Origin of the sequence: Aeromonas sp. INTO2 (assembly GCF_049860605.1) — a bacterium.
In the GTDB taxonomy this organism is placed as follows: domain Bacteria; phylum Pseudomonadota; class Gammaproteobacteria; order Enterobacterales; family Aeromonadaceae; genus Aeromonas; species Aeromonas caviae.
The window spans coordinates 3,651,588-3,706,969 of the sequence record NZ_CP187588.1 but is presented as its reverse complement, the minus strand read 5'-3'; the positions used below and the strand labels follow the sequence as shown (position 1 = coordinate 3,706,969).

Annotated in this window: 57 protein-coding genes (2 of these 57 cut by a window edge); 46 read left to right on the top strand and 11 right to left on the bottom strand. The window is 61.6% G+C overall.

Annotated features, from left to right (window positions below; translation table 11 throughout):
• From lfgB to ACPW74_RS17465, 12 genes are all read left to right on the top strand, one after another.
• A protein-coding gene (lfgB, locus tag ACPW74_RS17520) for a lateral flagellar basal body rod protein LfgB (protein WP_266139729.1) crosses the window boundary here: on the top strand, positions 1-374 show its 3' portion. Its footprint begins 16 nt before the window's first position; 374 of the gene's 390 nt are visible here — the last part of the coding sequence; its start codon lies beyond the left edge, outside the window; the stop codon is at positions 372-374.
• A 2-nt stretch (positions 375-376) separates the two neighbouring features.
• Complete coding sequence (flgCL, locus tag ACPW74_RS17515) at positions 377-802, top strand: lateral flagellar basal body rod protein FlgCL (RefSeq protein WP_041211819.1); 426 nt, start codon at positions 377-379, stop codon at positions 800-802.
• Complete coding sequence (locus tag ACPW74_RS17510; protein WP_104452189.1) at positions 803-1,486, top strand: flagellar hook assembly protein FlgD; 684 nt, start codon at positions 803-805, stop codon at positions 1,484-1,486.
• Positions 1,487-1,503: 17 nt separating this feature from the next.
• A complete protein-coding gene (flgEL, locus tag ACPW74_RS17505; protein WP_041211817.1) occupies positions 1,504-2,697 on the top strand; it encodes a lateral flagellar hook protein FlgEL in 1,194 nt (397 codons plus the stop codon).
• A 10-nt stretch (positions 2,698-2,707) separates the two neighbouring features.
• Positions 2,708-3,442 (top strand): lateral flagellar basal-body rod protein LfgF, encoded by a 735-nt coding sequence (gene lfgF, locus ACPW74_RS17500; protein WP_041214015.1) that lies wholly within the window; start codon positions 2,708-2,710, stop codon positions 3,440-3,442.
• 74 nt (positions 3,443-3,516) lie between these two features.
• The gene (gene lfgG / locus ACPW74_RS17495; RefSeq protein ID WP_041211815.1) at positions 3,517-4,302 is read left to right on the top strand and encodes a lateral flagellar basal-body rod protein LfgG; all 786 of its coding nucleotides are present in this window, start codon (positions 3,517-3,519) and stop codon (positions 4,300-4,302) included.
• On the top strand, positions 4,302-4,973 hold the full coding sequence (gene flgH, locus ACPW74_RS17490) for a flagellar basal body L-ring protein FlgH (RefSeq protein WP_041211814.1): 672 nt from the start codon (positions 4,302-4,304) through the stop codon (positions 4,971-4,973). The genes lfgG and flgH overlap by 1 nt, the downstream gene beginning before the upstream one ends.
• Positions 4,974-4,981: 8 nt before the next feature.
• The gene (fgIL, locus tag ACPW74_RS17485; protein ID WP_041211813.1) at positions 4,982-6,088 is read left to right on the top strand and encodes a lateral flagellar basal body P-ring FlgIL; all 1,107 of its coding nucleotides are present in this window, start codon (positions 4,982-4,984) and stop codon (positions 6,086-6,088) included.
• An 8-nt stretch (positions 6,089-6,096) separates the two neighbouring features.
• On the top strand, positions 6,097-6,495 hold the full coding sequence (locus ACPW74_RS17480; protein WP_041211812.1) for a rod-binding protein: 399 nt from the start codon (positions 6,097-6,099) through the stop codon (positions 6,493-6,495).
• The gene (gene lfgK, locus ACPW74_RS17475) at positions 6,495-7,814 is read left to right on the top strand and encodes a lateral flagellar hook-associated protein LfgK (RefSeq protein ID WP_041211811.1); all 1,320 of its coding nucleotides are present in this window, start codon (positions 6,495-6,497) and stop codon (positions 7,812-7,814) included. The genes ACPW74_RS17480 and lfgK overlap by 1 nt, the downstream gene beginning before the upstream one ends.
• Positions 7,815-7,824: 10 nt before the next feature.
• Positions 7,825-8,724: a lateral flagellar hook-associated protein LfgL gene (gene lfgL, locus ACPW74_RS17470; protein ID WP_041214013.1), complete on the top strand. Its 900-nt coding sequence runs from the start codon at positions 7,825-7,827 to the stop codon at positions 8,722-8,724.
• A 19-nt stretch (positions 8,725-8,743) separates the two neighbouring features.
• The gene (locus ACPW74_RS17465) at positions 8,744-9,745 is read left to right on the top strand and encodes a hypothetical protein (protein ID WP_425858413.1); all 1,002 of its coding nucleotides are present in this window, start codon (positions 8,744-8,746) and stop codon (positions 9,743-9,745) included.
• Between the two features lie 60 nt (positions 9,746-9,805).
• On the opposite strand, the gene fliB is transcribed toward ACPW74_RS17465, so the two are convergent.
• Positions 9,806-10,969 (bottom strand): flagellin lysine-N-methylase, encoded by a 1,164-nt coding sequence (fliB, locus tag ACPW74_RS17460; protein ID WP_266139731.1) that lies wholly within the window; start codon positions 10,967-10,969, stop codon positions 9,806-9,808.
• A gap of 210 nt (positions 10,970-11,179) precedes the next feature.
• On the opposite strand from fliB, the gene lafA (ACPW74_RS17455) reads away from it, so the two are divergent.
• The 11 genes from lafA (ACPW74_RS17455) (at position 11,180) to ACPW74_RS17405 (ending at position 19,927) form a co-directional block, all read left to right on the top strand.
• Positions 11,180-12,040 (top strand): lateral flagellin LafA, encoded by an 861-nt coding sequence (lafA, locus tag ACPW74_RS17455; protein ID WP_042015082.1) that lies wholly within the window; start codon positions 11,180-11,182, stop codon positions 12,038-12,040.
• A 178-nt stretch (positions 12,041-12,218) separates the two neighbouring features.
• Entirely contained in the window at positions 12,219-13,085 is an 867-nt protein-coding gene (gene lafA, locus ACPW74_RS17450; protein WP_201888096.1) for a lateral flagellin LafA, read from the top strand.
• Positions 13,086-13,198: 113 nt separating this feature from the next.
• Positions 13,199-14,482 carry a lateral flagellar capping protein LafB gene (gene lafB / locus ACPW74_RS17445; protein ID WP_279981997.1) on the top strand — a complete coding sequence of 428 codons (1,284 nt, stop codon included), beginning with the start codon at positions 13,199-13,201 and terminating at the stop codon, positions 14,480-14,482.
• Positions 14,483-14,521: 39 nt separating this feature from the next.
• A complete protein-coding gene (gene lafC, locus ACPW74_RS17440) occupies positions 14,522-14,914 on the top strand; it encodes a lateral flagellar export chaperone LafC (protein ID WP_041211804.1) in 393 nt (130 codons plus the stop codon).
• 120 nt (positions 14,915-15,034) lie between these two features.
• On the top strand, positions 15,035-15,373 hold the full coding sequence (locus ACPW74_RS17435) for a hypothetical protein (RefSeq protein WP_041214009.1): 339 nt from the start codon (positions 15,035-15,037) through the stop codon (positions 15,371-15,373).
• Positions 15,364-16,413, top strand: a complete 1,050-nt coding sequence (locus ACPW74_RS17430; protein ID WP_425858412.1) for a flagellar hook-length control protein FliK — start codon at positions 15,364-15,366, stop codon at positions 16,411-16,413. Before ACPW74_RS17435 ends, ACPW74_RS17430 begins: the two co-directional genes overlap by 10 nt.
• A gap of 39 nt (positions 16,414-16,452) precedes the next feature.
• Entirely contained in the window at positions 16,453-16,911 is a 459-nt protein-coding gene (gene lafF, locus ACPW74_RS17425; RefSeq protein WP_041211801.1) for a lateral flagellar basal body-associated protein LafF, read from the top strand.
• 5 nt (positions 16,912-16,916) lie between these two features.
• The gene (gene lafS, locus ACPW74_RS17420) at positions 16,917-17,627 is read left to right on the top strand and encodes a lateral flagellar system RNA polymerase sigma factor LafS (protein WP_045522170.1); all 711 of its coding nucleotides are present in this window, start codon (positions 16,917-16,919) and stop codon (positions 17,625-17,627) included.
• A 50-nt stretch (positions 17,628-17,677) separates the two neighbouring features.
• A complete protein-coding gene (gene lafT, locus ACPW74_RS17415; RefSeq protein ID WP_041211799.1) occupies positions 17,678-18,535 on the top strand; it encodes a lateral flagellar motor stator protein LafT in 858 nt (285 codons plus the stop codon).
• Positions 18,535-19,482 carry a lateral flagellar motor protein LafU gene (lafU, locus tag ACPW74_RS17410; protein ID WP_041211798.1) on the top strand — a complete coding sequence of 316 codons (948 nt, stop codon included), beginning with the start codon at positions 18,535-18,537 and terminating at the stop codon, positions 19,480-19,482. Before lafT ends, lafU begins: the two co-directional genes overlap by 1 nt.
• On the top strand, positions 19,469-19,927 hold the full coding sequence (locus tag ACPW74_RS17405; RefSeq protein WP_042015087.1) for a PilZ domain-containing protein: 459 nt from the start codon (positions 19,469-19,471) through the stop codon (positions 19,925-19,927). The genes lafU and ACPW74_RS17405 overlap by 14 nt, the downstream gene beginning before the upstream one ends.
• Before the next feature lie 152 nt (positions 19,928-20,079).
• On the opposite strand, the gene ACPW74_RS17400 is transcribed toward ACPW74_RS17405, so the two are convergent.
• A complete protein-coding gene (locus ACPW74_RS17400) occupies positions 20,080-20,910 on the bottom strand; it encodes a lytic transglycosylase domain-containing protein (RefSeq protein WP_425858411.1) in 831 nt (276 codons plus the stop codon).
• A gap of 66 nt (positions 20,911-20,976) precedes the next feature.
• Between ACPW74_RS17400 and ACPW74_RS17395 the strand changes: the two genes are divergently transcribed.
• From ACPW74_RS17395 to mutT, 20 genes are all read left to right on the top strand, one after another.
• Positions 20,977-21,273 (top strand): hypothetical protein, encoded by a 297-nt coding sequence (locus ACPW74_RS17395; protein WP_214005215.1) that lies wholly within the window; start codon positions 20,977-20,979, stop codon positions 21,271-21,273.
• 238 nt (positions 21,274-21,511) lie between these two features.
• A complete protein-coding gene (gene mraZ, locus ACPW74_RS17390; RefSeq protein WP_039040489.1) occupies positions 21,512-21,970 on the top strand; it encodes a division/cell wall cluster transcriptional repressor MraZ in 459 nt (152 codons plus the stop codon).
• Entirely contained in the window at positions 21,971-22,909 is a 939-nt protein-coding gene (gene rsmH, locus ACPW74_RS17385; protein WP_042015088.1) for a 16S rRNA (cytosine(1402)-N(4))-methyltransferase RsmH, read from the top strand. It abuts the gene before it with no gap.
• 3 nt (positions 22,910-22,912) lie between these two features.
• Positions 22,913-23,227, top strand: a complete 315-nt coding sequence (gene ftsL, locus ACPW74_RS17380; protein WP_010675842.1) for a cell division protein FtsL — start codon at positions 22,913-22,915, stop codon at positions 23,225-23,227.
• Complete coding sequence (locus ACPW74_RS17375; protein ID WP_425858410.1) at positions 23,224-24,990, top strand: penicillin-binding transpeptidase domain-containing protein; 1,767 nt, start codon at positions 23,224-23,226, stop codon at positions 24,988-24,990. Before ftsL ends, ACPW74_RS17375 begins: the two co-directional genes overlap by 4 nt.
• Positions 24,991-25,085: 95 nt before the next feature.
• On the top strand, positions 25,086-26,570 hold the full coding sequence (murE, locus tag ACPW74_RS17370; RefSeq protein WP_257707077.1) for a UDP-N-acetylmuramoyl-L-alanyl-D-glutamate--2,6-diaminopimelate ligase: 1,485 nt from the start codon (positions 25,086-25,088) through the stop codon (positions 26,568-26,570).
• On the top strand, positions 26,567-27,922 hold the full coding sequence (murF, locus tag ACPW74_RS17365; protein ID WP_279981991.1) for a UDP-N-acetylmuramoyl-tripeptide--D-alanyl-D-alanine ligase: 1,356 nt from the start codon (positions 26,567-26,569) through the stop codon (positions 27,920-27,922). Before murE ends, murF begins: the two co-directional genes overlap by 4 nt.
• Positions 27,916-28,998 carry a phospho-N-acetylmuramoyl-pentapeptide-transferase gene (gene mraY, locus ACPW74_RS17360; RefSeq protein ID WP_010675838.1) on the top strand — a complete coding sequence of 361 codons (1,083 nt, stop codon included), beginning with the start codon at positions 27,916-27,918 and terminating at the stop codon, positions 28,996-28,998. The genes murF and mraY overlap by 7 nt, the downstream gene beginning before the upstream one ends.
• Positions 28,999-29,001: 3 nt before the next feature.
• On the top strand, positions 29,002-30,285 hold the full coding sequence (murD, locus tag ACPW74_RS17355; protein WP_042015091.1) for a UDP-N-acetylmuramoyl-L-alanine--D-glutamate ligase: 1,284 nt from the start codon (positions 29,002-29,004) through the stop codon (positions 30,283-30,285).
• Positions 30,282-31,466, top strand: coding sequence for a cell division protein FtsW (gene ftsW, locus ACPW74_RS17350; protein WP_010675836.1), 1,185 nt, complete (start codon positions 30,282-30,284; stop codon positions 31,464-31,466). Before murD ends, ftsW begins: the two co-directional genes overlap by 4 nt.
• Complete coding sequence (gene murG / locus ACPW74_RS17345) at positions 31,463-32,530, top strand: undecaprenyldiphospho-muramoylpentapeptide beta-N-acetylglucosaminyltransferase (RefSeq protein WP_113978314.1); 1,068 nt, start codon at positions 31,463-31,465, stop codon at positions 32,528-32,530. Before ftsW ends, murG begins: the two co-directional genes overlap by 4 nt.
• A gap of 110 nt (positions 32,531-32,640) precedes the next feature.
• The gene (gene murC / locus ACPW74_RS17340; RefSeq protein WP_113978312.1) at positions 32,641-34,095 is read left to right on the top strand and encodes a UDP-N-acetylmuramate--L-alanine ligase; all 1,455 of its coding nucleotides are present in this window, start codon (positions 32,641-32,643) and stop codon (positions 34,093-34,095) included.
• 97 nt (positions 34,096-34,192) lie between these two features.
• Positions 34,193-34,945 (top strand): cell division protein FtsQ/DivIB, encoded by a 753-nt coding sequence (locus tag ACPW74_RS17335; RefSeq protein WP_029314839.1) that lies wholly within the window; start codon positions 34,193-34,195, stop codon positions 34,943-34,945.
• Positions 34,926-36,185 carry a cell division protein FtsA gene (gene ftsA / locus ACPW74_RS17330; RefSeq protein WP_010675832.1) on the top strand — a complete coding sequence of 420 codons (1,260 nt, stop codon included), beginning with the start codon at positions 34,926-34,928 and terminating at the stop codon, positions 36,183-36,185. Before ACPW74_RS17335 ends, ftsA begins: the two co-directional genes overlap by 20 nt.
• Positions 36,186-36,224: 39 nt before the next feature.
• The gene (gene ftsZ, locus ACPW74_RS17325; RefSeq protein WP_005305686.1) at positions 36,225-37,376 is read left to right on the top strand and encodes a cell division protein FtsZ; all 1,152 of its coding nucleotides are present in this window, start codon (positions 36,225-36,227) and stop codon (positions 37,374-37,376) included.
• A 102-nt stretch (positions 37,377-37,478) separates the two neighbouring features.
• Positions 37,479-38,402, top strand: a complete 924-nt coding sequence (gene lpxC, locus ACPW74_RS17320; RefSeq protein ID WP_010675831.1) for a UDP-3-O-acyl-N-acetylglucosamine deacetylase — start codon at positions 37,479-37,481, stop codon at positions 38,400-38,402.
• Positions 38,403-38,542: 140 nt separating this feature from the next.
• On the top strand, positions 38,543-39,448 hold the full coding sequence (locus ACPW74_RS17315; protein ID WP_039040495.1) for a M23 family metallopeptidase: 906 nt from the start codon (positions 38,543-38,545) through the stop codon (positions 39,446-39,448).
• A gap of 57 nt (positions 39,449-39,505) precedes the next feature.
• Entirely contained in the window at positions 39,506-42,226 is a 2,721-nt protein-coding gene (gene secA, locus ACPW74_RS17310) for a preprotein translocase subunit SecA (RefSeq protein WP_041211791.1), read from the top strand.
• A 65-nt stretch (positions 42,227-42,291) separates the two neighbouring features.
• A complete protein-coding gene (locus tag ACPW74_RS17305) occupies positions 42,292-43,476 on the top strand; it encodes a tetratricopeptide repeat protein (protein ID WP_279981989.1) in 1,185 nt (394 codons plus the stop codon).
• Positions 43,477-43,484: 8 nt separating this feature from the next.
• Positions 43,485-43,889 carry an 8-oxo-dGTP diphosphatase MutT gene (gene mutT, locus ACPW74_RS17300; RefSeq protein WP_174213873.1) on the top strand — a complete coding sequence of 135 codons (405 nt, stop codon included), beginning with the start codon at positions 43,485-43,487 and terminating at the stop codon, positions 43,887-43,889.
• 57 nt (positions 43,890-43,946) lie between these two features.
• Here mutT and yacG read toward each other — a convergent pair whose 3' ends face one another.
• The 9 genes from yacG to ACPW74_RS17255 form a co-directional block, all read right to left on the bottom strand.
• Positions 43,947-44,141 carry a DNA gyrase inhibitor YacG gene (yacG, locus tag ACPW74_RS17295; RefSeq protein ID WP_039040499.1) on the bottom strand — a complete coding sequence of 65 codons (195 nt, stop codon included), beginning with the start codon at positions 44,139-44,141 and terminating at the stop codon, positions 43,947-43,949.
• Positions 44,142-44,151: 10 nt separating this feature from the next.
• A complete protein-coding gene (gene zapD / locus ACPW74_RS17290) occupies positions 44,152-44,874 on the bottom strand; it encodes a cell division protein ZapD (protein ID WP_010675825.1) in 723 nt (240 codons plus the stop codon).
• A gap of 37 nt (positions 44,875-44,911) precedes the next feature.
• The gene (gene coaE, locus ACPW74_RS17285) at positions 44,912-45,526 is read right to left on the bottom strand and encodes a dephospho-CoA kinase (protein ID WP_279981987.1); all 615 of its coding nucleotides are present in this window, start codon (positions 45,524-45,526) and stop codon (positions 44,912-44,914) included.
• Positions 45,527-45,544: 18 nt separating this feature from the next.
• Entirely contained in the window at positions 45,545-46,420 is an 876-nt protein-coding gene (locus ACPW74_RS17280) for a prepilin peptidase (protein ID WP_104452201.1), read from the bottom strand.
• A 77-nt stretch (positions 46,421-46,497) separates the two neighbouring features.
• Complete coding sequence (locus tag ACPW74_RS17275; protein WP_279981986.1) at positions 46,498-47,739, bottom strand: type II secretion system F family protein; 1,242 nt, start codon at positions 47,737-47,739, stop codon at positions 46,498-46,500.
• A gap of 127 nt (positions 47,740-47,866) precedes the next feature.
• The gene (gene tapB / locus ACPW74_RS17270) at positions 47,867-49,573 is read right to left on the bottom strand and encodes a PilB family type IVa pilus assembly ATPase TapB (protein ID WP_279981984.1); all 1,707 of its coding nucleotides are present in this window, start codon (positions 49,571-49,573) and stop codon (positions 47,867-47,869) included.
• Positions 49,574-49,576: 3 nt separating this feature from the next.
• A complete protein-coding gene (locus ACPW74_RS17265) occupies positions 49,577-50,011 on the bottom strand; it encodes a pilin (RefSeq protein WP_139737860.1) in 435 nt (144 codons plus the stop codon).
• 310 nt (positions 50,012-50,321) lie between these two features.
• A complete protein-coding gene (gene nadC / locus ACPW74_RS17260) occupies positions 50,322-51,185 on the bottom strand; it encodes a carboxylating nicotinate-nucleotide diphosphorylase (RefSeq protein WP_041211785.1) in 864 nt (287 codons plus the stop codon).
• Positions 51,186-51,188: 3 nt separating this feature from the next.
• Positions 51,189-51,659 (bottom strand): retropepsin-like aspartic protease family protein, encoded by a 471-nt coding sequence (locus ACPW74_RS17255; protein ID WP_104452204.1) that lies wholly within the window; start codon positions 51,657-51,659, stop codon positions 51,189-51,191.
• 128 nt (positions 51,660-51,787) lie between these two features.
• Between ACPW74_RS17255 and ampD the strand changes: the two genes are divergently transcribed.
• From ampD to aceE, 3 genes are all read left to right on the top strand, one after another.
• Positions 51,788-52,360, top strand: coding sequence for a 1,6-anhydro-N-acetylmuramyl-L-alanine amidase AmpD (ampD, locus tag ACPW74_RS17250; protein WP_102949050.1), 573 nt, complete (start codon positions 51,788-51,790; stop codon positions 52,358-52,360).
• A 276-nt stretch (positions 52,361-52,636) separates the two neighbouring features.
• Positions 52,637-53,401 (top strand): pyruvate dehydrogenase complex transcriptional repressor PdhR, encoded by a 765-nt coding sequence (pdhR, locus tag ACPW74_RS17245; protein WP_010675815.1) that lies wholly within the window; start codon positions 52,637-52,639, stop codon positions 53,399-53,401.
• 83 nt (positions 53,402-53,484) lie between these two features.
• Positions 53,485-55,382: the 5' portion of a pyruvate dehydrogenase (acetyl-transferring), homodimeric type gene (gene aceE / locus ACPW74_RS17240; RefSeq protein WP_039040509.1), read on the top strand. Its footprint extends 763 nt past the window's final position; only the first 1,898 of its 2,661 coding nucleotides appear in the window; the start codon lies at positions 53,485-53,487; its stop codon lies beyond the right edge, outside the window.

Below are 55,382 nucleotides of genomic sequence, written 5' to 3'. Positions count from 1 at the left end.
ACAGTGCGCTTGGCGTACACCCCTATGCCCTCGATGTGCGGGCAGACAGGGCTCGTATTCTGGCAGGGAACTTGGCCAATGTGGATACCCCGGGCTATCTGGCACGGGATGTGGATTACAAGGCCATCCTCGGCCGGGTCGCCCGGCAGGTGGAGGCAGGAGAGCCGGGCAGCACCATCAGCGAGGGCATCATGGGCAATGACATGCAACATCCCCTCTACCGCATACCCTATCAGGTCTCCATGGATGGCAACACCGCAGAGCTCAGCGTGGAGCAGAGCAAGTTTGCCAGCAATGCCACCGACTTCCAGACCAGTCTCACCTTCCTGAATATGAAAATCACCGGGATCGCCAAGGCGATCGAGGGCCGTTAATCATGTCGTTCAATCGCATCTATGACATCGCCGGCAGCGCCATGCGGGCGCAGACCGTCCGCCTTGACACCGTGGCTTCCAACCTCGCCAACGTCGACAGCGCCGCCGGCAGCGAAGAGGCCGCCTTCCGCGCCATCAAGCCCGTCTTCTCCACCCTCTATCAGCGGGTGCAGGAGGCCGAGGGGCTGGGGGCAGCCCAGGTGCAGATCGCCGGTATCGTCCAGTCTGACCGCCAGGTGGAGAAACGTCTGGAGCCGACCAATCCCCTGGCCGACGGGGATGGCTTCGTTTACTACTCCAACGTCAATGCGGTGGAAGAGATGGCGGACATGATGAGCGCCTCCCGGGGATTCGAGACCTCGGTCGAGGTGATCAACCGCATCAACAGCATGCAGCAAGGGCTGCTGCGTCTTGGTCAGGGGGTGTAAATGAGCCTGCCTCAAGTCAGCAGCCTGGATACCGCCCGCAGCGCCAGCCAGCGCGCCGCCACCCCTGAGATAGCCGCCAACGGTACTTCCGAGGGGCAGGGGGTCCAGCTTCGCAACGAATTCCTCCAGATGATGGTGGCCCAGATCCAGAACCAGGATCCCACCAACCCCCTGGATGGTGCCCAGTACGTTACCCAGCTGGCCCAGTTCAGCATGGTGGAAGGGGTCGAGAGCCTGAAAGTGCTGCAGCAGAAGTCCATCAACATGATGGACACCCAGCAGGTGCTCCAGAGCACGGATCTCATCGACAAGGAAGTGATGGTGCCGAGCCAGACCCTTGGCCATGAGCAGGAGAAGGCGATCCGCGGTCAGGTGGAGCTGGGCGGCGCGGCCGACACGGTCGAGCTCAAGGTCTATGACAAGCACGGCACCCTGGTCGCCACCAAGAACTGGGGCGAGAGCAAGGCGGGGGCGCTGGATTACGAATTGCCGGTGCTGCCCGCTGGCGAATACAGCTTCGAGGTGAAGGCTTCCCTGGGGGGAGTCGCCACCACCACCCGCAATTATGTAGCCAGCCAGGTGGAGCGCGTCAGCTTGCCGGGCACGGGCGAGATCATGCTGCAAGTGGCAGGCGTGGGGGAGGTTCCCCTGTTCAGCGCCGTCCAGTTTGGCAAGTCGGCGTAACCAGATAGGAGCGAAACATGTCTTTTAATATCGGACTGAGTGGCCTGCGCGCCGTCAACCAGGAATTGAGCGTCATCAGCAACAACGTGGCCAACGCCAGCACCGCCGGTTTCAAGTCCAGCCGTGCCGAGTTTGCCGCCATCTACGGTGGCGGCCAGGCCGGCGGCGTGGAGATGAGCAACGTCTCCCAGAACTTCGATCGCAACGGGGATGTGACCCGTACCGGGCGGGGCCTGGATCTGGCCATCTCCGGCAACGGCTTCTTCGTGCTCAAGGATGACAACGGTCAGACCTCCTATACCCGGGCCGGCCTGTTCCAGCGTGATGCCAGCAACTACCTGATCACCGCCAGCGGCAACCGTCTGCAGGGTTATGTGACCAATGATGCGGGTGAGCTGCAATCCGGCGTGGTGGGTGACATTCAGGTCAAGGCGGGCAGCCTGGCGGCCAAGCCGTCTGACACCCTGGAGTTCGTGGCGAACCTCAAGGCGGACGCCAGCGTCATCGACCAGGGGCTGCACCCCTTCGATCCCGCCAAGGCGGACAGCTTCAGCTACTCCCAGTCCAGCAAGGTGTATGACTCTCTTGGGGTCGAGCACACCGTCACCCAGTATTTCGTGAAGACCGGCGAGAACACCTGGCAGGTCAACTATGCCTTCAACGGGACCCAGACCGGTGCGCCGGTGACCATGGAGTTCAACACCAACGGCACCCTGAAGTCGCCGACCACGGCCCCCGTACTGAACCTGGCCCCCGCCGGTGCCGAGCCCATCACCCTCACCGCCGATCTGGCCCGGGTCAGCCAGTACGCCTCCGATTTCAACGCCACGCGCAACCAGTCCAACGGCTATACCGCCGGGGATCTGACCGGGGTCAGGGTGGATGCGGACGGCGGCGTCTACGCCACCTTCACCAACGGCCAGAGCCTGCTCCAGGGTCAGGTGGTGATGGCGAACTTCGCCAATCCCCAGGGCCTGCTGCAAGCGAACAACACCACCTGGCAGCAGTCGTTCAGCTCGGGCCAGCCCGTGCTGGGGGCACCGGGCAGCGGGACCCTGGGCGGCCTGACGGCGGGAGCCTACGAGGCATCCAACGTCGACTTGACCGGGGAACTGGTCAGCCTGATGACCTCCCAGCGCAACTACCAGGCCAACGCCAAGACCATCAGCTCGGCGGACAAGATGACCCAGGTCCTGTTCAACTCCTTCTAAGGCGTGATTCGTGGAAAAGCTTATCTATACCGCCATGTCGGGGGCGCAACACACCCTCATGGCCCAGCAGATCCGGGCCAACAACCTGGCCAACGTGAATACCGCCGGTTTTCGTGCCGACTTCGAGCGGGCGTCCGCCTATGCCCTGACCGGCGATGGCTACCAGAGCCGGGTCATGGCCAGGGAAGAGCAGGCGGGAACCGACTTTCGGGCGGGTGCCCTGATGCAGACCGGCCGCAAGCTGGACGTGGCGATCCGCGGCGACGGTTTTCTCACCGTGCAGACAGCAGACGGCAAGGAGGCCTACACCCGTGCCGGCAACCTGGAGGTGGACGGGGAGGGGTTGCTGACCCTCAACGGCCGTCCCGTGCTCGGGGATGGCGGCGAGATGGTGCTGCCCGCCTATCGGGATCTGAGCTTTGGCAAGGATGGCTCCCTCAGCATCACCCCGCCGGGGGGCGGCGCCCGTCTGGACGTGGGCCGGCTCAAGCTGGTGAACCCGGATCCGGCCGAGCTGGTCAAGGGGGCTGACGGCCTGTTCCGCCAGCGCCAGGGCGGGGATGCCGAGATCAGCGAGCAGGTGGTGCTGGCGTCCGGTTTCCTCGAGGGGGCCAACGTGAACGCGGTGGACGAGCTGATCGGCAGCATGTCCCTGACCCGCAATTTCGAGTTGCAGGTCAAGTTGATGAAGACGGCGGACGAGCAGGCCAGGCAGGGTGCCAGGCTGATCTCTGGCCAGGGCTGACGGCGGCCATGGCGGCCGGGAATGAATACTGACGGGGTGCACCCCGTTCGAACGAATCAGGTGGAGAAACGAAGATGCATGCAGCGCTTTGGGTGAGCAAGACGGGTCTGTCGGCACAGGATGCCAAGATGGCCAGCATTTCCAACAACCTGGCCAACGTCAACACGGTCGGTTTCAAGCGCGATCGGGTGGCGTTCGAGGATCTGTTCTATCAGGTTCAGCGCCAGCCCGGTGCCCAGCAGGATCAGCAGAACCTGTCCCCCATCGGCATCCAGATGGGTAACGGTGTGCGGGTGGTCGGCACCCAGAAGGTATTCACGCCAGGGCAGTTCCAGAACACCAATCAGGAGCTGGACATGGCGGTGGTGGGGGCCGGCTTCTTCAGCGTCGAGCGCCCGGATGGCGAGACGGCCTATACCCGCAACGGTCAATGGCACCGCAATGCGGAAGGGCTGCTGGTCAATGCCGACGGCCTGCCCATGCTGCCGCAGATCCAGATCCCGGACAACGCTACCAAGATCGCCATCGGCACAGACGGCACCGTGAGCGCCACCCTGCCGGGACAGCAGGAGAACGTGGAGCTGGGGCGCATCACCCTGACCAACTTCTCCAACCCGGCCGGTCTGGAAGCCCTGGGGGGCAACCTCTACCGGGCGACCGGTGCCTCCGGTGAAGCCATCGAAGGGGTTCCGGGTGAAGAGGCCATGGGGGCCATCAAGCAGTTCACCCTGGAGAGTTCCAACGTGAACGTGGTGGAAGAGATGGTGGACATGATCACCACCCAGCGCGCCTACGAGATGAATGCCAAGGTGGTCTCCTCCGCCGATCAGATGCTCAAATTCGTGACCCAGGCGCTGTGATGATGAGGCCGGTGTGGTATTGCGTCGTGCTCGCCCTGCTGCTGGGGGGCTGCTCCACCTATGAGTTGCAGGCCCCCGAGCCCGGTGACGAGAAGTGGGCTCCTTCCCGCTCCGAGCTGACGAAAGCCGGGGTGGGGGAGGATGGCAGCCTCTACCGTAACGACTATATGATGACCCTGTTCCAGGATCGCCGTGCCTACCGGGTCGGCGACATCCTGACCGTCATGCTGGAGGAGCGCACCCAGTCCAGCAAGAAGGCCAACACCAGCATGAACAAGAACAGCAATCTGAGCGTGCCTGTGCCTTCCATCGGCGGTGTTTCCCGACCGGACTGGAGTGCCTCTATCAAGGCGGATCGCGACTTCGACGGCGGGGCGACCTCCAGCCAGCAGAATACTCTGGCGGGGGCCATCACGGTCACCGTGGCCGAAGTGATGCCCAACGGGGTGCTGGGGATCCGGGGGGAGAAGTGGATCCGCCTCAACCAGGGGGATGAGTACATCCGTCTGGGGGGCATGGTGCGGGTCGAGGACATCGACCAGAGCAACCGCATCTCGTCCCAGCGCATCGCCGATGCCCGCATCACCTATGCCGGTCGCGGTGCCCTGGCCGACAGCAACCAGATGGGCTGGCTGTCGCGCTTCTTCAGTTCCGCCTTCTCCCCCTTGTGAGGATTTCGATGAACAGATGGTATATCGCCCTGCTCTGCCTGGCGCTGTCGGGCGTGGCCGGCGCCGCTGTCCCCGCCAAACGGGCCCTGCTGGACATTGCCGACGTGCAGGGGATGAGAGCCAACCAGCTGGTGGGCTATGGCCTGGTGGTCGGCCTCTCCGGCACCGGGGATCGCAGCCAGGTCAAATTCACCGGCCAGTCCATGACCAACATGCTCAAGCAGTTCGGGGTGCAGCTGCCCGATGACATCGACCCCAAGCTCAAGAACGTGGCTGCCGTCTCCGTGCAGGCGACGCTGCCCGCCCTCGCCGGCAAGGGTCAGCAGATGGACGTGACCGTGACCTCCATCGGCGATGCCAAGAGCCTGAGAGGCGGATCGCTGCTGCTCACTCCCCTGCGCGGCATCGACGGTGAAGTCTATGCGGTCGCCCAGGGCAACCTGGTGGTGGCAGGGGTCAAGGCGGAGGGGCAATCCGGCTCCTCCGTGACCATCAACGTGCCAACGGCCGGCATCATCCCGAACGGTGCCATCATCGAGCGGGAGGTGGCCAGCAACTTCTCGGACAAGCCGGAAGTGACGCTCAACCTGCACCAGCCCAACTTCAAGACGGCCCGCAACGTGGAGCGGGAGATCAACCGCCAGCTTGGCCCCGTGGCCAAGGCGGTCAGCGCCGGTCGCATCCAGATTGCGGCTCCCCGCGATGAGAGCCAGCGGATCTCCTTCATGGCCCTGTTGCAGGACATCCAGGTGGACATGGGCAAGGAGCGGCCGCGAGTCGTTTTCAACAGCCGTACCGGCACCGTGGTCATGGGGCAGGGGGTCAAGGTGCACAAGGCGGCGGTCAGCCATGGCAGCCTGACGGTGACCATAGGGGAGAGCCAGACGGTGAGCCAGCCCAACGCCTTCTCCAACGGGCGGACCACCACGACGCCCAACTCCCAGATCCAGGTTGACCGGGAGCGCAACAACATGTTTGTCTGGCCGGATGGCACCTCCCTGGAGGTGATCGTCAAGGCGGTGAATTCCCTGGGGGCGACCCCGGATGATGTCATGGCCATCCTGCAAGCCCTCGACGAGGCGGGAGCCCTCGAAGGCGAGCTGGTGGTCATCTAAGGATCTCTATGACCAGAATTACCTCGGAGCCTGGTTTCTATCAGGATCTCAATGAACTGCAGCAGATAAAGAGCAACCCGGATCAGCGCGCGGCCCTGGAGGCGGCGGCCGGTCAGTTCGAAGTGAGCTTCCTGCAGACGGTGCTCAAGCACATGCGTTCGGCGTCCGACGCCATGCAGGATGAAGAGGACAGGCTTATCAAGGGGGAGTCCCTCTACCGCGACATGTACGACAGCCAGCTCGCGATGAGCCTGGTCAAGCGCGGCGGCATGGGGCTCAAGGAGCAGATGGTCAATCAACTGGCCCCCACATTAAAGAATGCCGAGCCGGTGGTCGCTTCAGACTCCCAGACCCTGGCTGCCTTCAGTCAGCCTCTGAATTCGGCAAAAATGAGGAAAGTTGACTGATGTCGCTGCTCAGTATCGGTTTTAGCGGACTCAATGCATCGCAGATCGCATTGAACATCTCTGCCCAGAATATCGCCAACGTCAATACCATCGGGTACAGCCGCCAGGAGGCCATGATGGGCAGCCTGTCGGGCTTTGGCCGGATGGACAACGGCATGGGGGTCGAGGTGACCGGGGTTCGCAGGATCACCGATGACTATCTGGTCTCCCAGCATTGGCGCAGCCGCTCCGCGACCGGCTCCTCCTATGCGTTTCACCAGTACATCAATACGACGGAGCAGTTGCTCGGCAGCGAGTCGATGAACATCACCAAGGGGCTGGACAGTTTCTTTGCGTCCCTGAGCGCCGCCCTCGACAGCCCGGAAACACCGGCGCAGCGCAGCCAGATCGTCAGCTCGGCCGGTGCCCTGGCCAACCGCTTCGGCCAGTTGAACGAGAGCCTGCTGACCCAGGAGAAGCAGATCGACGATCAGCTGGGCAGCACCATCACCCAGGTGAACAGCTATCTCAAGCAGGTGGCGGAGCTCAACACCCAGATCGGCGAGCAGGCTTCCAAAGGGGTCAACACCTCGGCGCTGGAAGACAGCCGCGAGCAGATAGTGCGCGAGCTGTCGACCTTCATGGAGGTGCGGGTCAATCGTCAGAGCGACGGCTCCTTCTCCCTGAGCCTGCCCCAGGGCCAGCCCCTGGTGCTGGCCGGCAGCAGCAGCACCCTCTCTCTGGCCGGCGACACCCTGAGCCTGAGCTTCGGGCCGCAATCCTTCGAGGTCCCCAGGCTTCAGGGCGGCACCCTGGCGGGCGTGCTGGAATATCGCACCACAGTGCTGCGTCCCCTGCGCGACGAGCTGAACCAGATCGCGAAGAAGCTGGCGGATGACTTCAACGCCAAGCAGGCGGGTGGCGTCGATCTGAACGGCGATCCCGGCAAACCCCTGTTCAGCTACGACCCCCTCAATCCCTCCGGCACCCTCAAGGTGGCCGATGGCTTTACCGGGGATCACCTCGCCTTCGCCAAGGCGGGGGGCGGCAACGGCGACAACCGCAACCTGCAGGAGCTGCTGACCATCAAGGATGATCAGTACGATGCCTACAGCGCCCTGCTTGGCAAGATGGCGGTGCAGAGCGGTCAGGCCAAGGCGACCATGGAGGCCGATGCCAACATGGAGAAACAGCTCGCCACCAAGCTCAGCAGCGTGAGCGGCGTCAACCTCGATGAGGAAGGGGTCAAGGTGATGGCCTACACCAAGGCGTATCAGGCCAATGCCAAGGTGATCAGCACCTCGGATCAACTCTTCAACTCCATTCTCAACATGTTCTGACGGAGTCCGCATGCGCATCAGCACCAACCAGATCCAGCTCAGCATGCTCGACAACCTGCAGCGGGGCTTTGGCGACTACGCCCGGCTGGATCGCCAGATCTCCTCCAACAAGCGGATCCTGCAGCCTTCGGACGATCCCGTGGGCAGCGTGCAACTGCTCGGTCTGAAGAAAGAGCAGGTGGCCATGGCCCAGTACCAGAAGAACATCGCCAATGCCAAGAGCCAGCTATCCCAGGGGGAGCTGCAGTTCGAGACCATGACCAACATGCTGAGCCGGTTGCGGGAGCTGACCCAGACGGCGGCCAACGGTTCCCTCTCCGAGGACGATCGCCGGGCGGTGTCCAGCGAGGCGGCCATCATCAAGGAGGGACTGCTGGATCTCGCCAATGCCCGCAACGAGAACGGTTCAAGCCTGTTCAGCGGCAGCCAGGTGGACAAGACCCCCATCGTCCAGGGTCCGGGTGGCGGCTATCTCTATCAGGGGGATGCCCTGGTGCGGGAGGTGGAGATTGCCCGGGGGGTGACGGTGTCCCTCAACCAGACCGCAGACAGCCTGTTTATCCAGAACGGGGATTTCTTCAAGCAGCTGGACGACATGGTAGCGGCCTTCGATGCCGGCGCACCGGATGCGGCGGATCAGGCCAGAGCCATGCTGGATCGCAGCAAGACCCTGCAGGATGACATCAGCCAGATGGTGAGCACCATAGGGGCACGCATCAACCTGCTGGACCAGGTGGACGAGGGTCATGCCGAGAAGAGCACCTATAGCAAGGAAGTGAGCAATCAGATAGAGTCCCTCGACTACGCCGGGGCCGTGACCCAACAAGCGCATGTGCTGATGGCTCTGCAGGTGCAACAGCAGGCCTTTGCCAAGGTGAATGGCCTGAGCCTGTTCAACTACATGCCCTAAATCTGTCTAAGGAGCCAGGATGCAGATTCAACAAACCCGTCCGGGGAGCGTGGCCGAGACACCGGCCCAACCCAGGTTGCAAGGTCGTTCGACTGCCCAGGCTACTTCTCCCCAGACTCCTCGCAATGAACGCCAGCCCAATGTCATCCGGCTCGATCGCTGGGCCCTGATCGGCACAGCGCAGCAGCGCATCGCCCATGCCCAGGGGGGCGAGCAGGCCCTGAGCCAGGTATGGGGCGAGCTGAAACGCCTGGAGCAGCAGCTCGGCCAGCAGAAGGCGGCGAGCGGGGATCTGGTCTCCCGTCTCAAGGTACTGGAAGAGAAGCTGACCCAGCCGCAGGCGCCACTGACGAGCGAGCTCAGGCCACGCCTGCTGGCCTCGGCCACGGACAGTCGGGTGCACTACAGCGCGGAGCGGCTCGATCTGCTGAGCCCAAGGGCGAGTGCCGAACGTCTCGTCTTCTCCTTCCCTCAGACCAGCAGCGCCGTCGAGGTGCTGCTGCCCGCCGATGCCAGTGAAGCGGAGGCGGCCGCCCGTCTGGATCGCGCGCTGCGCAAGGAGCATATCCAGGCGCGCCTGAACGAGCTGGGCAAGCTGGAGCTGAGCGTGCCGGATCAGCACAGGCGCAAGCTGGATGAACCCGTGCTGCTGAGCGGTGAGGGCATCCGCATTCCCGCCGGCAACCCGGTACCCGTGCAGTTCAAGCCAAAGGCGGGGCAGTTGACCCAGCTCGGCGAGGGGCTCGACAAAGGGGAGATCAAACAGGAGCAGCAACGGTTGAAGCGACTGCTCGGGGAGATAGAGCAGTCGGTGCGCGAGCTCAAGCAGTTTCGCCAGCGGATGGTGAAGCAGCTCGATCGGGTGAAGTCACGCAGCCAGCACCTGCAGCAGGAGGAGCTGGTCCAGTTGCAGGGCAAGCTCAGCCTCCAGCTCAAGGAAGGGGGCTTCATGGGGACCATGTCCGGCCTGCTCGCCCAGGCCAACGTCTCGCGCCAGAACGTGGTGGCGCTGCTCACCTAGGGTGCCAGGTCCCGTTCACGACAAAAAACCGCCATGCAGCTCGCTGGCGGTTTTCTGTTTTCAGGGCTTGAGCAGGGCGTACAGGGAGATGTCCGACGCGAAGCCGGAGTCGTTGAGCCCCTGTTCTATGGTCTTGATAAAACTCGCATTGTGCTGGCGTATAGTGTGGTAGCTGTAGAAGAGGTTGACCACGTCCTGCTCGTCCAGCTCCTTGTCCATGGCCAGCAGGCAGAGGTAGTTGCGCAGCAGGAAGTAGTCGACCACCAGCAGTTGATAGGCCTGGCACTTGTCGCCCTGCTGCAACGGGAAGTTGTGGTGATAGACGTAGTAGAGCAGGTAGTTGTCCAGGATCTGGGGATGGCTGGCCAGGAAGGGGGCGACCCTGTCGTGCCAGACTTGCTGCAGGCGTGCAAGCTTGTCCTCGTCGTAGGTTCCCTCCAGTACCTCGTTGATCTTGTCGAGGCAGACCTGCATGGTCTGCCGCCCCCGTCTCCCCTGGGAATAGGCCAGCAACTGGTGGGTCATGGTTCTGAGGCCCCACCACTGCAGTCTGGGCAGGGCGGGCAACTGCTCGAACATGGTGTTGAGCTCCCCGCGTTCGGCCAGTACCGCCACCTGATCGAGGAAGGCCTCGTGGGAGAGTTGCGCAGGATCCCGATGGATCAGCATGCCGACCAGCCATAGCCGAATTGCCACGGGGATATCCGTGGCGGCCAGCACGTGAATGCTCAGGCTGTGCAACGTCGCCATGGCGTTGGAGGGGGGCGGAGCGAAGGGCAGGGGCTGGGTGAGCTCGGTGACCTCGGTCTGCATCGCCAGGGGGTCAAGCAACAACTGGCGGCACACCTGGGGGCAGGAGAGCATCAGGGACCTCTTGAGCTGGTTGCCGATGCGGGTCTGGGCTCTGGGGTAGGTCTTGCAGGTGTGACTCAGGGCATCCGGACCCGCCTTGCTGTGGATCTGGCACAGGCGGTTTTCATCGAGGAAGGGGCAGGCGCCCTGTTCGTCGAGCTTTATCTCCCCCCAGCGCTCGTTGCTCTGCTTCACCTTGATGATGTGCAGCTTGCTCAGGGACTTGACCGTGGGGTCGGGGTGGCGTTCATAGCTGCGGAAGGTCTGCTTGTCGATGCTGATGGTCCAGCTGTGGCAGCAGTTGTCCTCGCAGCGATCGCCGATGCACTGGAAATGTTGAACGAAATGCGGTGTGTAGAGCGAAGCAGCCATGTCGCCATCCGGTAGTGAGAGAGGACGTTTTAAAAGCAATAAGCATGCCGGATGGGGGAGGCGGCGAGCACCCGGGATACCGGAATGCCCGGGAGGGGGCCAGAAGAAAAATATGCGGAGGGAAGATTACATTTCTGCGCGAAAGGGGTCGTCTCTATCTGATGTCAACCTAACGGGCTGCTGTGCAGCGTTTAACTCGAGGAATACATCATGGGCTTGTCCATCCATACCAACTTCGCCTCCCTGACCACCCAGAACCAGCTGAACAACACCAACAAGATGTTGGGCACTGCCATGCAGCGCCTGGGCACCGGCCTTCGCATCAACTCCGCCGCCGACGACGCAGCCGGTCTGCAGATGGCTACCCGCCTGCAAGCCCAGTCCAACGGCCAGAAGGTCGGTATGCGCAACGCCCAGGATGCCATCTCCATGATGCAGACCGCAGAAGGCGCCATGGATGAGATGACCAACATCGTTCAGCGCATGAAGGACCTGGCGACCCAGGGTGCCAACGGCACTACCAGCGCCGATGACTATACCGCCCTGAACGCCGAGTTCGGCGAACTGACCAAGGAGCTGGGTAATATTGTTAACAACACCAGCTTTGGTGGCCAGAAGTTGTTGAAAGGCGGGTCGTTCGAGGCTGCCGCTGGTGTGACTTTCCAGATTGGTGGCTCTAGTACTGAAACATTGAAGGTTGATGTAGCTACCGCGATGAAGGACCTTACTGGCACTACCGCAACTAGTGGTATTGCAGGCGCAGAGATTGTCGCGGGTATTGGTGATCAAGCCAAAGCCAGTGACGCGATTACCGCCACAAGTGACCTGCTTGATCAAATTGGTGCTGTCCGTTCTTCCTTCGGTGCCAACATCAACCGTCTGGAGCACACCGTCAACAACCTCTCCAACATGAAAGAGAACACCGACATGGCGAACGGTCGCATCATGGATGCCGACTTCGCCCAGGAGAGCACCAACATGACCAAGAACCAGATGCTGATGCAGGCTGGCATGTCCGTGCTGTCCAACTCCAACCAGATGACCGGCATGGTGACTTCCCTGCTGCGTTGATGCTGGTGGCACCCATCCCCTGGTGGGTGCCTTTTTCCCGTTTCCCCTCCCAGCTCCTCCCGCGCCCTCTTTTTTCATCATATTTTTCACCCGCAGCTCAAGTCTTGCCTCGCACCTGTCGCTTCTCTTGTTCGTAGGGTTATCCGCTGCGGTAGCAGCCTTCTTCGAGGAATAGATCATGGGTTTGTCCATTCATACCAACTTCGCTTCTCTGACCACTCAGAACCAGCTGAACAACACCAACAAGATGCTGGGCACCGCCATGCAGCGCCTGGGTACCGGTCTTCGCATCAACTCCGCCGCCGATGATGCCGCCGGTCTGCAGATGGCCACCCGCCTGCAAGCCCAGTCCAACGGCCAGAAGGTCGGCATGCGCAACGCCCAGGACGCCGTCTCCATGATGCAGACCGCCGAAGGTGCCATGGACGAGATGACCAACATCGTTCAGCGCATGAAAGACCTGGCCACCCAGGGCGCCAACGGCACTGCGAGCGCGGAAGACCGTCTGGCCATGGGCACCGAAATGAAGGAACTGACTGCCGAGCTGAAGAACATCAGCGATAACACCCGTTTCGGTGGTGAGGCTCTGATCGGCGCTGGTGGCAAGTTCGAAGCCGGTACTGTGACTTTCCAGATCGGTGGTACTGCCGCCGAGAAGCTGGACGTCAAGGCCGACACCAACGTCAAGGCCGTCAACACCGCTATCACCACGGCGACCTCCGACTTGGCCACGGCCGATGTGGCGGCCTCCGCCCTGGCCTCTACTGACTTCAATGCGCAGATCACCAAGATGGAAGATGCCCTGGATGCCATCGGTACCGCCCGTTCCCAGTTTGGTGCCAACATCAACCGTCTGGAGCATACCGTCAACAACCTCTCCAACATGAAAGAGAACACTGACATGGCGAATGGCCGCATCATGGATGCCGACTTCGCCCAGGAGAGCACCAACATGACCAAGAACCAGATGCTGATGCAGGCTGGCATGTCCGTGCTGTCCAACTCCAACCAGATGACCGGCATGGTGACTTCCCTGCTGCGTTGATGGTTTGCCGGGCCGCCCCGAGAGGGGCGGTTCTTGTTTGACAACCGCTTGCCGGTTGGAAAGGGCCGAGCCGGTCTTTTCCAACAGGCATGCCACCGAATAAGGGGATAAAGATGCAAATAGATCCGGCCAGCACGGCGATGCAACTGGTAGCCGTCGAGCGCCAGAACATGGACAAGTTGCTGAAGAAGCAGCTGGACAGCGTCAAGGCGCAGCAGAGCGCCATCAGCAGCCTCACCACCAAGCTGTCGAGTTTCCAGACCCTGCTCAAGGATCTGAACAAGGCGAGCAGCCTGCAGGCTCAGAAGGCCACCCTGTCTCAGGAAGGGCTCATGACGGTGACGAGCAATGGCAAGGCCAGCTCGGGTCAGTACAGCTTCTTCGTGGAGCAGCTTGCCCAGTCCCATCAGGTCGGCTTGCAGCTTGACAGTGACACGGCACCGCTGCCGGCAGACGGCGTCTTCTCCCTGACCGTCAAGGGCAAGACCCTGGACATCGACCTGGCCTCCCTCCCGGCTGGCGCCACCGTCAAGGATCTGGTCTCCCAGATCAACAATGCCAAGGACAACCCGGGGGTGAAGGCGACCCTGGTACGTACCGACGGCAAGGTCAGCATGGTACTGACCAGCAAGGAGAGCGGCGTGGAGAACGCCATCACCCTGGGGTACAGCGGGGATGGCGCCAATGCCCTCGGGGTGGCGATGGCCGGCAAGACGGACATCACCCAGGCGCAGGACGCCAAGCTGCGCATGGGGGGGGACAACCCTCTCACCATCACCTCCGCCAGCAACAAGATCGAGAACGTGGTGGACGGTCTGACCTTCCAGCTGACCAAGGCGCAGAAGGTCGATGATGCGCCCCTGCTGGTGACGGTGGATCAGGACAAGGAGGCGGTTACCGGCTCCCTCAAGAAGTTTGTCGACAGTTACAACGAGCTGGTGGACGAGCTGGCCAAGATGACCTCCAGCGATCCCAAGGCGCCGGGAGCACTCTCCTCCGACAGCGGGGTACGCAGCCTCAAGAGCGTGATTGCCCGCAGCGTGCGGGAGCTGCCCGATGATCTGACTCTGGGGAGCCTAGGGATCAAGACCGACAAGGCGGGCAAGCTCTCCTTCAACGAGACTGACTTCAACAAGGCGCTGGAGAAGGATCCCGAGCTGCTCGGCAAGGCACTCATGGGCGACGACGGTCTGCTCAAGCGGATGAGTAATGCCCTGGACCCCTATACCAAGCGGGACGGTGCACTCAAGGGGCGCAAGACAGGTCTTGAAGCGAACGAGAAGCGGGTGAACGAGCGGATGGAGGCGCTGGATCGGCGCATGGATTCCGCGTATAAGCGCTACCTCAATCAGTTCACCACCATGAACCAGATGTTGCAGACCATGGGCGCCCTGTGAGACGGCTAGCCCGTAACACTTTGAATAAGCGAGTTTTTCATGTTTGAACCCCAAGAAGGCTATGACGCCTACCAGTTCGCCGCCACCCAGGCCAAGGCAGCGAGCGCCGATCCGCACCAGCTGGTGCTGATGTTGATGGATGGCCTGCTCGACGAAATAGCCAGGGCCGAGGGCCACATTCTGGCCAGGCAGTACGAGCGCAAGGGGCAGTCCATCAACAAGTGTCTGCAGATCCTGGGAGGGCTCGACAGTGCCCTCGACATGGACAAGGGCGGGGAGCTGGCCAGCAACCTGCACCGTCTGTACGACTACTGCGGCCAGCGGCTGTTCGAGATCAGTGTGGCCAACGATGTCGCGGGCTTTGCAGAGGTGCGTCGCATTCTGCTGGAGCTGAAAGAGGGTTGGGAAGCGATGGCCCGCCATCCCCGTTGATGCGGAAATCCACCTTCCTCATGGGGCAAAGGTCGGAATTAACGTATTGAAATATAATGTTTATATATTTGGCCTGCTCCTTGCTTGCCCGCAAGGTCGTCCTATTTTGAGGCCATCATTATGTCCATGACAGGAGCCGTGCCCCCCGGTGCGGAACGCGAGACACGTCAGCGCCAGCTTCTGGGGCTCGGGCGTCTTATCTTGCAGCAGGCCCGCGCCGGACAGTGGGATGCGGTGCGGCTGGCGGATCAGCGTCTGGCCCAGCTGGTGGCGCATCTGAACAGCCAGCCTGCATTGTGGCAATCCCTGATGCCGGCCCGGGATCAGGTGCGTCACTGGCATCGGGAAGCCTTCGCGCTCTGTGAGCAGGAAACGGCGCTGCGCAAGCAGGAGTGGGACAGCCTCTCCCGCAAGCGGGAAGGATTGCAGGCCTACGACGAGGCGCAGACATGGGCATGATCCCTCTCCCCGTGGCAGAGACACTGCCCACTTCCCCATCCGGTGGTTTTACCCGCCTCTCCCGCCAGCCTGACGGGCAGGGGGAAGAGTACCAGCCTATGGATCTTCCGCAGGAGGCGATGCTTCCTCCGTCCACCGCCCCTTCCGCCCCCGTCGACGAGACGGAGCAGGAGGAGAGCGTCGAAGTGGCTGCGGATGTCGCCGAGCAACTCGCCGCCTTCAACCAGATGCCACCACCTTTTGTCCGCCAGGAGGAGGGACGCCTTCCTCCTGCCCGTTTGTCATCGAATGGCGGCCTTGCCCCCGTCGGGGAGGTGCAACCCGCCTCCTCGCCTGTGCTGCGCGCCCTCAGCGGGTTCGAGCGAATGGAAGGGGAGCGGATGCCGGTGCCGCCGGTTTCCGTTGGCAAAGAGAGCCTCCCTCAACCCGCCGGAGAGCTGGCCATGCGAATGCTCCAGCCGACCACCCAGGGCGAGCTGCCTGCGACCCGGAGTGCGGCAGTGGTGGTGCCTCTTCCCGGGGAGCCCGCCCCGGAGCGGGAGGTCAGCGTCACCGAATTCAAGGCAATGGCGGGGTTGTCGCCCGCGCTCTCTGCCGCCAGGCCTGCGGAATACCAGTGGGCACCGGCGCGTCTTGCCGCAAGCGAGGCCCAGTGGGGCCAGCAGCTGGTCGATGTGCTCAAAGACAGGGTCGAGCTGCAGGTGAACCACAGCATCAAGCAGGCCCATATCCGCCTCGATCCCCCCGAGCTGGGTCGCCTCGAACTGACCGTGAGGATGGAAGGGGATCGGCTCAACGTGCAGCTCAACGTGACCAACCCGGCGGTGCGTGAAGCCCTGATCCAGTCGATGGAGCGGCTTCGCATGAGTTTGGCTCCCCATCATGCCGGTGGCGTCGAGGTGAACGTGGGCCAGGGGGGAGAGCAGGAGCGGGGGGATCGCTGGCAGCAGGAAAAGATCCTGGCAGGTCGACGACAGTGGCAGGAAGAACAGGACGCATCGGGTAGTGCTGGCCAGGATTGGCTCAACACCCTGGTGTGACATTTCAAGATCTGGCAATAGCGAGAGTGATTTCAAATTATGCGGCGTGTCATGAAGTGGTTGATGGTGATAATGATGGCGCTGTGCCTGCTGGCGGCGCTGGCCTATGGCGCCTATCTCAAGCGGGATACGGTTGCCGTCTGGCTGGGTCTGGCAGAAGCCAAGCCCGAGCTGAGCAAGACGCCGCTGTTCAAACCGATGGAGCGTTTCGTCATCAGCCTGGAGGGGGACAGAGAGCCCCACTATCTGGTGCTTGAGCTGGCGCTGGTCACCCACAATCCCCAGCAACTGGAGACGCTCAACGAGCTGACCCCCCTGATCCGCAATGCCATGGTGCAATATTTCAGCCATCGCTCCCATGAAGCGGTGAAGCAGGAGCTGCAGAACATCTCGGCCCTTCAGACCTCTCTGCTCGGCAAACTGGTGGGAACCCTGGAGGGGTATGGCTACAAGCCCTATCTGGATGAAGTGCTGGTCACCAAGGTCCTGGTGCAGTAGCGAACATGATGGACGCTGGTTGGGATACTCCTTGCGAACTGACCGCCTCCGCTCCCCGCACCGGTGAGCAGGTGATCCTGAGCCGTTATCTGCCTCTGGTGAAGCGGGCAGCCACTCACTTGCGCAGTCAGGTGAGCGCCAGCTTCGATCAGGAGGACATGGAGCAGGTCGGCATGATGGGGCTGCTGGAAGCCTGGCGTCGCTATGGGGGTGAACCGGATGCCCAGTTCGAGAGCTATGCCTTCAAGCGGGTGCGGGGAGCCATGCTGGATGAGCTGCGGCGCCTCGACTGGCGCCCCCGTCAGCTGCGCCAGCAGGTGCACGGTCACAACCAGGTACAGCGGGAGCTGTTCAACCGTCTAGGGCGCAACCCGACCGAGCAGGAGCTGGCGCAGGCACTTTCCTGCACCGTCGAGGAGGTGCGCCAGCTCGCCTATGCGAGCCAGGCCGAGGCGTTGCAGAGTCTGGAGGAGTGGCTGGAGAACGGAGGCAGGGCGCCCGCATCCGAGTCTGACGATCAGGATCTGGCCATGACCCTTGGCAAGGTGCTCGGCACCCTGGACAAGCGTGAACAGCTGCTGCTTTCCCTCTATTACCAGCAGGAATTGAACATGAAGGAGATTGCACTGGTGCTCGGGTTGACCGAGTCGCGGGTGTGCCAGCTCCACAAGCAGTGCGTCCTTCAGCTCAAGCAGCGATTGGTCGACTCCATATAGTTATGCCTCTCCCCGCGGGGGGAGTCTTGTTGATTTCTGCGGGAGCATCCATGCAAAAACAGATTGGTCTTGGTGTCATTTTCGTGTGTGTGATCGGCGGCTTCATGATGGCCGGGGGGCGCCCCATCGCCCTGTGGCAGCCTGCCGAACTCATCATCATCATAGGGGCGGCGGTCGGCTCCATGTTCCTTGGCAATTCCAAGGAGGTGATGCATGAAATGTGGCGCCAGATGAAGCTTTGCTTCAAGTCCAACAAGGACGAGAAGGAGATCTATCGCGAACTGCTGACCCTGATGCACCAACTGCTGGAAGAGACCCGCAACAAGGGGATGAAGGCGCTGGACGAGCACGTGGAGAATCCGCAGCAGAGTTCCGTCTTCCTCATGTATCCCCAGGTATCGGAAGATCCGCAACTGCTGGGCTTCATCATCGACAACCTGCGTCTGCTGGGCATGGGCAAGATCACGCCCCATGAGCTCGACACCATACTGGAGCAGGAGATCATGGCCATCGAGGAGGACATGCTCAAGCCCGCCCACGCGCTGCACAAGACAGGGGAGGCCTGCCCCGGCTTCGGGATCCTGGCGGCGGTGATGGGGATCATCATCACCATGCAGCAGCTCGACGGCCCCCTCAGCAACATAGGCGTGCACGTGGCGGCCGCCCTGGTGGGCACCTTCATCGGCATCTTCCTCTGTTATTGCCTGCTGGAGCCCATCAGCAATGCCATGGAAGAGATGGTTAAGCGTCGTATCGGCATGCTGATGTGCATCAAGTCGATCCTGATCGCCCAGCTGCGGGGCAAGACGCCGCTGCTCTCCGTCGATTCCGGCCGCAAGATGCTGGAACCTGACGTGAAACCCAGCTTCCTCGAACTGGAAGACTGGGTGACCAACAGGGCCATGTGATGCGCAACCACGAGCAGATCGTCATCAAGCGCCAGCAGCGGCGCAGCAGCGCTCCCAAGGGGGGCGGTGCATGGAAGGTGGCCTTCGCCGACTTCACCCTGGCCATGATGGCCTTCTTCATGGTGCTCTGGATCCTGGCCGTCTCCAGCCAGGAGGAGCGGGATGTGGTGGCCAGCCGTCTGCGCGACTACAGCATCATGGACAGCGAGGCAAACCCGTTCGACATCAGCAACAGCCCCTATCCGGTGGATCTTGGCGGCAACCCCTCGGTACTGGAGGAGTTGAGTCCCCAGTTCGTGGAGGAGGGGCAGCGCATGCCCAGACACATGGAGCGGGATCGCAGCATCTTTACCGATGGCGCCAAAGGAGGCTATGAGAGCCTGCTGGTGGGCAAGATTGAGGGAGAGAAGCAGATGGCGCAGTTGGCCGGTTTCATCGGATCCATGGCGGATCAGATGCAGGCCAGAAACAACCTGGAGCTGCAACTGGTGCCCCAGGGTCTGCGGATCCTGATCCGCGACGATGACGAGCGCGAGATGTACAGCCGGGGCAGTGCGCGGATCAGCCCCTATTTCCGCCACCTGCTGATGGCACTGGCCCCTGTCTTCCAGCGAGTGGAGAACCGGGTCATGATCTCCGGTCACACCGACAGCACCCCCTTTGCCGGTGACAACTACAGCAACTGGGAGCTCTCCTCCGATCGCGCCATGATGGCGAGGCGTGTCCTGCTTGCCGGTGGCATGCCCCCCGAGCGGGTGGGTCAGGTGGTCGCCATGTCGGATACCATGCTGGACAACACCGCCGATCCCAAAGGCAGCGAGAACCGCCGCATCGAGCTGCTGGTGATGACAACCCAGGCGGAAAAGAGCCTGGAGCAGCTGTTCAGTGCCCAAACCCAAGCCGCCACCCGGACAGCCAAGGACGCCGTTGCCCATGGAAACCCCTGACGCCGATCTCCCCCCCGTGACACCGTTCAAGGATCCCAGACGCAAGCTGCCGCGCTGGTATCTCCATGACGGGACCACGCCCCTGGAATCCCAGAGTTGCGGCATCGCGGCCCGGCTCATGGTGTCCGGCCTGCTGTTCGACAAGCGGATCGGACGGGCGGTCATCAAGGATATCGGACCGGGTGGGGTCGGTTTCCTCGCCCCCGCCCGTTTTACCTTGCCCGATAACGTCAGCCTGTCGTTGTCACCGCGGATCGTGCTGGCCTGTCATATCACCCATCGCAGAGCCATAGGCCAGTACCTCAGCTTCTACGGCGCGCGATGGGTCGATCCTGACTCGGTGGATCTCGCGCCTGTTCTGAGCCACTGGCGCCACTGTTTCATGGCGCCAGCAGAGGGCGAGCCTGCTCCAATCCCAGTGGATCCGGCAACCGCTCAAGAGTGAGGCCTCCCCGCCCCATGTCCAGTCCCCGTGCAGGCAGCAACAGCAGGGGATCGTGCAGGCTTTCCAGGGACACGGCCCGCACCAGCTGTGGGCGTGTCTCTTGATGACGCGGGGCAGGAGGGGCCTTGCCTCCGCCATAAATGATGGGGCAGTCACTCACCTCCCGGGGATCGGGCAATCGCCAGGCTGGATTCCACCGGCTTGCCTCGTTCATGGCAACCCCCCCGTTCCATGGCCCACTCCAGCAATGAGCAGCCCCCCGGCTGCCGCCATACCCGGATATTTTCTCCCGCCTGCCAGGGCGGTAGGACAAACCCGTGCTGCGCCGCTCTGTCCAGCAATTGGGAGAGCGCGAGGAAGCGCGCCACATAGAGGCGAGTTTCGTTAGGCAATTGCAACTCCCACACATTGCGTGTCCCGCCGTTGAGCACCGCCTTCAGTACTCTTCCCTCTCCCGCGTTGTAGGCCGCCAGTGCCAGCAACCAGTCCTGCCCGAAGAATTGATGCAGCCACCCGAGGTAGGAGAGCGCCGCCTCCGTCGCCAATGGCAGGGAATAGCGGCCATCGAAGCCGTTCGTCATGGGGACGGAGAAGCGGGCTGCGGTATCCGGCATCAACTGCCAGGGCCCGGCGGCGCCCGCCGAGGAGATCACGTCAAGCCGGTAGCTGCTCTCGATCAGGGGCAGCAGTGCCAGCATGGGTGGGAGTTTTCGCGTCTGAACCTGCTCCGTGACCCAGCGGATCATGGGCTGGGACTCGGCGAGCCTCGTTTGCAGGTGGCTGCGCTGGCGCAGCAGAAAGCGGGTCTGCTCGTTGACCAGCTCGGCACCCGGGCCGACAACGGGGGTAGGAAAACCCGCCTGCCAGTGATAATGATCATAGGAGTAACAAACGGCACTGCTCAGTAGAGAGAGCCCGGGGAGAAGGCGCAGGGATATTTTGGCAACAGCGGACAGAGCCTGGCGGGAAAATGATAAAAACACGATGTATCTCAACAGTTTTTGACAATATCTGTCGACTGTTCATGTGGTATCCAGGACGTGATAAGCATGATAACACGAGTAAAAAAGACCCCAAAGGCGGGCAGGGCGATTCAGAAATTTCTGCTTTATCTGATCCTCGTTAATTTTGGTTTGATGTGGCTCTATATCATGTATGCCGACGAGCTGACATTGGGCGCCAATCTACTGCTGACTTTTCTTCTCATCGTCTATAACCTGCTGCTCTGCCAGATGGTGGTGCTGCGAGCCCGTCGGGTAGGGGATGGCTATATCATCTATCCCGTGGTGGGCGTCAGCATTATCCTGTGCGCCGTCGTGCTGTTCCGTTTCATCATTTCCCCGTGAAATCGATTAATTACGAGGCGTACTTCGCCGGGATGATTTAATTCTCCCATGAATAACTTGTGGAAAATCAATTCATTTAATCGGTAGTCCCATCACGCTGCGTCAATATGTTCCCCATGCCCGAGATCCTTGCTTGAAAAGCCCCCTGCTCGTCCTTAAACTTCATGGTGGAGAAAAGTGGATCAAAGTGGTTTTATTGGGCATCTAGCCCCCATAACTCACCTTCGGGGACTGCAATTTGTTGCGTGGCGCTCACGCCATCAGCCTGGACAGCAAGGGGCGGTTGGCGATTCCGACCAAATTTCGTGATTGGCTGCGCGACGAATGCGACGGTCAGCTGGTCTGCACCATCGACATCGCCCATCCCTGTCTGCTGCTTTATCCCCTGAATGAATGGGAAGAGGTGGAGCGCAAGCTGAAGACCCTTTCCAGCACCAACCCGGCGGAACGCCGCCTGCAGCGTCTGCTGCTCGGCCACGCGGCCGAATGCGAACTGGATGGCAATGGCCGTTTGCTGCTCAGCCAGCCGCTGCGCAGCCATGCCGGGCTGGACAAGAAAGTCATGCTGGTGGGCCAGCTCAACAAATTCGAGCTGTGGGATGAAGCCCGCTGGCAACAACAGATCAACGACGACATCCTGGGCCTGCCCGAGGACGACTGGGCAAGTTCACCACGACTACAGGATTTTTCTTTATAAATGACCCAAGCCGCTGAACACATCACAGTGCTGTTGCACGAAGCCGTCGAAGGGCTGGCCATCAAGCCGGACGGTATCTACGTCGACGGTACCTTTGGCCGGGGGGGTCACTCTCGTCTCATTCTCCAGCATCTGGGCCCGAACGGCCGTCTGATCGCCATCGACCGGGATCCCCAGGCCATTGCCGAGGCGGCCAAGATCCAGGATCCCCGTTTCGAGATCGTGCACGGTCCCTTCTCCGGCATCACCCGCTATCTGACCGAGCGCGGCCTGCTGGGCAAGGTCGATGGCTTCCTGCTGGATCTCGGTGTCTCCTCCCCCCAGCTTGACGATGCCGAACGTGGCTTCAGCTTCATGAAGGACGGACCGCTCGACATGAGGATGGATCCCACCTCCGGTCAGAGCGCCGCCGAGTGGCTGGCCCGTGCCGATGTGGACGACATCGCCTGGGTGCTGAAAACCTTCGGTGAGGAGCGCTTCGCCAAGAAGATTGCTCGCGCCATCGTGCATGATCGGGTGACAGAGCCCTATGTGCGCACCCGCCAGCTGGCGGAGATGATTGCCCGGGTCAACCCGAGCAAGGAGAAGGGCAAGCACGCGGCGACCCGCAGCTTCCAGGCCATCCGCATCTATATCAACAGCGAGCTGGACGAAATTGAAACCGCCCTCAACGGCGCGCTGGACGTGCTGGCTCCTCACGGTCGTCTCTCCGTCATCAGCTTCCACTCTCTGGAAGATCGGCTGGTGAAGCATTTTATTCGCAAGCATGAGAAAGGTCCGGAAGTACCCCACGGCATCCCCCTGACCGAAGCCCAGCTTGCCGGTGGTCGCAAGCTGAAGTCGATCGGCAAGGCGCTCAAGCCTTCCGACCACGAGGTCAATGAAAACACCCGGTCCCGCAGCTCGGTGCTGCGGGTCGCAGAGCGTCTTGCGGAGTAAACGATGAGCGATGTGCGCGTTCACCTCGCCAGGGAGATCGTTGCGGATCTCTGGCGCCACAAGTTGCAGGTCCTGTTGACCGTCGCCGTGCTGGTCACCGCCTTTGCGGTGATCCTGGTGACCAACATGACCCGGGGTCTGACGGCCAAGCAGAACGATCTGATGGCGGAGGAGGACAGGCTCAACATCGAGTGGCGCCACCTCTTGCTGGAACAGGGCACACTGGCTGAGCACTCCCGGGTGGCGAGTCTGGCCATGGACAAGTTGCAGATGGCTCGTCCCCTGGTGACCACTGAAAAGGTAATTACACAACCATGACACGCAAGGCCGCCACCAAGGCTCCGGCAAAGGACAAAGCCAAGGCGAAAGCACCCTCACTCTACCCGTGGCGCTTTCGTACCCTGGTTTTCTTCATCGGCATCGCGTTTGCGGGGCTGATCCTGCGGCTGGCCTGGATCCAGGTGATCGATCCTGACAGACTGCGCCAGGAGGGGGACATGCGCTCCCTGCGCACCACCTCCACCCAGGCGGTGCGCGGCATGATCACGGACCGCAATGGCGAACAGTTGGCGGTATCCGTACCGGTCGAAGCGGTCTGGGCTGATCCCAAGACGGTGCATGAGTCCGGTGCCATCCACAACGAGCGTGCCTGGCTGGCACTCTCCGCCGTGCTCAAGCTCGACATCAACACCCTCAAGCATCGCATCGCCAACCCGAGCAAGCGCTTCGTCTATCTGCAGCGGCAGGTGACGCCTGCGGTGGCCGAGTACATCAAGGGGTTGAAGCTGGGGGGCATCTATCTGCGCCCCGAGGCGCGCCGTTTCTACCCGACCGGCGAGATAAGCTCCCACCTGGTGGGGGTGACCAACATCGATGGCAGCGGCATCGAGGGGATTGAGCGCAGCTACAACGAGTGGCTGACCGCAACCCCTGGCGAGATGCGAGTGCGCAAGGACAGGCAGGGCCGCGTCATCGAGCGCCTAGGCCTGGTGAAAGAGGGCAAGCACGCCAACGATCTGCAACTGAGCATCGATCAGCGGGTGCAGGCGCTGGCCTATCGCGCCCTCAAACGGGCTACCGACGAGAACAAGGCCACCTCCGGCTCCATGGTGATGTTGGATGTGAAGACCGGCGAGGTGCTCGCCATGGTCAACACCCCCTCCTACAACCCGAACAACCGCGGTCAGTACCAGAGTTTCCGGGTGCGAAACCGGGTGGTGACCGATACCTATGAGCCGGGCTCCACGGTCAAGCCATTGATTTTGCTTAGTGCCTTGCAAGCCGGTGTCACCAGCTGGAAGGACTTCATCCCGGGCGGCCCCCTCTTCATCGGGGCCAAGCAGATCCGTGACGTGAGTATCCACAAGGCGACCAACCTGTACGACATCCTGCGCTACTCCTCCAACATCGGCATGTCGCGCATCGCGCTGCGGATGCCGGCCCAGGAGATGATCAACACCCTGAGCATGGTGGGCTTCGGCATGGACACCGGCAGCGGCCTGATGGGGGAGAGCAGCGGCATGCTGCCCCAGCGTCGCCGCTGGTCCGACATCGAGCGAGCCACCCTGTCGTTCGGTTATGGTCTGCGAGTGACCCCGCTGCAGCTGGCCTCCGCCTACGCCACCCTGGCCAACAAGGGCAAGCGGGTTCCGCTCTCCATCATCAAGGTGACCAAGCCGCCCAAGGGTGAGCAGGTCATCGATCACAACAACGCCGCAGCCATGTTGCAGGCGCTGGAGTACGTGGTCAGCAATGCCATTCCCAAGGCCCAGATCCCCGGTTATCGGGTCGGTGGCAAGAGTGGTACCGCCAAGGTGGCCGTGGCTGGGGGCTATGGCAAGGACTACATGGCCTGGTTTGCCGGTTTCGCGCCAGCCAGCAATCCCCGTTTCGTCATGGTGGTGGTGATCAACGAGCCCAAGGGGGATGCCTACTACGGCGGTGCCGTGGCGACCCCGCCCTTTGCGGAGGCCATGGGAGGCGTGTTGCAGCTCTTCAACACCCGTCCCGATGCGATCCCGCCCGAGGTACCCGCCAAGCTTGCCCGCACGGAGGCCAACAATGGCGCACCGCGTACTTGACGGGCATCCGGTTTTTTCCATCGGCCCCGCTGCTGTCGGGGCGTTTTCCATGGCGTGTACGAGCGCCCGCATTCCCGCATTTTCGGAGGCTTCCCATGCCGCCCCGCACACTTGATCAACTGATGAGCCGCTTCGGCATCGATGCCCCGGCGCTTTCCCTCAACGATCTCCAGCTCGACAGCCGGCGGGTCGGTCCCGGCTCGCTCTTCGTGGCGATTCGTGGCCATCAGGTGGATGGCAGGCGCTTCATCGAACAGGCGGTGGCTCAGGGAGCGACCGCCGTGCTGTTTGAGGAGGACGGAGAATTCGTCCCTCCGGCGACCCAGATCCCCTGCATCGGCATGAGGGATCTTCCCGCTCGTCTCTCCGAGCTGGCCGGTCATTTCTACGGTCACCCTGCGCAAAAGCTGCAACTGGTGGGCATCACGGGCACCAACGGCAAGAGCACCACGGCCCTGCTGGTGGCCAACTGGCGCACCCTGCTGGGGGGCAAGGCCGGGGTCATGGGCACCATAGGCAACGGTCTGTTTGGCGAGCTCATCGAAGCAGAGAACACCACCGGCAGCGCGGTCCAGGTGCAGGCCAATCTGGCCGCCTTGCAGCAGCAGGGGGCCGATCTGGTGGCGATGGAGGTCTCCAGCCACGGTCTGGTGCAGCATCGCGTGGCGGCCCTGCCGTTTGCCGCGGCAGTCTTCACCAACCTGAGCCGGGATCATCTGGACTATCACGGCACCATGGAGGCCTATGCCGCCGCCAAGGAGGAGTTGCTGAAGCTGGTGGATGAGCCTTGCGCCGTCATCAACGCCGATGACCATCTGGGACGGCAATGGCTGGCGACCTATCCCGGTGCGGTGGCCTTCGGGGTTCATGGTCCGATTGAAAACCATGCCGGACGACAACTGACGGCGCAGGATCCCCATTTCCACCAACAAGGTTTTGATACGCGCATTAACTCCAGCTGGGGGAATGGTGTATTATCCGCCCCCTTGCTCGGCCGCTTCAACGTCAGCAACGTGCTGGGCGCCATGGGCGCCATGCTGGTGCTCGGCTACGACTTCGATGACCTGCTGGCGACGGCTCCCAGACTGCAACCGGTGACCGGTCGCATGGAGTGCTTCGGCGGTGGCGATGCGCCGCTCGCCGTGGTCGATTACGCCCACACCCCGGATGCGCTGGAGAAGGCATTGCAGGCCCTGCGGGTGCACTGTCACGGCCGGCTCTGGTGCCTGGTGGGATGCGGCGGCGACAGGGATCGCGGCAAGCGTCCCATGATGGCTGCCATGGCGGAGCAGCATGCGGACTGCGTGATCCTGACCGACGACAATCCCCGTACCGAGGAGCCGGCCCGGATCATGGCCGACATGGTGGCGGGGCTTCGCGATCCCGGCGCCGTGCAGATTGAGCACGACAGGACCAAGGCAATCCAGCTGGCACTGAGTCAAGCGAGCAAAGAGGACATCATCCTGGTGGCTGGCAAAGGCCACGAGGATTATCAGATCATTGGAACCGACAAGCGGCACTACAGCGATCGGGAAACCGTCGCAGCCGCCTTGCACACATTAATGGAGTCATTCAAATGATGACCCTCAGGCTTGCCGACCTGGCGCAGGTGCTCGATGCCCGTCTGATCGGGGGCGACCATGAGATCACGGCGGTCAGCACCGACACCCGTACCCTGGGCGCGGGGGCGCTGTTCGTGGCCCTGCGCGGCGAGCGTTTCGACGCCCACGATTTCTGCGACCAAGCGGTTGCCGCCGGCGCCAGTGCCCTGCTGGTGGAGCGCGAATTGCCGCTGGCCATTCCACAACTGGTGGTGGGCGACACCCTCAAGGGGCTTGGGCGTCTGGGCAGGCTGGTGCGCGAGCGCATCAATCCGAAAGTGCTCGCCATCACAGGCAGCTGTGGCAAAACCACGGTGAAGGAGATGGCGACGGCCATCCTGCGCTGTGAAGGGGAGGTGCTGGCCACCGCCGGCAACTTCAACAACGAGGTGGGGGTGCCGCTGACCCTGCTGCGCCTCGAGCCGCAACACCAGTTCGCGGTGATGGAGCTGGGAGCCAACCACCCGGGCGAGATCGCCTGGACCACGTCGCTCGCCAGACCCGACGCCGCCATCATCAACAACGTCGCTGCCGCGCACCTGGAAGGCTTTGGCTCCCTGGAAGGGGTGTTCCATGCCAAGAGCGAAATCTTCGAAGGGCTAGGCGAGGGCGGCACCGCCATCGTCAATGCCGACAACGAGTTCTGGCCGAAGTGGCGTGAAAAGGGCATCCAGTGCGCCTTCTCCCTTGAGGATCAGCGTCAGCCGTTCCACGCCCGCGACATCGTGCTCAACGAGCAGGGTTGTGCCGGGTTCGTGATGGTGACGCCCCAGGGAGAGGTGAACCTGACCCTGGCCATTCCGGGTCGCCACAACGTGGCCAACGCCCTGGCTGCTGCCGCCGGTACCCTGGCCCTGGGCGCATCGCTTGCGTCCGTCAAGGCGGGACTGGAGCAGATGGCGCCGGTCAAGGGCCGTTTCTGCGTGCAACGCTGGGGTGGCCTCACTCTGGTGGATGACACCTACAACGCCAGCGTGGAGTCCGTGCTGGCGGGTATCGATGCCCTGACCGCCATGAACGGCTACAAGGTGCTGGTATTCGGTGACATGAAAGAGTTGGGTGAGGAGTCCGCCGCGCAGCATGCCCGGGTCGGACACCACGCCCGTGAGCAGGGCCTCGATGCCGTGCTGACCGTAGGGGAACAGAGTCGCCACACCGCAGATGCCGCGGCTGGCCGACATTTCGATAACAAGGCGTCGTTGTTTGAAGTGCTTGCGCAAATGATAAAGACACATCAGGAAATTTCGGTTCTGGTCAAGGGCGCCCGTGGCTCCCGCATGGAAGATATCGTCGAGATGGTCAAGGGCCATCAGGAGTCAGCCACATGCTAGTCTGGCTGGCGGAACTGCTCACCCCGCACTTCACCTTCTTCAACGTCTTCTCCTACCTGACGTTTCGCGCCATCCTGTCGATCATCACCGGTCTGGTGGTGGCGCTCTGGATGGGGCCGCGCCTCATCCGTCGCCTGCAGATCATGAAGTTCGGCCAGGTGATCCGCAACGACGGTCCCGAATCCCACCTCAGCAAGAAGGGCACCCCGACCATGGGCGGCCTGATGATCATTGCCGCCATCTTCACTTCTGTGCTGCTCTGGTGCCGCCTCGACAACCCCTATGTCTGGCTGGTGCTGTTCGTGCTGGGGGCCTATGGTGCCATCGGCTTTGCCGATGACTATCTCAAGGTGGTGCGCAAGAACACCGATGGCCTCATCGCCCGCTGGAAGTACTTCTGGCAGTCCGCGGTCGCGCTGGGTGTGGCAGTCTTCCTCTACGCCACGGCCACCCACGATGGTCAGACCCAGCTGGTGGTCCCCTTCCTCAAGGATGTGATGCCCCAGCTCGGCCTGATGTTCATCCTGCTGACCTATTTCGTCATCGTCGGTACCTCCAACGCAGTCAACCTGACCGATGGTCTGGATGGCCTCGCCATCATGCCCACCGTGATGGTGGCGGGGGGCTTCGCCCTGATCGCCTGGGCGACCGGCAACGTCAACTTCGCGAACTACCTGCACATTCCCTACGTGCCCTACACCTCCGAGCTGGTGATCGTCTGTACCGCCATTGTGGGCGCGGGCCTGGGCTTCCTCTGGTTCAACACCTACCCGGCCCAGGTCTTCATGGGGGACGTGGGTTCCCTGGCCCTGGGCGGCGCGCTCGGTACCATCGCCGTGCTGGTGCGCCAGGAGTTCCTGCTGGTGATCATGGGGGGCGTCTTCGTGATGGAGACCGTCTCGGTGATCCTGCAGGTCGGATCCTACAAACTGCGCGGCGTGCGGATCTTCCGCATGGCCCCCATCCATCACCACTATGAGAAGAAGGGCTGGCCGGAGCCGCGCGTCATCGTGCGCTTCTGGATCATCACCCTCATGCTGGTGCTGCTTGGCCTCGCCACCCTGAAGGTGAGGTAAGCCATGGTCATCATCATCGGACTCGGCAAAACCGGACTCTCCTGCGTCGATTACTTCCTCGACCGCGGCGTCACGCCGCTGGTGATGGACACCCGTGCCAACCCGCCGGGCAAGGACGAGCTTCCCCCCGAGGTGGAGCTCATCCACGGGCTGGACGCGGAGCGGCTCAAGCAGGCGCACATGATAGTGGCCAGCCCGGGCATCGCCCTGGCGACTCCGGAGTTGAAGGCCGCCGCCGAGTTCGGGGTGCGCATCGTCGGTGACATCGAACTGTTCGTGCGTGAAACCCAGACGCCCGTCATCGCCATCACCGGTTCCAACGGCAAGAGCACGGTCACCACGCTAGTGGGTGAGATGATCGCCGAGGCGGGGCTCAAGGTCGGTGTGGGGGGCAATATCGGCACCCCGGCGCTGTCGCTCCTCAAGCAGCCCATGGATCTCTGCGTGCTGGAGCTCTCCAGCTTCCAGCTGGAGACCACCTACAGCCTGCGGGCCGCCGCCTCCGTGGTCCTGAACCTCAGTGAAGATCATATGGATCGCTATGCCGGCATGGCGGATTACCGCGCCGCCAAGATGGAGATCCATCAGCACTCCCAGCACATTCTGATCAATCGCGACGATCCCCAGACCCTGCCCGATGTGGGTCAGGTGTGGCAGAGTTTCGGCCTCGACTGCAACGGCTACGGTCGCTGCGAGCTGGAGGGCCGTCACTGGCTGACCTTGCACGGCGAGCCGCTCCTGGCGGTGGACGAGATGAAGATAGTGGGTGCCCACAACCAGGCCAATGCCCTGGCGGCCATGGCCCTGTGCGATGCGGTGGGCATTCCCCGCGAGGCACAACTTGCCGTGCTGCGCCGCTTTGAAGGCCTGCCTCACCGTGCCCGCTTCGTGCGTGAGGTAAATGGGGTGCGCTGGATCAACGACTCCAAGGCCACCAACGTGGGGGCGACCCTGGCCGCCGTGGCCGGGGTGCGTGAAGCGGTCAAGGGCCGCCTGCTGCTGCTGGCCGGTGGCCAGGGCAAGGGGCAGGACTTCGGCCCGGTGCAGGCGCTGCTCGGCAGCCAGATCGATCACATGTACTGTTTTGGTCAGGATGCCGAGGTGCTGCTGGCCCTGGGCGAACAGACCGAGCGGGTTGCCGATCTTGACGCTGCTGTCGCCAAGGCGGCGGCCGACGCCAGGCCTGGTGACTGGGTGCTGCTGGCGCCGGCCTGCGCGAGCCTGGATCAGTTCAAATCCTTTGAAGCGCGCGGCGATCGCTTCACCGAACTGGTGATGGGCTTATGAACGCCCTGCGCGTGGTTGCGGGATTCTTGCAGCGCTGGTTGCTACCGGCACGCCCCGCCGGTCTTTATGATCGGCAACTGGTGGTACTGGCCCTCGCCCTGATGGGCGTCGGGCTGGTAATAGTGGCGTCCGCTTCCATTCCTGAGGGGATCGCCATCAACAACGATCCCTTCATGTTCGTGAAGCGCCACGGCATGTTCCTGGTGATGGCGCTGGGTATCTCCTGGTTCGTGTTGCAGGTGCCCATGGCACGCTGGCAGCACTACAACGGCCCCATGTTGTTGCTGGCCATCGTGTTGCTGGTGATGGTGTTGCTGGTGGGGCGCAGCGTCAACGGTTCGGTACGCTGGCTGCCGCTGGGCCCCTTCAACTTGCAGCCGGCCGAGTTCGGCAAGCTGGCGCTGTTCGTCTATCTGGCGGGTTATCTGGTGCGCCGTCAAAGCGAGGTGCGCGAGCGCTTCATCGGCTTCATGAAACCCATGGCGGTGCTGTTCGTGGTGGCCATCCTGCTGCTGGCCCAGCCGGATCTCGGGTCAGTGGTGGTGATGTTCGTCACCTCCCTCGGCATGCTGTTCCTGGCCGGTGCCCGGCTGGTGCAGTTCATCGGTCTCATCCTGGTGGGTGTGAGCGCCGTGGTGACCCTGATCATCGCGGAGCCCTACCGGATGCGGCGGGTGACCTCCTTCCTCGACCCCTGGGCCGATCCCTTTGGCAGCGGCTATCAGCTGACCCAGTCCCTGATGGCCTTTGGTCGGGGGAGCTGGTTTGGCGAGGGGCTCGGCAACTCCATCCAGAAGATGGAGTACCTGCCGGAGGCCCACACCGACTTCGTGTTCGCCATTCTGGGCGAAGAGCTGGGCTACGTGGGGGTGCTTGGCGCACTCTTCCTGATTTTTGCGCTGGCGGTGAAGGCGCTCAAGCTGGGTCACCAGGCGCTGGTGGCCGAGCGGCTCTATGAAGGTTATCTGGCCATCGGCATCGGCATCTGGTTCAGCTTCCAGACTTTCGTCAACGTCGGTGCCGCCAGCGGCATGATGCCTACCAAGGGGCTGACCCTGCCACTGGTCAGTTATGGCGGCTCCAGTCTCATCATCATGATGGTGGCGGTGAGCATGTTGATTCGTATCGATTTCGAGTTGCGCCAGGCAAGTGCCCAGGCGCGCGTGCGGGAGGTTGCGTGAGCAAGACGTTACTGGTGATGGCGGGTGGTACCGGGGGCCATGTGTTCCCCGGCCTGGCCGTCGCCGATCGCCTCAAGGCCCAGGGCTGGACCATCCACTGGCTCGGCACTGCCGACCGGATGGAGGCGGAGCTGGTGCCTGCCCATGGTTATCCCATCTCCTTCATTGACATCCAGGGGGTGCGTGGCAACGGCATCAAGCGTCTGCTCGCGGCGCCCTACCGTGTCATCAAATCCGTGCTGCAGGCCCGCCAGGTGCTCAAGACCATCCAGCCCGATGTGGTGCTGGGCATGGGGGGCTTCGCCTCCGGCCCGGGTGGCGTGGCCGCCTGGCTGTCCGGCATTCCGCTGCTGCTGCACGAGCAGAATGCCGCCGCCGGCCTGACCAACAAGCTGCTGGCCCGTATCGCCAGGCGGGTACTGATGGCCTTCCCGGGTGCCTTCGCCCCCAATGCCCGTACCGCAGTGGTGGGCAACCCGGTGCGCCCCGAGGTGGTGGCGCTGCCGGATCCCCAACTGCGCAGCAGCAGCGATCCTCTGCGCCTGCTTGTGGTTGGTGGCAGCCTGGGGGCCCGGGTCCTCAACGAGCAGGTGCCTCCTGCGGTTGCAGCTGCCGGTGTGCCCATCGAGGTGCGTCACCAATGCGGCAAGGGCAACGAGGAGGCCGTGGCTGCTTCCTATGCCGGGCTGGGGGTCGAGGCCGAGGTGAGTGAATTTATCAAGGACATGGCGGATGCCTATGCCTGGGCGGACCTGGTGGTGTGCCGCGCCGGCGCATTGACCGTCTCCGAAGTGGCCGCCGCCGGTGTGGCCGCCATCTTCGTGCCCCTGCCCCATGCGGTGGACGATCACCAGACCCGCAACGCCCTGACCCTGGTCGACGGCGGTGCGGCCGAGTTCCTGCCCCAGTCCGAGCTGACGCCGGCGGCGCTGGCGTCGCGCCTATCCTGGCTCGCCGGGCGCAGGGAAACCCTGTTGAACATGGCCCAGGCCGCGCGCCGGGTCGCCATCATCGATGCCGCCGAACGGGTTGCCGATGAGTGCAAACGGCTCGCCACCGGCTGAGCCAAACGAGATGGAAGGCCCAGATGTGCCGCCAAGGCCCCGCTTCTGTCTTCGAACTGATGAATGTCGCCGAATGAAAATGGCCTGTGGCCGCGAATTGAGAAAGAACTATGACCAAGGTTGAACTGGCAAAACTGCGTACCGTTATCCCCGAAATGCGCCGCGTGCGTCGCATCCACTTCATCGGCATCGGTGGCGCCGGTATGGGCGGTATTGCGGAAGTGCTTGCCAATGAAGGGTATCAGGTGACCGGCTCGGATCTGGCCCGCAACGGGGTGACTGAACGCCTGGCCTCTTTGGGCGCACACATCTTTGTCGGTCACAGTGCCGAGCATGTGGACGGTGCCAGCGTGGTGGTGGTTTCCACCGCCATCAAGCAGGACAACCCCGAGCTGCTGGCTGCCCGCGAGCTGCGTATTCCCGTGGTGCGCCGCGCCGAAATGCTGGCGGAACTGATGCGCTTCCGTCACGGCATCGCCATTGCTGGGACCCACGGCAAGACCACCACCACCAGTCTGGTGGCGAGCATCTATGCCGAGGCGGATCGCGACCCCACCTTCGTCATCGGCGGTCTGCTCAACAGCGCCGGCACCAATGCCCGCCTGGGCAGCAGCCGTTATCTGATTGCCGAGGCGGACGAGAGCGACGCCTCCTTCCTGCATCTGCAACCCATGGTCTCCATCGTGACCAATATCGAAGCGGATCACATGGACACCTATGGTGGCGATTTCTCCAGGTTGAAGGCCACCTTCATCGATTTCCTGCACAACCTGCCGTTCTACGGCCTGGCCGTGGTGTGCGTGGATGACCCCGTGATCCGCGCCATGCTGCCGGAGATCGCCCGTCCCACCCTCACCTACGGTCTGAGCGATGATGCCGATGTGCAGGTGCTGGACTTCGTGCAGACCAGCAATCGCAGCAGTTTCCGGGTGCGCCGTGCAGGGGCGGGTGAGCTGGAGGTGACCCTGAATCTGCCGGGCATCCACAACGCCCTCAACGCCGCCGCCGCCATTGCGGTGGCAACCGAAGACGGCATCGGCGACGAGGCCATCATCCAGGCACTTTCCAAGTTTGAAGGGGTGGGGCGCCGCTTCCAGCAATATGGCGAGTTTGAAACCGGCCGTGGCAAGGCCATGCTGGTGGACGATTACGGTCATCACCCGAGCGAAGTGAAGGTGACCATCAACGCCGCTCGCGCCGGCTGGCCCGAGAAGCGGCTGGTGATGGTGTTCCAGCCGCACCGCTACAGCCGGACCCGGGATCTCTACGAAGATTTCGCGGACGTGCTTTCCAAGGTGGACGTGCTGGTGATGCTGGAGGTCTATGCCGCCGGTGAGGAGCCCATTCCCGGTGCCGATGGTCGTGCCCTGTGCCGTTCCATCCGCTCCCGCGGCACCCTGGAGCCCATCTTTGTCGCAACGCCGGACGATGTGCCCGCGGTGCTGGCCGACCTGATTGGCGAGGGGGATCTGGTATTGACCCAGGGGGCGGGTAACGTCGGTGCGCTGGCCCGTCGTCTCGGCGAGATGAAATTGAGCGTGGATAGCATGAAATCCGGTGCCTGAGGGCCCAATGAGTATTTTGACCGCCAAGCCGAGGCCTATATAATGGCGAACCGGTCTGCAAGTGGCCGGCATGGCGCGTTTTACGGGGATCGATCGGGTGGAGGCAAGGGCACAAGGGCGCACCAAGGGGGGCTTCATCGCCGGGGTGGCATTTTTCATCCTGGTCATGTGGGGGCTCTACCAGACTGCGCTGGATGTTAAAGACTGGCTGACGGATGCCAGTCGGTTGCCCATGAGCGAGCTGTTGCTGCAGGGGCAACACGAATATTTGAAGGCCGATGAGTTGCGTGCTGCCGTGCTGGATGGTGCCGAACTTCGCAACTTCTTCGAGCTGGATGTGAACGAATTGCAGGCGCGTCTGAACGCGCTGCCCTGGGTGGCCCAGGTCTCGGTACGAAAGAAGTGGCCGAACAAGATCAAGGTCTATCTCACGGAACAGGATGTGGCGGCTCGCTGGAACGGCAACCGCTTCGTCAACACCAAGGGTGAGGTGTTCAGTGCCCCGGACAGGGTGAAGAAGCCCCTGATGCAGTTGTCCGGGCCCGATGATCAGGCCGCCAAGGTGCTGGAAGCCAGCCATCAGTACGAAACGCTGCTGGCGGCCAAGGGATACAAGTTGCTGGGGGTGAATCTGACCCCCCGCCATGCCTGGGAACTGACCCTGGATGGCAACATTCAGCTGTTTGTGGGGCGCTCGGATATCGCGCTTCGTCTGCAGCGGTTTATCGATGCCTTTCCGGTCATCGAGCCCCGTGAGCGGGTTGCTTACGTGGATCTTCGATACGACACCGGGATGGCAGTTGGCTGGAAGAAAAGCGAAGAGAAAGTGAATGACCAACACCGCAGATAGAAATTTGATTGTCGGACTGGATATCGGCACGACCAAGGTGGCGGTACTGGTTGGCGAAGTATTGCCTGATGGCGAACTCAATGTCATCGGCATGGGCAGCCACGCTTCTCGCGGTATGGAGAAGGGCGGGGTCAATGACCTCGACTCCGTGGTCAAGTCCCTGCGCCGCGCGGTGGAAGAGGCCGAGATGATGGCAGATTGCCAGATCAGTTCCGTCTATCTGGGGCTGTCCGGCAAGCACATCGATTGCCGCAACGAGACCGGCATGGTGCCCATCTCCGACGAAGAGGTGACCCAGGAGGATGTGGACAACGTCATCCACACCGCCAAGTCGGTGCGGTTGTCTGACGAGCTCCGGGTGCTGCACGTGCTGCCCCAGGAGTTCGCCATCGACTATCAGGAAGGGATCAAGAACCCGGTCGGCCTCTCCGGCGTGCGGATGGCAGCCAAGGTGCATCTCATCACCTGCCACAACGACATGGCGCGCAACATCGAGAAGTGTGTGGAGAAGGTGGGTCTGCGGGTGGATCAGCTGATCTTCTCCGCCCTGGCCTCCAGCTACGCCGTGCTGACCGAAGACGAGAAGGAGCTGGGTGTCTGCGTGGTGGACATCGGTGGCGGCACCATGGACATGTCGCTCTTTACCGGCGGCGCCTTGCGCCACACCAAGGTGATTCCCTATGCGGGCAGCACGGTGACCAGCGACATCGCCTATGCCTTCGGCACGCCGCCGCTGGATGCGGAGGCGATCAAGGTGCGCTACGGCTGCGCCCTCGGCCGCCTGGTCAGCAAGGAAGACAATATCGAAGTGCCCAGTGTCGGCGGTCGCCCGGCGCGCAGCCTGCAACGGCAGACACTGGCGGAAGTGATTGAACCCCGTTACACCGAGTTGCTCTCCATGGTGAATGACGAGCTGGTGCGGGTGCAGAGCGAATTGAAGGCACAGGGGGTCAAGCATCAGCTGGCCGCCGGTGTGGTCTTGACCGGTGGCGCGGCCCAGATCGAAGGCATTGTGGAGTGCGCAGAGCAGATCTTCCAGAGCCAGGTCCGGGTGGGCGAGCCCATGAATATCCGGGGATTGAGTGACTACGTACAGGCACCGGTGTACTCGACTGCGGTCGGGTTGTTGCAGTACGGCCGCACCAACCAATCCACCGGCAGTAACAAGGAATATGCCGCCAAGGCAAGCGTAGGTGGGCTGGTCAAACGGGTCAGCAACTGGTTGCGTGGCGAGTTCTAAAGATTTTGCTGAGTCAGGCAAATAAAGCGGAGAGACAACATGTTTGAATTTATGGATAGCCACACTGACGAAGCCGTCATCAAGGTGATAGGTGTGGGTGGCGGCGGCGGCAACGCAGTCGAGCACATGGTTCGTCAAAACATCGAAGGTGTCGAGTTCATCACCGTGAACACCGACGCCCAGGCACTGCGTAACTCCAGCGCCAATACCACCCTGCAGATCGGCGGTGGCATCACCAAGGGTCTGGGTGCCGGGGCCAACCCGGAAGTGGGTCGTGACGCCGCCATGGAAGACAGGGAAGCGCTGCGCGAGCTGCTGACCGGTTCCGACATGGTGTTCATCGCTGCCGGCATGGGTGGTGGTACCGGCACCGGCGCTGCCCCGATCGTGGCCGAAGTGGCCCGCGAGATGGGTATCCTGACCGTTGCCGTCGTGACCAAGCCGTTCTCCTTCGAAGGGAAGAAGCGAATGGGCTTCGCCGCTCACGGCATCGAAGAGCTCTCCAAGAACGTCGACTCCCTGATAACCATCCCCAACGACAAGTTGCTGAAGGTGCTGGGTCGCGGCATCTCCCTGCTGGACGCCTTCAAGGCGGCCAACGACGTGCTGCTGGGTGCAGTACAGGGCATCGCCGAGCTGATCACCCGCCCGGGTTTGATCAACGTCGACTTCGCGGACGTGCGTACCGTGATGCGCGAGATGGGTACCGCCATGATGGGTACCGGTTCCGCCTCAGGTGACGATCGTGCCGAAGAAGCGGCCGAGAAGGCCATCTCCAGCCCGCTGCTGGAAGACGTGGATCTGGCCGGTGCCCGCGGCATCCTGGTCAACATCACTGCTGGCATGGACATGACCATCGAAGAGTTCGAGACCGTGGGTAACGCGGTCAAGGCCTTCGCGTCCGAGAACGCTACCGTGGTGGTGGGTACCGTAATCGACCCGGAAATGCACGACGAACTGCGCGTTACCGTAGTGGCGACCGGTATCGGTGCCGAGCGCAAGCCCGACATCACTCTGGTCAAGAACAACATGGTTCAAGAGCGTCCGGCCCGTCAGCCCCTGATCAGCGAAGCCCTGCAGTCTCGCGTGATGGAAGAGGCCCCGGCCAAGGTGGTGAACGCCGAGCCGCAAGCTCGTCGCGAACCGGATTATCTCGATATTCCTGCGTTCCTGCGCAAGCAGGCAGACTAAGCCTCTGATGGCTCTGGTTTGTTTGTTGCTTAAGGATTGTGCTAAGATGGCCCGGCAACGACCATCTGGTCAGGAATTTGAGCTGTTAAAGCGGATACACCCATGATTAGACAAAGAACCTTGAAAACGAGTGTCCAGGCCACCGGTGTGGGCCTGCATTCGGGCCGGAAAGTCACTATGACGTTCCGTCCGGCGCCTGTTAACACAGGGATCGTTTACTTGCGTACCGATCTGAATCCTGTGGTCGCGCTGCCAGCCAACGCCGATCAGGTGCGTGATACCGTGCTTTGTACCGCTCTGGTGAACGAAGCCGGTGTTCGCGTGTCGACCATCGAACACCTGTCTGCCGCTCTGGCCGGGATGGGCATCGACAACCTCTATGTCGAGGTTGATGCTCCCGAGATCCCGGTAATGGACGGCAGTGCGCATCCGTTCATCTATCTGCTGCAGGAAGTGGGTATTCGTGAACAGAACGCACCCAAGCAGTTCGTGCGGATCAAGCAGAGCATCCGGGTTGAAGACGGCGACAAGTGGGCGGAATTCCACCCCTATCGCAACGGCTTCAAGATGGATCTCGAGATCGATTTCCAGCATCCGGTGTTTGAAGGGCGCAACCAGCGTTGCGTGCTGGACTTCTCCGGCAGCTCCTTCGTGAAAGAGATCAGCCGTGCTCGTACCTTCGGCTTCATGCGTGACATCGAGTACCTGCGTTCCCAGAACCTGGCACTGGGCGGCAGCCTAGAAAACGCCGTGGTGCTGGATGACTACCGGGTGCTGAACGAAGATGGTCTGCGCTACGAAGACGAGTTCGTGAAGCACAAGATGCTGGATGCCATCGGCGATCTGTACATGTGCAATCGCAGTATCATCGGTGAATTCCGTGCCTACAAGACGGGCCATGCCCTGAACAACAAGCTGCTGCGTGCCCTGCTGGCCCAGCAGGAGGCCTGGGAACTGGTGACCTTCGAGGGTGAGGGCGACAAAGCGCCCATCGCTTACTACGACAACGGTCTGGTTCTGGCCTGATAGCTGTGCAACAGGACGTCGGTCATCTCTCCGCACCGACGTCCTGTCATTTGTTTATTCCATCCTTTAATACCGATTATCTCCCGGTTTTATTGCCCGTGCAGGCCCTTGGCCTCACCTGACCGAGAAGACAGATTTCTATGAGCATTACCCTGATCCTCCACGGTAAGCAGCGCCGCAGGTTGCACTTACCCAAACAACGTCTGGCCTGGGTCGGCGGTATTCTCTTCACTGTATTGGCCTTGGGGGGCGGCTGGCTCTGGCAGAGCTGGCAGCAGAAAATGGAGGCGCTGGAAGTGGCGCTGACCCTGGCGCAGCAGCAAAAATCCACGCAAGGGGCCGATGAAGCCCGCGAACAGCTTGCCATGCTGGCCGCCCAGGTGGGCACCATGCAGGGACAACTTGGTCGCCTCAACGCCCTCGGCGAGCGCCTGACCGAGAAGGCGGACCTCGATCCCGAGGAGTTCAACTTCAAGGAACTGCCCCCCATGGGCGGCCCTTCCTACGATGCAGACCTGGAAGTCAGCCTGGGTGAACTGCAAGATTCCATGGAACACCTCAGCCGTCAGCTCAGCAGCCGCGAAGAACAGCTGTCGGTACTTGAATCCTTCATCATGAACCACCATATCACCGATGCGGGTTTCATCCCCGGCTCACCGGTCAAGCAGGAGCGTGTCTGGATCTCCTCCGGTTTCGGTGGGCGGGTCGATCCGTTCAACGGTCGCGCCAAGATGCACAAAGGAGTGGATTTCCGCGGCAGGCCCGGCACCCCCATCCTGGCGACAGGCAAGGGGATTGTCAGCTGGGCAGGGCGGCATCCGGAGTTTGGCAACATGGTGGAGATTGACCATGGCAATGGTCTGGTCACCCGCTATGCCCACAATTCCAAGTTGCTGGTGGATGTGGGCACCCTGGTCGATGAGGGCCAGAAGATTGCCCTGATGGGGCGAACCGGTCGTGCAACCGGAGTTCATTTGCATTACGAAGTGTTGAAAGATGGTCGTCAGGTCAACCCCGCGCGCTTTCTGAATGCCAGACGGGGTTAGGTTTTTTCTTCAGGTTCCAGTGACGGAACGCTTATATAACCAAAACAGTTGGTACCCATGATTAGCACACTGCTCACCAAGATTATCGGCAGCCGGAACGACAGAACGCTCAAGGCTTTGCGCAAAATTGTAAAACAAATCAATGCGATGGAGCCTCAATTCGAGGCACTGTCCGATCAGGAACTGCAGGCGAAGACCGCCGAGTACCGTCAACGTCTGGAGCAGGGCGAAACACTGGAGCAGTTGCTGCCGGAAGCGTTCGCCACCGTCCGTGAAGCCTCCCGCCGTGTGTTCGGCATGCGTCACTTCGACGTCCAGCTGATCGGCGGCATGGTGCTGAACTCCAACCGCATCGCCGAAATGAAGACAGGTGAAGGTAAAACCCTGACGGCCACCCTGCCGGCCTACCTGAACGCCCTGACCGGCCGCGGTGTGCACGTCGTGACGGTGAACGACTATCTGGCCAAGCGTGATGCGGAAGCCAACCGCCCGCTGTTCGCCTTCCTCGGCATGACGGTGGACTGCAACGTGCCCGGCATGGATGCGTCCCAGAAGCGCGATGCCTACGCTGCCGACATCACCTACGGTACCAACAACGAATTCGGTTTCGACTACCTGCGCGACAACATGGCATTCTCGCCGGAGCAGCGCGTGCAGCGTCCGCTCAACTACGCGCTGGTGGATGAGGTGGACTCGGTGCTCATCGATGAAGCCCGCACCCCGCTCATCATCTCCGGTCCGGCGGAAGACAGCTCCGCCATGTACACCCAGATCAACAAGTTGATCCCGCTGCTGGTCAAGCAGGACAAGGAAGACTCCGAGGAGTACACCGGCGACGGCCACTACACGGTGGACGAGAAGAACCGCCAGGCGCTGCTGACCGAAAACGGCCAGATCTTCGTGGAAGAGCTGCTCAAGAAAGAGGGACTGCTGGCCGAGGATGACTCCCTGTTCTCCGCCACCAACATCAGCCTGCTGCATCACGTCAATGCCGGCCTGCGCGCGCACACCCTGTTCGAGCGCAACGTCGACTACATCGTCCAGAAGGACGAGATCGTCATCGTCGACGAGCACACCGGCCGCACCATGCCGGGTCGTCGCTGGTCAGACGGTCTGCACCAGGCGGTCGAGGCGAAGGAAGGGGTCAAGATCCAGAACGAGAACCAGACCCTGGCCTCCATCACCTTCCAGAACTACTTCCGTCTGTACGACAAGCTGGCGGGCATGACCGGTACTGCGGATACCGAAGCCTTTGAATTCCAGCAGATCTATGGCCTGGATACCGTGGTCATCCCGACCAACAAGCCGATGGTGCGCAAGGACATGGGCGATCTCGTCTACCTGACCGCCCAGGAGAAATACGCGGCCATCGTGCAGGACATCCGCGAGTGCGTGAAGCGCGGCCAGCCCGTGCTGGTCGGTACCGTCTCCATCGAGAACTCCGAGCTGCTCTCCGGCATCCTGACCAAGGAAAATATCCCGCACAAGGTACTGAACGCCAAGTTCCATGCCATGGAAGCGGAGATCGTCGCCCAGGCCGGCCAGACCGGCGCCGTCACCATCGCCACCAACATGGCCGGTCGTGGTACCGACATCGTGCTGGGCGGCAACTGGCAGGCGGAGATCGCCCAGCTGGAAAACCCGTCAAGCGAGCAGATTGCCGAGCTGAAAGCGGCCTGGCAGGTGCGTCATGACGAAGTACTGGCGGCCGGTGGCCTGCACATCATCGGTACCGAGCGTCACGAATCCCGCCGTATCGACAACCAGCTGCGCGGCCGTTCCGGTCGTCAGGGTGATCCGGGTTCCTCCCGCTTCTACCTCTCCATGGAAGATACCCTGATGCGGATCTTCGCCTCCGACCGCGTGACCGGCATGATGAAGAAGCTGGGTATGGAAGAGGGCGAGGCCATCGAGCATCCCTGGGTGACCAAGGCCATCGAGAATGCCCAGCGCAAGGTGGAAGGTCGCAACTTCGACATCCGTAAAAACCTGCTCGAGTTCGACGACGTGGCCAACGATCAGCGCAAGGTGGTCTACGAGCAGCGCAACGAACTGCTGGACACCAACGACATCTCCGAGACTATTCACGTCATCCGTGACGACGTCTACGGCGCCATCATCGACGAGTACATCCCGCCCCAGTCCCTGGAAGAGATGTGGGACGTGCCGGGTCTGGAAGCGCGTCTGAAGTCCGATTTCGCCCTGGATCTGCCGCTGCAGCAGTGGCTGGCGGAAGACGACAAGCTGTATGAAGAGAAGCTGCGCGAACGCATCCTGGATGAAGCCACCAAGCTCTATGCCCACAAGGAAGAGCTGGTCGGCAAGGAGGTGCTGCGCAACTTCGAGAAGGCGGTGATGCTGCAAACGCTGGATGGTCTGTGGAAGGAGCACCTGGCGGCCATGGATCACCTGCGCCAGGGCATCCATCTGCGCGGCTACGCCCAGAAGAACCCCAAGCAGGAGTACAAGCGCGAATCCTTCGATCTGTTCACCCAGATGCTGGAGACCCTCAAGCGCGACGTGGTCAGCATCCTGAGCCGGGTACAGGTGCAGGAGCGGGATGTGGAGGCGATGGAAGAGCAGCAGCGCCAGCAGGCCGAAGCAGCTCCCCGTACCTACACCCATGCCACGGCCGAAAACCAGCTGGCTGACGAGGATACGGGTGGGGCCGAGGGCCATACCACCTTCGTGCGCGACGAGCAGAAGATCGGGCGCAATGATCCCTGCCCCTGTGGTTCGGGTAAAAAATACAAGCACTGTCACGGTCAGCTGACCTGACACCCTGCCATGATGAATACACCGCCTCCGGGCGGTGTATTCATTTTCGGACCAAGGAGGGGACGATGAGCAGATTGCCGGCGGGATGGGATGGGGAGGCACATGGGCACTGGCTGCAGGAGAAGCGCCAGGAGGCGATCCGTTGTGTGCTGAACAGGCTGAACGCAGAGACGAACAAATCCGTTCCCCTGCAACTGCAGTTTGCCTATTACCTCTTTTTGTCCGGCGATCCCGCCTCGGCGGCACAGGTGCTGACGCTGGCGTACCGGTCCGCGCCCGATAACACTGAGGTGCTGCGCAATCTCTGTGTCTGCCTCTCGCGCTCCGATCAACATGAGCGGGCCGTGACGCACCTGGCCGAACTGGTGCGGCGCGAGCCGGATGATTATCTGGTCCATGACGGGCTTTGCACTTCCCTTGCCAAGCTAGGACGCCATGAAGAAGCGGCACAAGCGGGAACCCGTGCCCTGACTCTCAAGGATGAGGCCGTCTCGCAGCCCGTCGCGGGGTGGGTGCTGCCGACAGAGGGGCCGGATGTCTGGCTCGCGGAGCAGGGGGAGAAGCAGGCAGTCATCGCCTTCTCCTTGTGGGGAGCACAGCCCCGCTATTTGCGGGGAGCACTCGACAATGTGCTGGCCGCAGCTTACCTCTATCCTGGCTGGCGGGTGCGCTTCTATGTGGATGGCAGTGTCCCTCAGGGGTTTCTGGCCTGCCTGCAGGAACATGGCGCCGAGATAAGGGTGCAGCCCGATGGCCAATCCCAGCGTCAGCGCCTCTGCTGGCGCTTCCAGGTCGCCAATGATCCGGGCGTGGGGCGCTTTCTTGTGCGCGATGCGGACTCCGTGCTGAATCTGCGGGAGCGGCTGGCGGTCGATGACTGGCTTGCATCGGGGCGCTGGTTCCATATCATGCGTGACTGGTGGAGCCACACCGATCTGGTGCTGGCCGGCATGTGGGGCGGTGTGGCCGGAGTGCTGCCTCCCCTTGCGCCGCTGATGGCGAGCTATCAGCCCAGTACCATGGAAACACCGAACATCGACCAGTGGTTCTTGCGAGACTGTTTATGGCGCTATCTGCGCCAGAGCGCGCGGGTACACGATCGTTGTTTCACTCCGCCCGGTGCGGTGCCCTGGCCGCAGGTTGCGCCGCCGGGCAATGAGCATGTCGGGCAGGATCTCTTCAGGGCCCGGGGGGATCAGCAGGCCATTCGGCTTGCCCCCTGGATCGCCCGTTTGCCGTGTTTACGCTGAGGACAATGATGGAACAGAAGAAACGGATCTGGGTGGCGGTGGGCGTCATCGAGAACGAACGGGGCGATATCTTCATCGCCAAACGGTCAGCCGATCGCCATCAGGGGGATCGTTGGGAGTTTCCCGGTGGCAAGGTGGAGTCGGGGGAGGATCTGCTCACCGCGCTGGACAGAGAATTGTGGGAAGAGATCGGGATCCGGGTGCAGGATTGTGCCCCCTTCATGGAGCTGCACCACGACTACCCCGACAAGCAGGTCTTGCTGGATATCTGGAAGGTGACCCGCTTCCACGGCGAGCCCTTTGGCAAGGAGGGACAGGAGTGCCGCTGGGTACCACTGGCCTCGCTTCACGAATACCACTTCCCGGATGCCAACGGCCCCATCGTCGCGCGGTTGCAGGCCTCGCTTGCCTGAAAGGGAATCGATACCAACGAAAAAGGGCCTGAGGGCCCTTTTTTGATCGTGAAGTGTTTATTGCCAGGGATCGCCCTGTTCCGGATCGGGCAGCAGATCCGGGTTGATCTCGCCCGGGATGCGCTTCTGTTCATCCGCCCACTCGCCGAGGTCGATCAGCTGGCAGCGCTTGCTGCAGAAGGGGCGAAACGGGCTCTGCGGACCCCATTCGATCTCGCTCTGACAGGTCGGGCACTTTACCTTGGTCACCATGGGGCGCTCCTCAACAACAGGCGAGCTGGAAGGATACGTCGCCTATCTGCTGTTCCGTCGTCGGCAGGAAGCGCAGGGCGAAGCGGTTCTTGTGGCCGCTTAGGGTCGGATAGCAGGGCTGGGTGCCCGCCAGACGGATGCGGATCAGTTCAGCCCCTTCGGCGGTATCCTGGAAGAAGCCGTTGGTGGCTACCTGGTCGCTGAAGTTGCCCGACTCGCGCCACAGGCGCAGCAACAGGGAGATGGCGTTCATCAGCAGGGTGATGTCACTCAGCCATTGCTGCATCTGCTGGTGGCGGGTGACGGCCGGGGTCGCCAGCCAGTGGTGCAGTTGCGGCACATCGAAGGCGCACAGACCACCCGGAATGGAGAAGCGCTGACGAATGGAGCCGAGCAGGCGATCCTCTTTCAGACGGGCGCCGGGGCGCGGGGAGTTCAGCAGGTTGCGGGAGAGCTGGGTACTCTCCTGCTGCATCCGCTGGATCTGCTCGAGATCGACGTCAGGCAGACTGGCCCAGTGGCTCAGGCGTTGGCCGAGGCGCTCCAGATCCTTGATGAGATCGGCGCGCAGATCACCACGCTCCAGCAACTCCTGCAAATCGAACAACCCCTTGAAGAAGGCGATATGTGCCCAGGACTGGTCACTCTCCAGATTGTCGCGGATCTGGGAAAACAGGGACTCCAGACGAAGATAGGTCCGGCTTTTTTCATTGAGGGGAAAATCGTAAATCATGCCTAATCCTGGCCAGCCATAAACCGGCCTAGTGTACTCACAGTTGGTGGGCTTGTTGAGAGGCAAATGCCAGATATGTCTGGTGCAGGGCGAAAATTCGCTGCCCGATGGTCTCACTCGTGCCACTCTGGTTGTCCAGGACGTCGTCGGCCATCGCCAGGCGCTCGCTGCGGCTCGCCTGGGACGCCAGTATCGCCTGGGCCTGTTCCCGACTGACGCCATCGCGGAGGCAGGTACGCTCGATTTGTGTCGCTTCGTCCACATCGATCACCAGCACCCGATCGGCGAGGGAAGTGAGCCTGTTTTCCACCAGCAAGGGGACGACCAGCAGGCAGTAGGGGGAGCGGGTTGCCGCACACTGGCGCAGCATCTCGCTACGGATGAGGGGATGGAGCAGGGCATTGATCCACTCCTTGGCCTGCGAGTCGGTGAAGATCCGCTCTCGCAGCCGGCGGCGATCGAGCTGGCCATCGGGGGTCACGACATCCGGGCCAAAATGGGTGGCGATGGCAGCCAGAGCAGGGGTGCCGGGCTCCACCACCTCACGGGCGATGATGTCCGCATCCACCACCTCGATGCCCAGCTCGGCAAAGCGGTTGGCAACCGTGGTCTTGCCGCTGCCGATTCCCCCTGTGATTGCGACTACATACATGGGTCAGAGATCCTTTTGCTAGAGCACAACATCAAGATACCAGCGGGTGATGCTATCGCCCCACAGCAGCGTTATCCAGCCCGCGATGGCGAGATAGGGGCCAAAGGGAATGGGTTTGCCCTGGTGGTGATTGCGCAGCAGGATGAGACCGATGCCGATGATGGCGCCTGCCAGCGAAGAGAGCAGCAGCACGATGGGCAAGGCTTGCCAGCCCAGCCAGGCGCCCAGCGCCGCCAGCAGTTTGAAATCCCCGTACCCCATCCCCTCTTTGCCGGTTAGCAGCTTGAATGCCCAGTAGAGGCTCCAGAGCACCAGATAGCCCGCCATGGTACCGATCACCGCATCGGCCAGGGGCACGAAACCGCCCGCCAGATTGAACAGCAAGCCACCCCAGAGCAGGGGCAGGGTGAGCTGATCCGGCAAGAGCATCTTGTCCAGGTCGATGAAGGTCAGTGCGACCAATGTCCAGGTGAGCAGCAGAGCAGCAAGGGTGCCCCAGCCAGGGGCAAGCGCGGCTGCCACCGAGACCGACAGCAGTGCGGTGAGCAGCTCGACCAGGGGATAGCGAGCCGAAATGGGGGCGTGGCAGTTGCGGCAGCGCCCCCTGAGCCATAGCCAGCTCAACAGGGGAATGTTCTCCAGCGCCCCTATGGGGTGGTCGCAGTGGGGGCAGCGGGAGCGAGGCACCATGAGGTTGTATCGTCCGGTTGCAGGAGGAGTCTCTTCATCGTTACCGAAATAGTCGCTGTATTCGGCATGCCAGGTCCGCTCCATCATGATGGGCAGACGATGGATCACCACGTTCAGGAAGCTGCCCACCATCAGGGAGAAAAGGAAAATCAAGGAGAGATAGAGCCAGGGCAAGCCCTGGGCCAGTTCGATCAAAGGCACCATAGATCAATCGCTTGTGTCGGGAACGGGGATGGCAGATGGCCGGGGGAAATGCACCGCCCGGCCCTCTGTCGAGGGGGTCAGTGTATCACAGAGCCCAGCTTGAAGATGGGGAGGTACATGGCCACGACCATGCCGCCGACCAGCACCCCGAGCACCACCATGATGATGGGTTCGAGCAGGCTGGTGAGGCCGTCGACCATGTCGTCCACCTCCTGTTCGAAAATGGCGGCGACCTTGGAGAGCATGTCGTCGATGGCGCCGGATTCCTCACCGATCATCACCATCTGGGTCACCATGTCGGGGAAAAGATCCACGGTGCGCATGGCGACGTTGATCTGCATGCCGGCCACCACCTCGTTGCGAATGGCCATGGTCGCAGTGCGATAGACATAGTTGCCGGATGCTCCGGCCGCCGAGACCAGGGCATCCACCAGCGGGATACCGGCGGAGAAGGTGGTGGAGAGGGTGCGGGCAAAGCGGGCCATGGCCGCCTTGTGCAGTATGTTGCCCACCACGGGAATGGTGAGGATGAACTTGTCCGTGTTGTCCCTGACCTTCTGGGATTTTCGCCAGGCCCGCACATAGAGGAAGACGGCGAGAGCAGCGCCGCCAAAGATGACGTACCACCACTCCTGCATGAAGCGGGAGATGGCGATGACGAACCGGGTGAAGGCGGGCAGCTCGGCACCGAAGCTCTTGAAGATATCCTCGAACTGGGGAATGACGAAGAGCAGCAGGATGGAGGTGACGACGATGGCCACCAGAATGACCATGGACGGATAGAACATGGCCTTCTTGATCTTGGATTTGAGGGCTTCGTTCTTCTCGCGGTAGATGGCGATACGGTCGTAGATGGTCTCCAGGGCACCGGATTGCTCCCCGGCCTCGACCAGGTCGCAATAGAGGTCGTCGAAGTGGCGGGGATGGCGGCGCAACGCCTCCGAGAGCGGGGTGCCCGTTTCCACATCGGCGGCGATCTGGCCGATGAGCTCGCGCACCGCCGCTTTCTCGTGGCCGCGGGCAATGATCTGAAGACTCTGCACCAGAGGCACGCCGGCAGAGAGCATGGTGGTGATCTGGCGGGAGATGACGGCGATGTCCATCGGCTTGATCTTGGCGCCGCCCTTGGAGAAGAGCCCCTGGCTCTGCTTGCTGACCCTGGTGACGTTGACGCCCTGCTTGCGCAGCTCGGCCTTGACGGTGGTGATGCTGTCGGCTTGCAGCTCGCCGGAGACCTTCTGTCCCTTGCGGTTGACGCCGTGCCAGCGGTAGGAGAAGACTTTTTTCGGTGCGTTGCGTTTTTGAGCTAATGTGGCCATCACTGCATCCTGCAATTGGGCGACGTTGGCCGGATGCTGCTGCCTGTCCGGCTCATCTTGGCTTGAAGAAGGTCATCGGGGTGATGGCAGCGGCTTCACCCGGCGAGATGACACGGGCACTGCGAACTCAGTTGGTGGTGATCCTGTTGATTTCGGCCAGGCTGGTGACGCCAAGACGCGCTTTCTCGAGGCCGGATGTACGCAGGGTGCGCATCCCTTCCTTCTGGGCTATCGCGGCAATCTGCAGCGAGTTGGCTCCCTGCATGATGAGTTTGGCGATGTTATCGGACATCAGCATGATCTCATAGATGCCGACCCGGCCTCTGTAGCCTCCCGAGCACTCCTTGCATCCCACGGGCTTGAACAGCCGCAAACCGGCGGCCAGTTGCTGCTGGGTGAAGCCCAGCTCCAGCAACTCGGCTTCCGGCACCACTTCCGGCGCCTTGCAGTGATCGCAGAGTTTGCGGGCAAGGCGCTGGGCCATGATGAGGGTGACCGAAGAGGCGATGTTGAAGGCCGGCACCCCCATGTTCATCATCCGGGTGAGCGTTTCTGCCGCCGAGTTGGTGTGCAGGGTGGAGAGCACCAGGTGACCGGTCTGGGCGGCCTTGATAGCAATCTCGGCGGTTTCCAGATCCCGTATCTCCCCCACCATGACGATGTCGGGATCCTGGCGCAGGAAGGAGCGCAGAGCGCTGGCGAAGGTGAGCCCCGCCTTGGGATTGATCTGAACCTGGTTGACGCCGGGCAGGTTGATCTCGACCGGATCTTCGGCGGTGGAGATATTGACCTCGCTGGTGTTGAGGATGTTGAGGCCGGTATAGAGTGAGACCGTCTTGCCTGACCCCGTCGGGCCGGTCACCAGGATCATGCCCTGAGGTTTGGAGAGGGCGTGCAGGTATTGCGTCTTCTGCCGGTCGTCAAAGCCGAGTTGATCGATATTGAGCCGGGCGGCCGAGGAGTCCAGCAACCGGATCACGATCTTTTCGCCCCACATGGTGGGCAGGGTGTTGACCCGCATGTCCATGGATCTGTTGCGTGAGATCTTGAGTTTGATCCGGCCATCCTGGGGCAGGCGCCGTTCGGCAATGTCGAGCCGCGCCATCACCTTGAGGCGAGCCGCGAAGCGGTTGGCCAGGTTGACCGGCGGCGTGGCGACTTCGTGCAGTATGCCGTCTACCCGAAAGCGGATCCGGTACTTGGTCTCGTAGGGTTCGAAATGCAGGTCGGAGGCCCCGCGCTTGATGGCATCCATCATGATCTTGTGGACGTATTTGACGATGGGGGCGTCATCGTCCGCGGTGTTGACGCTCTCGTCGAGGCGGGAACTCTCGTCGGAGACCTCGAGTTCGGAGATCTCGGCCTCGTCGATATGATCCATGCCCAGGGTATCCTGCTCGCTCTCCATCAGCTTGCCGATGGCGGCGGTCAGCTTGCTCTCTTCGACCAGCAGGGCTTCCGTGTGCAGGCCAAAACTGAAGCCAAAATCCTCCAGAGCCGACACATTGGTCGGATCGGACATGGCGATATAGAGAGTATGCCCCTGGGTGTAGATGGGCAGGACATGGTGCTTTTCAATCAGCTTTTGATTGAGGTATTTCTGCGGGATCTCGGCGAGATCGAAGGCCGCCAGATCCAGTAGAGGTACCCCATATTCCAGCTCGCAGAAATCGGCGAGGGCTTTGCTGTCGAGGATGTCGTTTTCAATCAGGAAGGTGACAAAGGGCTTGCGCTGCGCCTTGGCCTGGCTCAGATAGCGCTGTGAGTCCGGCTCACTGAGGAGGGAAGAAGCGGCCAAGCTGGTGGCCAGGCCGCTATTAAGGCTAGAGGTCATGCGTTAGCATTTGCCGTCGGTGACGCAAGAGCCAGAAATTTTCCACAAAACTTGCCGTCCGGCTTGGACTGCTCCAGAAGTTACCAGCTGATAAGTGGAATTATCCAGAGCTTCGGCTGCTGTACCGGTAATGGTAATGATGCTACCAGCATTGGAAACAGCGACGTTATCAAAATTATCGGTTTGTGCACTGGCACCAGATACTGCATTGTTACCTGCTGCTGCACAACTGTTACCAAGGGCTGCAGATGTGCCAGCCCACCCTTGAACGCAGACTTCTACGGCGGTTTTGGCCGGACCTACAGCGGCAATGACCTCGGAGAATTTGGCGCGTTTGGTATAGCTCTGATACGCCGGCAAGGCGATGGCGGCGAGGATGGCGACGATCGCAACGACGATCATCAATTCGATTAGCGTAAACCCTGACTGTCTTTTCATGTCAAATATCCTTTTTTCCATGTTTCCTGATAAGCACCAGTGGAATGCTATCCACGCTGGTATCTTATCCGAGCGCTTCGGGTTGGCAACAGAGGCGGGGACCTTGTTAGCCACTTTTATGTCATTTAGTGAAATGTGTAGAAAAATCAAAGATTAAATGGCTTCCATTGGCACTTGTCATGAGGCGGGAGGGCCCATCTTCACACTCCTTATGTCGTGGGATCCTGCATAAAGAAAAGGCGCCGATGGCGCCTTTTGCAAGTTTCGAGCCCTGTAATATTTTTGGGCACGAGCAACGGATGGGGCTTGCTCAAGCCTCGACAAAGCGCATGGAGAGATCCAGTGCCCGCACATGCTTGGTCAGCGCTCCCACCGAGATAAAGTCGATCCCGGTCGCGGCGTATCCGGCAAGGGTATCGAGGGTGACGTTGCCGGAGACTTCCAGCTTGGCTCTGCCCTGATTGAGGCGAACAGCGTCCTGCATCATGGGGATGTCGAAGTTGTCCAGCATCACGATGTCGGCCCGTGCGGCCAGGGCCTGCTCCAGCTCGGCCAGGGATTCGACCTCGACTTCCACCGGTTTGTCCGGATTGAGACGGCGCGCTTCGCTGATTGCTTCCGCGATGCCACCGCAGGCGAGAATGTGGTTCTCCTTGATGAGGTAGGCATCAAACAGACCGATACGGTGGTTTTTGCCGCCCCCGCAGGTGACCGCATACTTCTGGGCGCTGCGCAGGCCGGGCAGGGTCTTGCGGGTATCGAGGAGGCGGCAGTCAGTGCCTTCCAGCTCGGCCACATAACGGGCGGTCAGGGTGGCGACCCCGGAAAGGGTCTGCACGAAGTTCAGCGCGTTGCGCTCGCCGGTCAGCAGCACGCGGGCGGGGCCATGGAGGCGGAACAGCTCCTGATTGGGGGCAAGGCGTTCACCATCTTGCACTTTCCACTCGACCTTCACTTCGCCACCGAGCTGGGCAAACACCTCGTCGACCCAGGGCTGGCCGCAAAATACGCCCGCCTCGCGGGTGATGACTCGCGCGGTCGAGATGCGATCGGCAGGGATCAGCTGGGCCGTGATGTCGGCGCTGGCATCCGGTTGATCCAGCGCGGTGAGGGCATCGCCCAAGTCTTCGAGAAGTGCGGCGCGCACGGCGCGGCGGATGTCCTGTTGTAACATGCCTTATTCCTGCAAGGGTCTGAGAAGCAATTGCCTGTCTTTCTGGCGCAATTCCAGCCTGCCCAGGGCATTCATGCCCACCAGGATCTCCTCCCCGTCGGCAGCCGGATTGATAAAGACGGACAAATCGTACAGGGTCAGCGGACCCATCGCCAGACTTTCGATCCGGCCAGTTTCGACCTGGATCTCTCCGGCTGCCGTGTTGACCCGGCTGCGGCCCGTGGCGACGAGGCCGAGCCGGGCGGCCACCTGGCTCGGTATGGTCACCCGGGTTGCTCCTGTGTCCAGCAGCAGTTGCACCGGCTGGTCGTTGATGGCACCCTCCAGACGATAATGGCCGCTGGCATCGGCCTTGAGTAGCAGATCGCCGCTGGCGGTCACCGACGGTTGTTCACGACCATGAAAGTAGAGGGTCAGCAGACCCAGCAGCGAGAGCCAGGCGAGCAGCCAGAGACGGCGTGCCATCGGGTGCATAGTGTGTCCCATATCGCGCGAGTGAATGGCTCAGCCTAACATAGCGTTATCCATGAATTCAGAGACTTGTTCCCAGTTTTCCCATCCCGCCAGAGGCACATCGCTTCCATTTGTGAGTCGAGCAGACGATGACACAACCCACAACCCTGTTTTCCATCGATCGTGAAGGATGGTGCGAGCAGGCCCGCAAGGTGCCTTCCCCCCATCACAATGAGAGGCTCAGCCCGGATGATGTCTCCTTGCTGGTGATACACGGCATCAGCCTGCCCCCCGGGCAGTTTGGTGGCCCCTTTATCGACGATCTGTTTCTGGGGCGCCTCGATCCCGGTGCTCACCCCTATTTCGCCGGTATTCATCAACTGAGGGTCTCGGCCCACTGCCTGATCCGCCGCGATGGGGAACTGGTACAGTACGTGCCTTTTGGCGCCAGGGCATGGCATGCGGGAGTCTCGAGCTGGGAGGGGAGGGAGGCGTGCAACGATTTTTCCATCGGGATCGAACTGGAAGGGACCGACGAGCTTCCCTACAGCGACAAGCAATACGAGGTGCTGTCGGACCTCAGCCGGGCGATTGTTCACCGTTATCCCGCCATCACGGCGGACCGTATTGTCGGCCACTGCGACATCGCGCCGGGCCGCAAGACGGATCCGGGTGACAGTTTCGAATGGCCTCGCTATCGGGAAAAGCTTCACTTTGAGTGAAAAATCTAAAAATTATTTTGTGTTTTTAGAATCAATGGCTTGCCTTGTCTGGCAAGCCATTTTTCATGCTGTTGAATAAATGTTATCGGTGAGCAAACTCACAAATATTGGTCAGACCATTTTCTATGAGCTATATCATGATTCCGCGTTTTTACCCCCAAAGTGGCAACCGAGCTTCTTGATTCAGATCATCTTTTGGGTGGACTTTTTTCAAGCCCTCTGCTAATTTTCGCCCCAACCATAAAATTGGTAATACCAATTTAACAAAGTAGCCTCATGCCCTATATCAAGATAACTCAGCCCAAGCTGGCCGACGCCATTGTCGCCGAGCTGGAAAGCATGATTCTGGAAGGCAGCCTGCAGCCGGGCCAGAAGTTGCCGCCCGAGCGGGAACTCGCCATCCAGTTTCAGGTGTCGCGCCCTTCCTTGCGCGAAGCCATCCAGCGCCTGGAAGCGAGAGGACTCTTGTATCGTCGTCAGGGCGGTGGCACTTACGTACAAAATGCCCTGAGCAAGGGGATCGCCGACCCCCTGTTCGAACTGCTCAGCACTCACCCGGAAGCCCAGTACGACCTGCTGGAGTTTCGTCACGCGCTGGAAGGCATCTGTGCCTACTATGCTGCGCTGCGGGGCACCGAGGCTGATTTCGAACGGATTCGCCTGGCGCAAGCCGCCATCGAAGAAGCCGGTCAGCAAGGCTCGCTGGTGGTCGAATCGGCCGCCGTGACCCAGTTCTATCTGGCCGTGGCCGAGGCCTCCCACAACGTGGTGCTGCTGCACCTGTTGCGGGCCATGGGCCCCATGCTTGAGCAGAACATTTTACGCAATAACGAAATTTTGAATCGCCGTCCGGGAGTGGTCGCCAAGATCCGTCGCCATCGTGCGAGCCTGATCGAGGCTATCCTGTCGGGGGCTCCGGAGCGGGCCAGGGCTGCTTGTCATGAGCACCTGGCCTTTATCGAGGACACCTTGTTGGATATGCAGAGGGAAGACAGCCGGATCCAGCGATCCATGCGTCGGATCCGTCAGCAGGAAAACTAATCCCACAAGGCTTTCTTAATTGTCGAATGCTTGCGCCCTTCGCCGTGCAATGCCGTGCAATCACAACAACATAGGAACCAGCCATGTCTGATATCCTGAAGAACGATGTGGACCCGATAGAAACGCTGGAGTGGCTTGCCTCTCTGGAATCCCTGCTGCGTGAAGAGGGTCCGCAACGCGCTCAGTTCATCCTTGAACAGTTGGCCGAGAAAGCCCGCGCAAGCGGTGTGGACGTGGCTGCCAAGGCAAACCGCGACTACATCAACACCATCCCGTCCAGCGACGAGCCGGCCTACCCGGGCGACCTGGAAATGGAACGCCGCATTCGCGCCATCATCCGCTGGAACGCCATGATGATCGTGCTGCGCGCCTCCAAGAAAGACCTGGACCTGGGTGGTCACATGTCTTCCTTCGCTTCTTCCGCGACCATCTATGAAGTCTGCTACAACCACTTCTTCCGTGCCCGCAACGAGAAGGACGGTGGCGATCTGGTCTACTTCCAGGGTCACATCTCCCCGGGCATCTACGCCCGTGCATTCGCCGAAGGTCGTCTGACCGAAGAGCAGCTGGACAACTTCCGTCAGGAAGTGGATGGCAAGGGTATCCCTTCCTACCCGCACCCGAAACTGATGCCGGAATTCTGGCAGTTCCCGACCGTTTCCATGGGTCTGGGCCCCATCGCCGCCATCTATCAGGCGCGTTTCCTGAAGTACCTGACCGACCGTGGCATCAAGGATTGCTCCGAGCAGACCGTTTACGCCTTCCTGGGTGACGGCGAGATGGACGAGCCGGAAGCCAAGGGTGCCCTGACCGTTGCCGTGCGTGAAAAGCTCGACAACCTGGTGTTCGTGGTCAACTGCAACCTGCAGCGTCTGGATGGTCCGGTTGTCGGCAACGGCAAGGTCATCAACGAGCTGGAAGGTCTGTTCGCCGGCGCTGGCTGGGACGTGACCAAGGTCATCTGGGGTCGCAAGTGGGATGAGCTGCTGAAGAAAGATACTTCCGGCAAGCTGATCCAGCTGATGAACGAGACCGTGGACGGTGACTACCAGACCATGAAGTCCCGCGACGGTGCCTACGTGCGCGAGCACTTCTTCAACCGTTACCCGGAAACCGCCGCGCTGGTCAAAGACATGACCGACGAGGAGATCTTCGCCCTGAACCGCGGTGGTCACGACCCCCGCAAACTGTTCGCCGCCTTCTCCAAGGCTGCACAGACCAAGGGCAAGCCGACCGTGATCCTGGCCAAGACCATCAAGGGTTATGGCATGGGCGAAGCGGCCGAAGGCAAGAACATCGCTCACCAGGTCAAGAAGATGGATCTGGGCTCCGTGCGTCACCTGCGCGATCGTTTCAACCTGCCGGTCACCGACGAGCAGCTGGAAAACCTGCCGTACCTGAAGATCGAAGAGGGTACCGAAGAGCACAAGTACCTGCACGCCCGCCGTGCCGCACTGAAGGGCTATGTACCGACCCGTCTGCGCGAGAGCACCACCAAGCTGGAAATCCCGGCGCTGGATGCCTTCGGTCCGCTGCTGGGTGAACAGGCGCGCGAAATCTCCACCACCATGGCGTTCGTGCGTTCCCTGAACGTGATGCTGAAAGACAAGTCCATCGGCAAGCGCATCGTCCCGATCCTGGCTGACGAAGCCCGTACCTTCGGTATGGAAGGCCTGTTCCGCCAGATCGGTATCTACAGCCCGCACGGTCAGCAGTACACCCCGCAAGACCGCGACATCGTCTCCTACTACAAGGAAGACAAGCAGGGTCAGGTTCTGCAAGACGGTATCAACGAGCTGGGCGCCATGTCCTCCTGGCTGGCTGCTGCCACCTCTTACAGCACCAACGACTGCCCGATGATCCCGTTCTACATCTACTACTCCATGTTCGGCTTCCAGCGGATCGGCGACATGGCGTGGGCAGCCGGTGACCAGCAAGCCCGTGGCTTCCTGCTGGGCGCGACCTCCGGTCGTACCACTCT

What these genes read in the sequence shown, in the direction of transcription:
- flgCL (WP_041211819.1), top strand. Translation starts at nt 377, where the DNA reads ATGTCGTTCAATCGCATCTATGACATCGCCGGCAGCGCCATGCGGGCG.
- ACPW74_RS17510 (WP_104452189.1), top strand. Translation starts at nt 803, where the DNA reads ATGAGCCTGCCTCAAGTCAGCAGCCTGGATACCGCCCGCAGCGCCAGC.
- flgEL (WP_041211817.1), top strand. Translation starts at nt 1,504, where the DNA reads ATGTCTTTTAATATCGGACTGAGTGGCCTGCGCGCCGTCAACCAGGAA.
- lfgG (WP_041211815.1), top strand. Translation starts at nt 3,517, where the DNA reads ATGCATGCAGCGCTTTGGGTGAGCAAGACGGGTCTGTCGGCACAGGAT.
- flgH (WP_041211814.1), top strand. Translation starts at nt 4,302, where the DNA reads ATGATGAGGCCGGTGTGGTATTGCGTCGTGCTCGCCCTGCTGCTGGGG.
- fgIL (WP_041211813.1), top strand. Translation starts at nt 4,982, where the DNA reads ATGAACAGATGGTATATCGCCCTGCTCTGCCTGGCGCTGTCGGGCGTG.
- ACPW74_RS17480 (WP_041211812.1), top strand. Translation starts at nt 6,097, where the DNA reads ATGACCAGAATTACCTCGGAGCCTGGTTTCTATCAGGATCTCAATGAA.
- lfgK (WP_041211811.1), top strand. Translation starts at nt 6,495, where the DNA reads ATGTCGCTGCTCAGTATCGGTTTTAGCGGACTCAATGCATCGCAGATC.
- lfgL (WP_041214013.1), top strand. Translation starts at nt 7,825, where the DNA reads ATGCGCATCAGCACCAACCAGATCCAGCTCAGCATGCTCGACAACCTG.
- ACPW74_RS17465 (WP_425858413.1), top strand. Translation starts at nt 8,744, where the DNA reads ATGCAGATTCAACAAACCCGTCCGGGGAGCGTGGCCGAGACACCGGCC.
- fliB (WP_266139731.1), bottom strand. Translation starts at nt 10,969, where the DNA reads ATGGCTGCTTCGCTCTACACACCGCATTTCGTTCAACATTTCCAGTGC.
- lafA (WP_042015082.1), top strand. Translation starts at nt 11,180, where the DNA reads ATGGGCTTGTCCATCCATACCAACTTCGCCTCCCTGACCACCCAGAAC.
- lafA (WP_201888096.1), top strand. Translation starts at nt 12,219, where the DNA reads ATGGGTTTGTCCATTCATACCAACTTCGCTTCTCTGACCACTCAGAAC.
- lafB (WP_279981997.1), top strand. Translation starts at nt 13,199, where the DNA reads ATGCAAATAGATCCGGCCAGCACGGCGATGCAACTGGTAGCCGTCGAG.
- lafC (WP_041211804.1), top strand. Translation starts at nt 14,522, where the DNA reads ATGTTTGAACCCCAAGAAGGCTATGACGCCTACCAGTTCGCCGCCACC.
- ACPW74_RS17435 (WP_041214009.1), top strand. Translation starts at nt 15,035, where the DNA reads ATGTCCATGACAGGAGCCGTGCCCCCCGGTGCGGAACGCGAGACACGT.
- ACPW74_RS17430 (WP_425858412.1), top strand. Translation starts at nt 15,364, where the DNA reads ATGGGCATGATCCCTCTCCCCGTGGCAGAGACACTGCCCACTTCCCCA.
- lafF (WP_041211801.1), top strand. Translation starts at nt 16,453, where the DNA reads ATGCGGCGTGTCATGAAGTGGTTGATGGTGATAATGATGGCGCTGTGC.
- lafS (WP_045522170.1), top strand. Translation starts at nt 16,917, where the DNA reads ATGATGGACGCTGGTTGGGATACTCCTTGCGAACTGACCGCCTCCGCT.
- lafT (WP_041211799.1), top strand. Translation starts at nt 17,678, where the DNA reads ATGCAAAAACAGATTGGTCTTGGTGTCATTTTCGTGTGTGTGATCGGC.
- lafU (WP_041211798.1), top strand. Translation starts at nt 18,535, where the DNA reads ATGCGCAACCACGAGCAGATCGTCATCAAGCGCCAGCAGCGGCGCAGC.
- ACPW74_RS17405 (WP_042015087.1), top strand. Translation starts at nt 19,469, where the DNA reads ATGGAAACCCCTGACGCCGATCTCCCCCCCGTGACACCGTTCAAGGAT.
- ACPW74_RS17395 (WP_214005215.1), top strand. Translation starts at nt 20,977, where the DNA reads ATGATAACACGAGTAAAAAAGACCCCAAAGGCGGGCAGGGCGATTCAG.
- rsmH (WP_042015088.1), top strand. Translation starts at nt 21,971, where the DNA reads ATGACCCAAGCCGCTGAACACATCACAGTGCTGTTGCACGAAGCCGTC.
- ftsL (WP_010675842.1), top strand. Translation starts at nt 22,913, where the DNA reads ATGAGCGATGTGCGCGTTCACCTCGCCAGGGAGATCGTTGCGGATCTC.
- ACPW74_RS17375 (WP_425858410.1), top strand. Translation starts at nt 23,224, where the DNA reads ATGACACGCAAGGCCGCCACCAAGGCTCCGGCAAAGGACAAAGCCAAG.
- murE (WP_257707077.1), top strand. Translation starts at nt 25,086, where the DNA reads ATGCCGCCCCGCACACTTGATCAACTGATGAGCCGCTTCGGCATCGAT.
- murF (WP_279981991.1), top strand. Translation starts at nt 26,567, where the DNA reads ATGATGACCCTCAGGCTTGCCGACCTGGCGCAGGTGCTCGATGCCCGT.
- mraY (WP_010675838.1), top strand. Translation starts at nt 27,916, where the DNA reads ATGCTAGTCTGGCTGGCGGAACTGCTCACCCCGCACTTCACCTTCTTC.
- murD (WP_042015091.1), top strand. Translation starts at nt 29,002, where the DNA reads ATGGTCATCATCATCGGACTCGGCAAAACCGGACTCTCCTGCGTCGAT.
- ftsW (WP_010675836.1), top strand. Translation starts at nt 30,282, where the DNA reads ATGAACGCCCTGCGCGTGGTTGCGGGATTCTTGCAGCGCTGGTTGCTA.
- murC (WP_113978312.1), top strand. Translation starts at nt 32,641, where the DNA reads ATGACCAAGGTTGAACTGGCAAAACTGCGTACCGTTATCCCCGAAATG.
- ftsA (WP_010675832.1), top strand. Translation starts at nt 34,926, where the DNA reads ATGACCAACACCGCAGATAGAAATTTGATTGTCGGACTGGATATCGGC.
- ftsZ (WP_005305686.1), top strand. Translation starts at nt 36,225, where the DNA reads ATGTTTGAATTTATGGATAGCCACACTGACGAAGCCGTCATCAAGGTG.
- lpxC (WP_010675831.1), top strand. Translation starts at nt 37,479, where the DNA reads ATGATTAGACAAAGAACCTTGAAAACGAGTGTCCAGGCCACCGGTGTG.
- ACPW74_RS17315 (WP_039040495.1), top strand. Translation starts at nt 38,543, where the DNA reads ATGAGCATTACCCTGATCCTCCACGGTAAGCAGCGCCGCAGGTTGCAC.
- secA (WP_041211791.1), top strand. Translation starts at nt 39,506, where the DNA reads ATGATTAGCACACTGCTCACCAAGATTATCGGCAGCCGGAACGACAGA.
- ACPW74_RS17305 (WP_279981989.1), top strand. Translation starts at nt 42,292, where the DNA reads ATGAGCAGATTGCCGGCGGGATGGGATGGGGAGGCACATGGGCACTGG.
- mutT (WP_174213873.1), top strand. Translation starts at nt 43,485, where the DNA reads ATGGAACAGAAGAAACGGATCTGGGTGGCGGTGGGCGTCATCGAGAAC.
- yacG (WP_039040499.1), bottom strand. Translation starts at nt 44,141, where the DNA reads ATGGTGACCAAGGTAAAGTGCCCGACCTGTCAGAGCGAGATCGAATGG.
- zapD (WP_010675825.1), bottom strand. Translation starts at nt 44,874, where the DNA reads ATGATTTACGATTTTCCCCTCAATGAAAAAAGCCGGACCTATCTTCGT.
- coaE (WP_279981987.1), bottom strand. Translation starts at nt 45,526, where the DNA reads ATGTATGTAGTCGCAATCACAGGGGGAATCGGCAGCGGCAAGACCACG.
- ACPW74_RS17280 (WP_104452201.1), bottom strand. Translation starts at nt 46,420, where the DNA reads ATGGTGCCTTTGATCGAACTGGCCCAGGGCTTGCCCTGGCTCTATCTC.
- ACPW74_RS17275 (WP_279981986.1), bottom strand. Translation starts at nt 47,739, where the DNA reads ATGGCCACATTAGCTCAAAAACGCAACGCACCGAAAAAAGTCTTCTCC.
- tapB (WP_279981984.1), bottom strand. Translation starts at nt 49,573, where the DNA reads ATGACCTCTAGCCTTAATAGCGGCCTGGCCACCAGCTTGGCCGCTTCT.
- ACPW74_RS17265 (WP_139737860.1), bottom strand. Translation starts at nt 50,011, where the DNA reads ATGAAAAGACAGTCAGGGTTTACGCTAATCGAATTGATGATCGTCGTT.
- nadC (WP_041211785.1), bottom strand. Translation starts at nt 51,185, where the DNA reads ATGTTACAACAGGACATCCGCCGCGCCGTGCGCGCCGCACTTCTCGAA.
- ACPW74_RS17255 (WP_104452204.1), bottom strand. Translation starts at nt 51,659, where the DNA reads ATGCACCCGATGGCACGCCGTCTCTGGCTGCTCGCCTGGCTCTCGCTG.
- ampD (WP_102949050.1), top strand. Translation starts at nt 51,788, where the DNA reads ATGACACAACCCACAACCCTGTTTTCCATCGATCGTGAAGGATGGTGC.
- pdhR (WP_010675815.1), top strand. Translation starts at nt 52,637, where the DNA reads ATGCCCTATATCAAGATAACTCAGCCCAAGCTGGCCGACGCCATTGTC.